At 54.9% G+C, this 57,671-nt stretch carries 50 protein-coding genes and 5 tRNA genes (1 of these 55 running past the window's edge); 47 read left to right on the forward strand and 8 right to left on the reverse strand.

Going from position 1 to position 57,671, the window contains the following annotated elements; all coding sequences use genetic code 11:
- Positions 1-187 precede the first annotated feature (187 nt).
- Positions 188-1,747, reverse strand: a complete 1,560-nt coding sequence (gene garD / locus DEU53_RS21510; protein WP_110868300.1) for a galactarate dehydratase — start codon at positions 1,745-1,747, stop codon at positions 188-190.
- A 509-nt stretch (positions 1,748-2,256) separates the two neighbouring features.
- On the opposite strand from garD, the gene DEU53_RS21515 reads away from it, so the two are divergent.
- The 6 genes from DEU53_RS21515 to DEU53_RS21540 all read left to right on the forward strand — a co-directional run bounded on the left by DEU53_RS21515 (position 2,257) and on the right by DEU53_RS21540 (position 9,249).
- Positions 2,257-3,603, forward strand: a complete 1,347-nt coding sequence (locus tag DEU53_RS21515) for an MFS transporter (RefSeq protein WP_110868301.1) — start codon at positions 2,257-2,259, stop codon at positions 3,601-3,603.
- Between the two features lie 9 nt (positions 3,604-3,612).
- Positions 3,613-4,953, forward strand: a complete 1,341-nt coding sequence (locus tag DEU53_RS21520; protein WP_110868302.1) for an enolase C-terminal domain-like protein — start codon at positions 3,613-3,615, stop codon at positions 4,951-4,953.
- A gap of 16 nt (positions 4,954-4,969) precedes the next feature.
- On the forward strand, positions 4,970-6,301 hold the full coding sequence (gene gudD / locus DEU53_RS21525; protein WP_110868303.1) for a glucarate dehydratase: 1,332 nt from the start codon (positions 4,970-4,972) through the stop codon (positions 6,299-6,301).
- A gap of 52 nt (positions 6,302-6,353) precedes the next feature.
- Complete coding sequence (gene garL / locus DEU53_RS21530) at positions 6,354-7,121, forward strand: 2-dehydro-3-deoxyglucarate aldolase (RefSeq protein ID WP_101762587.1); 768 nt, start codon at positions 6,354-6,356, stop codon at positions 7,119-7,121.
- Positions 7,122-7,140: 19 nt separating this feature from the next.
- Entirely contained in the window at positions 7,141-8,025 is an 885-nt protein-coding gene (gene garR / locus DEU53_RS21535; RefSeq protein ID WP_064738030.1) for a 2-hydroxy-3-oxopropionate reductase, read from the forward strand.
- 84 nt (positions 8,026-8,109) lie between these two features.
- Positions 8,110-9,249, forward strand: coding sequence for a glycerate kinase (locus tag DEU53_RS21540; RefSeq protein WP_110868304.1), 1,140 nt, complete (start codon positions 8,110-8,112; stop codon positions 9,247-9,249).
- 145 nt (positions 9,250-9,394) lie between these two features.
- Here DEU53_RS21540 and barA read toward each other — a convergent pair whose 3' ends face one another.
- The gene (gene barA / locus DEU53_RS21545; RefSeq protein WP_110868305.1) at positions 9,395-12,124 is read right to left on the reverse strand and encodes a two-component sensor histidine kinase BarA; all 2,730 of its coding nucleotides are present in this window, start codon (positions 12,122-12,124) and stop codon (positions 9,395-9,397) included.
- Between the two features lie 90 nt (positions 12,125-12,214).
- Between barA and rlmD the strand changes: the two genes are divergently transcribed.
- From rlmD to queE, 6 genes are all read left to right on the forward strand, one after another.
- A complete protein-coding gene (gene rlmD / locus DEU53_RS21550) occupies positions 12,215-13,531 on the forward strand; it encodes a 23S rRNA (uracil(1939)-C(5))-methyltransferase RlmD (RefSeq protein WP_101762591.1) in 1,317 nt (438 codons plus the stop codon).
- A 32-nt stretch (positions 13,532-13,563) separates the two neighbouring features.
- Positions 13,564-15,795 carry a GTP diphosphokinase gene (relA, locus tag DEU53_RS21555; RefSeq protein WP_101762592.1) on the forward strand — a complete coding sequence of 744 codons (2,232 nt, stop codon included), beginning with the start codon at positions 13,564-13,566 and terminating at the stop codon, positions 15,793-15,795.
- A 112-nt stretch (positions 15,796-15,907) separates the two neighbouring features.
- Complete coding sequence (gene mazG, locus DEU53_RS21560) at positions 15,908-16,699, forward strand: nucleoside triphosphate pyrophosphohydrolase (RefSeq protein WP_110868306.1); 792 nt, start codon at positions 15,908-15,910, stop codon at positions 16,697-16,699.
- 241 nt (positions 16,700-16,940) lie between these two features.
- Positions 16,941-18,578 (forward strand): glutamine hydrolyzing CTP synthase, encoded by a 1,638-nt coding sequence (pyrG, locus tag DEU53_RS21565; protein ID WP_007891723.1) that lies wholly within the window; start codon positions 16,941-16,943, stop codon positions 18,576-18,578.
- A 75-nt stretch (positions 18,579-18,653) separates the two neighbouring features.
- Positions 18,654-19,952, forward strand: coding sequence for a phosphopyruvate hydratase (gene eno / locus DEU53_RS21570; protein WP_101762594.1), 1,299 nt, complete (start codon positions 18,654-18,656; stop codon positions 19,950-19,952).
- Positions 19,953-20,101: 149 nt separating this feature from the next.
- Positions 20,102-20,773, forward strand: a complete 672-nt coding sequence (gene queE, locus DEU53_RS21575) for a 7-carboxy-7-deazaguanine synthase QueE (RefSeq protein ID WP_110868307.1) — start codon at positions 20,102-20,104, stop codon at positions 20,771-20,773.
- A gap of 54 nt (positions 20,774-20,827) precedes the next feature.
- Here queE and queD read toward each other — a convergent pair whose 3' ends face one another.
- A complete protein-coding gene (queD, locus tag DEU53_RS21580; RefSeq protein WP_167391191.1) occupies positions 20,828-21,187 on the reverse strand; it encodes a 6-carboxytetrahydropterin synthase QueD in 360 nt (119 codons plus the stop codon).
- A 297-nt stretch (positions 21,188-21,484) separates the two neighbouring features.
- Between queD and cysJ the strand changes: the two genes are divergently transcribed.
- Genes cysJ through DEU53_RS21595 form a run of 3 tightly spaced genes read left to right on the forward strand, consistent with a single transcriptional unit; the run spans position 21,485 to position 25,742 of the window.
- Complete coding sequence (gene cysJ / locus DEU53_RS21585) at positions 21,485-23,287, forward strand: NADPH-dependent assimilatory sulfite reductase flavoprotein subunit (protein WP_110868308.1); 1,803 nt, start codon at positions 21,485-21,487, stop codon at positions 23,285-23,287.
- Positions 23,287-25,011 (forward strand): assimilatory sulfite reductase (NADPH) hemoprotein subunit, encoded by a 1,725-nt coding sequence (gene cysI / locus DEU53_RS21590; protein ID WP_110868309.1) that lies wholly within the window; start codon positions 23,287-23,289, stop codon positions 25,009-25,011. Before cysJ ends, cysI begins: the two co-directional genes overlap by 1 nt.
- Positions 25,008-25,742 carry a phosphoadenylyl-sulfate reductase gene (locus tag DEU53_RS21595; protein ID WP_101762598.1) on the forward strand — a complete coding sequence of 245 codons (735 nt, stop codon included), beginning with the start codon at positions 25,008-25,010 and terminating at the stop codon, positions 25,740-25,742. Before cysI ends, DEU53_RS21595 begins: the two co-directional genes overlap by 4 nt.
- A 261-nt stretch (positions 25,743-26,003) precedes the next feature.
- Here the strand turns inward: DEU53_RS21595 and DEU53_RS21605 are convergent, their stop codons facing one another.
- Positions 26,004-26,288, reverse strand: coding sequence for a YciI family protein (locus tag DEU53_RS21605; RefSeq protein ID WP_110868310.1), 285 nt, complete (start codon positions 26,286-26,288; stop codon positions 26,004-26,006).
- A 9-nt stretch (positions 26,289-26,297) separates the two neighbouring features.
- Positions 26,298-27,320 carry an aminopeptidase gene (locus DEU53_RS21610; protein ID WP_110868311.1) on the reverse strand — a complete coding sequence of 341 codons (1,023 nt, stop codon included), beginning with the start codon at positions 27,318-27,320 and terminating at the stop codon, positions 26,298-26,300.
- A gap of 248 nt (positions 27,321-27,568) precedes the next feature.
- Here DEU53_RS21610 and cysG point away from each other — a divergent pair, with 248 nt between their 5' ends.
- The 15 genes from cysG to DEU53_RS21685 all read left to right on the forward strand — a co-directional run bounded on the left by cysG (position 27,569) and on the right by DEU53_RS21685 (position 41,200).
- The gene (gene cysG, locus DEU53_RS21615; RefSeq protein ID WP_110868312.1) at positions 27,569-28,984 is read left to right on the forward strand and encodes a siroheme synthase CysG; all 1,416 of its coding nucleotides are present in this window, start codon (positions 27,569-27,571) and stop codon (positions 28,982-28,984) included.
- Between the two features lie 9 nt (positions 28,985-28,993).
- On the forward strand, positions 28,994-29,902 hold the full coding sequence (gene cysD, locus DEU53_RS21620; protein WP_110868313.1) for a sulfate adenylyltransferase subunit CysD: 909 nt from the start codon (positions 28,994-28,996) through the stop codon (positions 29,900-29,902).
- A 10-nt stretch (positions 29,903-29,912) separates the two neighbouring features.
- Positions 29,913-31,340, forward strand: a complete 1,428-nt coding sequence (gene cysN / locus DEU53_RS21625; protein WP_110868314.1) for a sulfate adenylyltransferase subunit CysN — start codon at positions 29,913-29,915, stop codon at positions 31,338-31,340.
- Positions 31,340-31,945, forward strand: coding sequence for an adenylyl-sulfate kinase (gene cysC, locus DEU53_RS21630; protein ID WP_008104549.1), 606 nt, complete (start codon positions 31,340-31,342; stop codon positions 31,943-31,945). Before cysN ends, cysC begins: the two co-directional genes overlap by 1 nt.
- Positions 31,946-32,000: 55 nt before the next feature.
- The gene (locus DEU53_RS21635; protein WP_101762603.1) at positions 32,001-32,321 is read left to right on the forward strand and encodes a DUF3561 family protein; all 321 of its coding nucleotides are present in this window, start codon (positions 32,001-32,003) and stop codon (positions 32,319-32,321) included.
- 171 nt (positions 32,322-32,492) lie between these two features.
- A complete protein-coding gene (gene ftsB / locus DEU53_RS21640; protein ID WP_101762604.1) occupies positions 32,493-32,810 on the forward strand; it encodes a cell division protein FtsB in 318 nt (105 codons plus the stop codon).
- Positions 32,811-32,813: 3 nt separating this feature from the next.
- Positions 32,814-33,530: a 2-C-methyl-D-erythritol 4-phosphate cytidylyltransferase gene (ispD, locus tag DEU53_RS21645; protein WP_110868315.1), complete on the forward strand. Its 717-nt coding sequence runs from the start codon at positions 32,814-32,816 to the stop codon at positions 33,528-33,530.
- A complete protein-coding gene (ispF, locus tag DEU53_RS21650; RefSeq protein ID WP_061719965.1) occupies positions 33,530-34,012 on the forward strand; it encodes a 2-C-methyl-D-erythritol 2,4-cyclodiphosphate synthase in 483 nt (160 codons plus the stop codon). Before ispD ends, ispF begins: the two co-directional genes overlap by 1 nt.
- Positions 34,009-35,052 (forward strand): tRNA pseudouridine(13) synthase TruD, encoded by a 1,044-nt coding sequence (truD, locus tag DEU53_RS21655; protein ID WP_110868316.1) that lies wholly within the window; start codon positions 34,009-34,011, stop codon positions 35,050-35,052. Before ispF ends, truD begins: the two co-directional genes overlap by 4 nt.
- Positions 35,033-35,794 carry a 5'/3'-nucleotidase SurE gene (gene surE / locus DEU53_RS21660; protein ID WP_110868317.1) on the forward strand — a complete coding sequence of 254 codons (762 nt, stop codon included), beginning with the start codon at positions 35,033-35,035 and terminating at the stop codon, positions 35,792-35,794. Before truD ends, surE begins: the two co-directional genes overlap by 20 nt.
- Positions 35,788-36,414: a protein-L-isoaspartate(D-aspartate) O-methyltransferase gene (locus DEU53_RS21665; RefSeq protein ID WP_008104533.1), complete on the forward strand. Its 627-nt coding sequence runs from the start codon at positions 35,788-35,790 to the stop codon at positions 36,412-36,414. The genes surE and DEU53_RS21665 overlap by 7 nt, the downstream gene beginning before the upstream one ends.
- Positions 36,415-36,580: 166 nt before the next feature.
- Positions 36,581-37,702, forward strand: a complete 1,122-nt coding sequence (nlpD, locus tag DEU53_RS21670; protein ID WP_199559732.1) for a murein hydrolase activator NlpD — start codon at positions 36,581-36,583, stop codon at positions 37,700-37,702.
- A gap of 48 nt (positions 37,703-37,750) precedes the next feature.
- Complete coding sequence (gene rpoS, locus DEU53_RS21675) at positions 37,751-38,749, forward strand: RNA polymerase sigma factor RpoS (protein ID WP_007893257.1); 999 nt, start codon at positions 37,751-37,753, stop codon at positions 38,747-38,749.
- Positions 38,750-39,173: 424 nt separating this feature from the next.
- Positions 39,174-40,427: an MFS transporter gene (locus tag DEU53_RS21680; RefSeq protein ID WP_255421824.1), complete on the forward strand. Its 1,254-nt coding sequence runs from the start codon at positions 39,174-39,176 to the stop codon at positions 40,425-40,427.
- Between the two features lie 26 nt (positions 40,428-40,453).
- Positions 40,454-41,200, forward strand: coding sequence for a GolD/DthD family dehydrogenase (locus DEU53_RS21685; protein WP_101762610.1), 747 nt, complete (start codon positions 40,454-40,456; stop codon positions 41,198-41,200).
- Between the two features lie 108 nt (positions 41,201-41,308).
- On the opposite strand, the gene mutS is transcribed toward DEU53_RS21685, so the two are convergent.
- The gene (gene mutS, locus DEU53_RS21690) at positions 41,309-43,852 is read right to left on the reverse strand and encodes a DNA mismatch repair protein MutS (RefSeq protein WP_110868320.1); all 2,544 of its coding nucleotides are present in this window, start codon (positions 43,850-43,852) and stop codon (positions 41,309-41,311) included.
- A 366-nt stretch (positions 43,853-44,218) separates the two neighbouring features.
- On the opposite strand from mutS, the gene mltB reads away from it, so the two are divergent.
- Positions 44,219-45,301: a lytic murein transglycosylase B gene (mltB, locus tag DEU53_RS21695; protein WP_101762612.1), complete on the forward strand. Its 1,083-nt coding sequence runs from the start codon at positions 44,219-44,221 to the stop codon at positions 45,299-45,301.
- Between the two features lie 85 nt (positions 45,302-45,386).
- Complete coding sequence (locus DEU53_RS21700; RefSeq protein ID WP_110868321.1) at positions 45,387-45,722, forward strand: zinc ribbon domain-containing protein YjdM; 336 nt, start codon at positions 45,387-45,389, stop codon at positions 45,720-45,722.
- A 32-nt stretch (positions 45,723-45,754) separates the two neighbouring features.
- Here DEU53_RS21700 and DEU53_RS21705 read toward each other — a convergent pair whose 3' ends face one another.
- Positions 45,755-46,642 carry a dihydrodipicolinate synthase family protein gene (locus tag DEU53_RS21705; protein WP_110868322.1) on the reverse strand — a complete coding sequence of 296 codons (888 nt, stop codon included), beginning with the start codon at positions 46,640-46,642 and terminating at the stop codon, positions 45,755-45,757.
- Positions 46,643-46,808: 166 nt separating this feature from the next.
- On the opposite strand from DEU53_RS21705, the gene tam reads away from it, so the two are divergent.
- The 15 genes from tam (at position 46,809) to luxS (ending at position 57,608) form a co-directional block, all read left to right on the forward strand.
- Positions 46,809-47,585, forward strand: coding sequence for a trans-aconitate 2-methyltransferase (gene tam, locus DEU53_RS21710; RefSeq protein WP_110868323.1), 777 nt, complete (start codon positions 46,809-46,811; stop codon positions 47,583-47,585).
- Between the two features lie 102 nt (positions 47,586-47,687).
- Entirely contained in the window at positions 47,688-48,182 is a 495-nt protein-coding gene (gene pncC, locus DEU53_RS21715; RefSeq protein ID WP_110868324.1) for a nicotinamide-nucleotide amidase, read from the forward strand.
- A gap of 93 nt (positions 48,183-48,275) precedes the next feature.
- On the forward strand, positions 48,276-49,346 hold the full coding sequence (gene recA, locus DEU53_RS21720) for a recombinase RecA (RefSeq protein WP_101762617.1): 1,071 nt from the start codon (positions 48,276-48,278) through the stop codon (positions 49,344-49,346).
- A gap of 115 nt (positions 49,347-49,461) precedes the next feature.
- Entirely contained in the window at positions 49,462-49,977 is a 516-nt protein-coding gene (locus DEU53_RS21725) for a regulatory protein RecX (protein ID WP_199559733.1), read from the forward strand.
- Between the two features lie 135 nt (positions 49,978-50,112).
- Positions 50,113-52,740 carry an alanine--tRNA ligase gene (gene alaS / locus DEU53_RS21730; RefSeq protein ID WP_110868326.1) on the forward strand — a complete coding sequence of 876 codons (2,628 nt, stop codon included), beginning with the start codon at positions 50,113-50,115 and terminating at the stop codon, positions 52,738-52,740.
- 249 nt (positions 52,741-52,989) lie between these two features.
- The gene (csrA, locus tag DEU53_RS21735) at positions 52,990-53,175 is read left to right on the forward strand and encodes a carbon storage regulator CsrA (protein WP_008104508.1); all 186 of its coding nucleotides are present in this window, start codon (positions 52,990-52,992) and stop codon (positions 53,173-53,175) included.
- A gap of 305 nt (positions 53,176-53,480) precedes the next feature.
- Positions 53,481-53,573: transfer RNA gene (locus DEU53_RS21740), tRNA-Ser, on the forward strand.
- Between the two features lie 8 nt (positions 53,574-53,581).
- Positions 53,582-53,658: transfer RNA gene (locus DEU53_RS21745), tRNA-Arg, on the forward strand.
- Positions 53,659-53,743: 85 nt separating this feature from the next.
- Positions 53,744-53,820: transfer RNA gene (locus tag DEU53_RS21750), tRNA-Arg, on the forward strand.
- A 55-nt stretch (positions 53,821-53,875) separates the two neighbouring features.
- Positions 53,876-53,952 (forward strand) — tRNA-Arg (locus DEU53_RS21755).
- 44 nt (positions 53,953-53,996) lie between these two features.
- A tRNA-Arg gene (locus DEU53_RS21760) sits at positions 53,997-54,073 on the forward strand.
- A 241-nt stretch (positions 54,074-54,314) separates the two neighbouring features.
- On the forward strand, positions 54,315-54,881 hold the full coding sequence (gene yqaB, locus DEU53_RS21765) for a fructose-1-phosphate/6-phosphogluconate phosphatase (protein WP_008108985.1): 567 nt from the start codon (positions 54,315-54,317) through the stop codon (positions 54,879-54,881).
- The gene (locus DEU53_RS21770; protein WP_110868327.1) at positions 54,878-55,306 is read left to right on the forward strand and encodes a YqaA family protein; all 429 of its coding nucleotides are present in this window, start codon (positions 54,878-54,880) and stop codon (positions 55,304-55,306) included. The genes yqaB and DEU53_RS21770 overlap by 4 nt, the downstream gene beginning before the upstream one ends.
- Positions 55,307-55,337: 31 nt before the next feature.
- Positions 55,338-56,942, forward strand: a complete 1,605-nt coding sequence (gene gshA / locus DEU53_RS21775) for a glutamate--cysteine ligase (protein ID WP_110868328.1) — start codon at positions 55,338-55,340, stop codon at positions 56,940-56,942.
- 150 nt (positions 56,943-57,092) lie between these two features.
- Complete coding sequence (gene luxS / locus DEU53_RS21780; RefSeq protein ID WP_110868329.1) at positions 57,093-57,608, forward strand: S-ribosylhomocysteine lyase; 516 nt, start codon at positions 57,093-57,095, stop codon at positions 57,606-57,608.
- Between the two features lie 53 nt (positions 57,609-57,661).
- On the opposite strand, the gene DEU53_RS21785 is transcribed toward luxS, so the two are convergent.
- A protein-coding gene (locus DEU53_RS21785) for an HlyC/CorC family transporter (protein WP_110868330.1) crosses the window boundary here: on the reverse strand, positions 57,662-57,671 show its 3' portion. 1,277 nt of this gene lie beyond the right edge of the window; the window shows 10 of its 1,287 coding nt (coding positions 1,278-1,287); its start codon lies beyond the right edge, outside the window — the gene reads right to left on this strand; its stop codon occupies positions 57,662-57,664.

Raw genomic sequence — 57,671 nt, forward strand, 5'->3', positions numbered from 1 at the left:
GAAGAAAAAGTCGATCACCATGGGTAAAGGATGTTAAAAAGTGTTCACCATGTCCCCGAACACCTGTCTACCATGTCCCCGGACTGTACACCCGCCAGCGGGAGAGGGAATATTTAGAGGGTGCAGCCCGCACGGTTTGTTCCCTCTCCCGCGAAGTGGGAGAGGGCCAGGGTGAGGGCAATAACCATCACGTCACCGGCGCCGGATTAAACACCGCCAGCTGATTACGAATCCCCCAACGATCCGACCATGTCTGCTTGCGCCCGCTGGCAATCTCCAGAATCAACTCAAACAGTCGCCAACCGACCTGTTCAATACTCTCTTCGCCCGTTGCAATAGTTCCGGCATTAATATCCATCAAATCATGCCAGCGTTCGGCCAGCGCATTACGCGTTGCCATCTTGATTACCGGAATGGCGGCCAAACCGTAAGGTGTGCCGCGTCCGGTGGTGAAAACCTGCAAGGTAATGCCCGATGCCATCTGCTGCGTGCCACACACGAAATCGCTGGCTGGCGTGGCCGCGTAAATCAACCCGCGTTTGGTGGGGCGCTGTCCTGGCGACAACACTTCAACAATTGGACTGCGACCTGACTTAGCAATCGAACCCAGCGCTTTCTCCACCACATTCGCCAGCCCGCCTTTTTTGTTGCCCGGCGAGGGATTGGCGCTGCGATCGGTTTGGCCCTGGCTGAGGTAATCGTCATACCACGCCATCTCTTCCAGCAGCCGTTTGCCAACCGCTTCATCCACCACGCGCGGCGTCAGCAGATGGATAGCATCCCGCACTTCGGTCACTTCCGAGAACATTACCGTTGCGCCGCAGCGCACCAGTAAATCAGAAGCAAATCCCACGGCGGGGTTCGCCGTTACGCCCGAGAAAGCGTCGCTGCCGCCGCACTGCGTGCCGATCACCAATTCCGATGCTGGACAGGTTATGCGCTGACGTTGATTAAGCTTTTTCAGATGGCGTTCGGCGACCTGCAGGATTTCATCCACCATCGCGCCGAAGCCCACCAGCCGCTCATCCTGCAATCGCACAATGTCGTTGTCATCCAGCGAAATGGCCTGCACATCCGGTGTGCCGGTCAGCAGACGTTCGGGCTGTAACTTCTCGCAGCCGAGGCTGACGATCATCACTTCGCCACCAAAATTGGGATTCAGCGCCAGGTTATGAATGGTGCGAATCGGCACCACCGCGGCGGGCGCATTGATTGCCACGCCGCAACCGTACAGATGATTCAGCGCCACCACGCCATCGACATTGGGATAACGCGGCAGCAAATCACGCTCAATGATCTGCACTACATAATCCACCACGCCCGCCACGCAGTGAACGCTGGTGGTGATGCCGAGCAGGTTGCGCGTGCCCACGCTGCCATCTGCGTTGCGATAGCCTTCGAAGGTATAACCTTCCAGCGGCGGCAGCGCGGGCGGCACATTGTTTGCCAACGGCAAACTGTGGAGTGGCGGCGCTTCGGGCAGCGCTACCAGTGATTCTTCAATCCAGCTACCTTGTGGGATGGGGCGCAGCGCGTAGCCAATCACTTCACCGTAGCGCAGGATCGCGCTTGCTTGCGGGATATCGCTGAGCGCGACTTTATGTCCCTGCGGCACATGCTCAGTCAGTTGCAGTCCGTCGTCGAAACGGGTGCCGGACGGTAATCCCTGATTGTTGACCACGATCGCCACGTTATCGGCATCGTGCACTTTGATATAGAGCGGTTTTTCTGTCAGAGGACGGTTCATTGCTCACCTTCCAGTTCGTCGCACCGTACGTAGCAGCGCGGTTTAAAATACGTCCATCACGTCATCGTTTTTTGCCAGCCTCAGTATATGCAGGGGTATTTGCCGTATGCATTGTGCAACTGACTGGCTTTAAGGAGATTTATCAGGGGAATTTGGTTCGTTTATCCAAACACAAGTGAAGGGACTCACAAACTGCCGTTATCCTGTACGTTAACCAGGCAAAATCAGGGAGCAAAAAAGCGTTCCGTGAGCCACGCCGCAGCGTTATGTGCAGATGCCATAAAATCATTCTCTTTCACCCTTAATCCTCATGCGTTCTTCCAGTGTTTCGCCGCCAGGCTGTTCCTATACTGATTCTCGTTCTTCAACGTTAGGTTATTCGTCACGACGCATCATCGTATTGCCAAATATAAAAATCGCCGTGTTTAACCCGACTTCATTCTGATACCCAACGCGATGTGTATGCAGTCAGAGTGGATGTAGCGTTCGCTATATTTCAGGAGTCCATCATGAATAGTTTCAGCCAGACAGCGGAAGCAGTGCAAAAGCGCACTAATGCCCGTTACTGGATTGTGGTGATGTTATTTATCGTCACCTCGTTCAACTACGGTGACCGCGCAACCATTTCGATTGCCGGTTCGGCGATGTCCAAAGAGATCGGCCTCGATTCGGTCGGCCTGGGCTATATCTTCTCCGCCTTTTCCTGGGCGTACGTGATTGGGCAGATTCCGGGCGGCTGGCTGCTCGACCGCTTCGGCTCGAAACGTGTCTACTTCTGGAGCATCTTCCTCTGGTCGCTGTTTACTTTGCTGCAAGGCTTCGTCGATCTGTTCAGCGGTTTTGGCATTATCATTTCGCTGTTCCTGTTGCGCTTCCTGGTCGGTCTGGCTGAAGCGCCATCCTTCCCCGGCAACAGCCGCATTGTTGCGGCCTGGTTCCCGGCGCAGGAGCGCGGCACCGCCGTCGCAATCTTTAACTCGGCGCAATACTTCGCCACGGTAATCTTCGCGCCGATCATGGGTTGGCTGGTCTCCGAAGTGGGCTGGGCGCACGTGTTCTGGTTCATGGGCGGATTGGGCATCATCCTCAGCTTTATCTGGCTGAAAGTGATCCACGATCCCACCGATCATCCGGGCGTTAACAAAGCCGAGCTGGAGTACATGGAGCAGGGCGGCGCGCTGATCAACATGGACGTCAAAAAGGATGCCCGCAAAGTGAGCTGGAGCGAGAAGTGGTTCCAGATCAAACAGCTACTGACCTCACGCATGATGCTGGGCATCTATCTCGGCCAATACTGCGTCAACGCCTTAACCTACTTCTTTATTACCTGGTTCCCGGTGTATCTGGTGCAGGCGCGCGGCATGTCGATTCTGAAGGCCGGCTTTATTGCTTCGATTCCTGCGGTGTGTGGCTTCCTCGGCGGCGTATTGGGCGGCGTGATTTCTGATTACCTGATGCGTAAAACCGGTTCGCTGAACATCGCGCGTAAAACGCCCATTGTGCTCGGTATGCTGCTCTCCATCTCGATGGTGATGTGTAACTACACCGACACGGAATGGGTGGTGGTGTTCTTTATGGCGCTGGCATTCTTCGGCAAAGGCATTGGTGCGCTGGGTTGGGCGGTGATGGCAGATACCGCACCGAAAGAGATCAGCGGTTTGAGCGGTGGCTTGTTCAACATGTTCGGTAACTTCTCAGGCATCGTCACGCCAATTGCCATCGGTTACATCATCGCCACCAGCGGATCCTTCGAGGGCGCGCTGATTTATGTCGGTATCCATGCCTTTGTCGCCGCATTTAGTTTCCTGGTGATTGCCGGCGATATCAAACGCGTTGAACTGAAAACCAGGCCATAAGGACGGAATATGACTACGCAAAGCACGCCGGTCATCACCGATATGCAGGTGATTCCGGTTGCCGGTTACGACAGCATGTTGCTCAACATCGGTGGCGCGCACAGCGCCTGCTTCACCCGCAATATCGTGGTGCTCACGGATAGCGCGGGACACACCGGCGTCGGTGAAGCGCCGGGCGGGGAAACCATCTACCAAACGCTGGTTGAGGCGATTCCGCAGGTAAAAGGTCAGCAGGTTGCCCGCATGAATCGTCTGGTGCAGCAGGTGCACAAAGGCAATCAGTCGGCGGATTTCGATACCTTCGGCAAAGGCGCGTGGACCTTCGAGCTGCGCGTCAATGCGGTGGCCGCGCTGGAAGCGGCGCTACTGGATTTACTCGGCCAATGTCTCGGCGTGCCGGTGGCGGAACTGCTCGGTCCGGGCCAGCAGCGCGATGAGGTCACGGTGCTCGGCTATCTGTTCTATCTCGGCGATCGTCGCAAAACCGATTTGCCGTATCTGACCGGCGAAAATGCTAGCCACGACTGGTATCACTTGCGTCATCAGGAGGCGCTGACGCCGGAATCTGTGGTGCGTCTGGCGGAAGCGGCGCAGGACAAATATGGCTTCAAAGATTTCAAACTCAAAGGCGGCGTGCTGCCGGGCGAGCAGGAGATTGAGTCGGCGGCGGCGCTAAAAAAACGCTTCCCCGATGCGCGCATCACCGTCGATCCCAACGGTGCCTGGACGCTGGATGAAGCCATTCGCTTGTGTAAAGGCATGGGCGATGTGCTGACCTACGCCGAAGATCCGTGCGGTGCCGAGCAGGGCTATTCCGGCCGCGAAGTCATGGCCGAATTCCGCCGTGCGACGGGGTTGCCGGTCGCCACCAACATGATCGCCACCAACTGGCGCGAGATGAACCACGCGGTGATGCTCAATGCCGTCGACATCCCGCTGGCCGATCCGCACTTCTGGACGCTGAGCGGTGCAGTGCGCGTGGCGCAGCTGTGTGATGACTGGGGGCTGACGTGGGGCTGTCACTCCAATAACCACTTCGATATTTCACTGGCGATGTTCACCCACGTTGGCGCCGCTGCGCCGGGTAAACCCACCGCGATTGATACGCACTGGATTTGGCAGGAGGGCGATCAGCGCCTGACCAAAGAGCCGCTGCAGATCCGCAACGGCAAAATCGCCGTGCCGGATAAGCCGGGCCTCGGCGTCGAGCTGGATTGGGATCGCCTGCATCAGGCCAACGCGTTGTACAAATCACTGCCAGCGGGCGCACGTAACGACGCCACCGCGATGCAGTATCTGGTTCCCAATTGGTCATTCGATCGCAAGCGTCCAGCCTTTGGTCGCGGCTAAGTTTAAGGAGCAGGAAATGAGTCAGACACCGAAAATAACATCGCTGCAGGTCATTCCGGTGGCCGGTCACGATAGCATGTTGCTTAACCTGAGTGGCGCGCATTCGCCGTTCTTTACCCGCAACATCGTCATCATTAAAGACAATGCCGGACACACCGGCGTCGGTGAGATTCCGGGCGGCGAAAAGATTCGTCAGACGCTGGAGGATGCGGCGGCGCTGGTGGTGCAAAAAACCGTTGGCGAATACAAGAACATCCTCAACCTGGTGCGCAGCACCTTTGCCGACCGCGATTCCAGCGGACGCGGCAACCAAACCTTTGATTTGCGTACCACCATTCACGTGGTTACTGGCATCGAAGCGGCGCTGCTCGATCTGCTGGGACAGCATTTGGGCGTGAACGTCGCCTCGTTGCTTGGCGATGGTCAGCAGCGCGACCGGGTAGAAATGCTCGGCTATCTGTTCTACGTCGGCGACCGCAAGAAAACCTCGCTACCGTATCAGAGCCAGGAAAATGACAAATGCGATTGGTATCGCCTGCGCCACGAAGAAGCACTGACGCCGGATACGGTGGTGCGCCTGGCGGAAGCGGCCTATGAAAAATATGGCTTTAACGATTTCAAACTGAAAGGCGGCGTGCTGCGCGGTGGCGAAGAGGCCGAAGCGGTGACGGCGCTGGCGAAGCGTTTCCCGCAGGCGCGTGTGACGCTCGATCCTAACGGCGCCTGGTCGCTTAACGAAGCGATTCTGCTCGGTAAGCAGCTGAAAGGTGTGCTGGCCTATGCGGAAGATCCGTGCGGTGCTGAGCAGGGCTATTCCGGTCGCGAAGTGATGGCGGAATTCCGCCGCGCCACCGGCATGCCGACCGCCACCAACATGATCGCCACCGACTGGCGTCAAATGGGCCACACGCTGTCGCTGCAGTCGGTCGATATCCCGTTGGCCGATCCGCACTTCTGGACGATGCAGGGTTCGGTGCGCGTGGCGCAGATGTGTCACGACTTCGGCCTGACGTGGGGCTCGCACTCTAACAACCACTTCGACATCTCACTGGCGATGTTTACCCACGTTGCCGCCGCCGCACCGGGTGCGATTACCGCCATCGATACCCACTGGATTTGGCAGGAAGGCAATCAGCGCCTGACCAAAGAGCCGTTCCAGATTAAAGGCGGCATGGTGCAGGTGCCGCAAAAACCGGGTCTCGGCGTCGAGCTGGATATGGATCAGGTGATGCAGGCCAACGCGCTGTATCAGAAACACGGTTTAGGCGCGCGTGATGATGCGCAAGCCATGCAGTTCCTCGTACCGAACTGGACCTTTGATAACAAGCGTCCGTGCCTGGTGCGCTAACTTTTCCGGCTCCCCGCGCGGGAGCCTGCTGTAACCGACAGGAGTGAAGACAATGAGCAATGCCTGGCCGAACCCTTTTCGTCGCCGTCTGCTGGCAGGAGAAACCCTGATTGGCAGCTGGTGCGCGCTGGCTAATCCCCTTACCACTGAAGTGCTGGGCCTGGCGGGCTTTGACTGGCTGGTGCTGGATGGCGAACACGCGCCGAATGACATCACCACCTTCGTGCCGCAGCTAATGGCACTGAAGGGCAGCCACAGCGCGCCGGTGGTGCGTCCGCCGTGCAACGAACCGATCATCATCAAGCGCTTGCTGGATATCGGCTTCTACAACTTCCTGGTGCCATTTGTGGAAACCGAGGAAGAAGCGATTCGCGCGGTGGCATCTACTCGCTATCCACCGGCGGGCATTCGCGGTGTGTCGGTTTCACACCGCAGCAACATGTACGGCACGCTGCCGGATTACAACAGCACCATTAACGACAACATCACGGTGCTGGTGCAGATCGAAACGCAACAGGCGGTGGACAACATCGATGCTATCGCCGCGGTGGAGGGGGTCGATGGCATCTTCGTTGGGCCGGGCGATCTCTCGGCCGCGCTCGGCTATCTGGGCCAGCCTGCGCATCCCGAAGTATTGAAAGTGATTAAACACGTCTTCGAACGCGCCAAAGCAGCGGGGAAACCGAGTGGCATTCTGGCGCCGGTGGAAGCCGATGCGCGCCGCTATCTGGAGTGGGGTGCCAGCTTTGTGGCGGTAGGCAGCGATCTGGGTGTGTTCCGTAACGCCACGCAGGCGCTGTGTGACAAATTTAAAAAATAACTGACTGAGAGGAAAGGCAATGAAAATTGGATTTATCGGCCTCGGCATCATGGGCAAACCGATGAGTAAAAACCTGGTGAAAGCCGGTTATTCGCTGGTGGTGCGCGACCATAATGTTAGTAACGAAGCAGAGTTGGTGGAGCTGGGCGCCACCGTGGCCAAGACGCCAAAAGAGGTGGCTGAACAGGTGGATGTGTTGATCACCATGGTACCGAACTCGCCACAGGTTAAAGAGGTGTGCCTCGGTGCTAACGGCATCATCGAAGGCGCGAAGCCGGGCCTGATCGTTATCGACATGAGTTCCATTGCGCCATTGGCCAGCCGCGAAGTGCATGATGCGCTGGCGGCGAAAGGCATCAAAATGCTCGATGCGCCAGTCAGCGGCGGCGAGCCGAAAGCGATTGAAGGCACGCTGTCGGTGATGGTGGGCGGTGATAAAGCGGTGTTTGATCAGTGCTACGACATCATGAAAGCGATGGCGGGTTCGGTGGTCCACACCGGTGACATTGGTGCGGGGAATGTGACTAAGCTGGCAAATCAGGTGATCGTGGCGCTTAACATCGCGGCGATGTCAGAAGCGCTGTCACTGGCGACCAAAGCGGGCGTTAATCCTGAGCTGGTTTATCAGGCGATTCGTGGTGGTCTGGCAGGCAGCACCGTGCTGGATGCCAAAGCGCCGATGGTGCTGGATCGTAACTTCAAACCGGGCTTCCGCATCGATCTGCATATCAAAGATCTGGCCAATGCGCTGGATACCTCGCACGAGATCGGTGCGCATCTGCCGCTGACTGCCGCAGTGATGGAGATGATGCAGGCGCTGAAAGTGGATGGACAGGGCACTTCCGACCATAGCGCGCTGGCCTGCTATTATGAAAAATTAGCGAAAGTTGAGATCACCCGGTAGTGCAATCGTCCGGCGTCTACGGATGTCGGGCGGCTCGCTGCCTTCGCAGGACGGATGTCCGTCATCAACCGCGCTGGATTGCCTATGAAAATTGTCATCGCACCGGATTCATATAAAGAGAGTTTATCCGCCCTGGAAGTGGCTTCGGCGATTGAAGCGGGATTCCGCGAGATCTTTCCCGAAGCTGAGTACGTGAAAATACCGGTTGCCGACGGTGGTGAAGGCACGGTTGAAGCGATGGTGGCGGCAACGCAGGGAAACATTGTCCGGCTGACGGTTACTGGACCGCTCGGCAAGCCAGTGGAGGCGTTCTACGGTTTGTCAGGTGATGAGCGTACCGCATTTATCGAAATGGCGGCAGCCAGCGGGCTGGAGTTAGTGCCCGCGGCACAGCGCGATCCGCTGATTACCACCTCGTTCGGCACCGGCGAGCTGATCAAAGATGCGCTCGATCGCGGTGTCGATCACTTCATTATCGGCATTGGCGGCAGCGCCACCAATGATGGCGGTTCCGGCATGATGCAGGCGCTGGGCGCACAACTGCTGGATGAGCACGGCAAGCAAATCGCCTACGGCGGCGGCGCATTACCGCAGCTGGCGCGCATCGATATCGAACAGCTGGATACGCGTATTAAGCAGTGTCGCTTTGAAGTCGCCTGCGATGTCAGCAATCCGCTCACCGGTGATGAGGGCGCTTCGGCGATCTTCGGTCCGCAGAAAGGCGCGACGCCGGAACTGGTGCAGCAGCTGGACAAAGCACTGGAACATTACGCCACCCTGATTCATCGCGATCTGGATATTGATGTTTTACACATTGATGGTGGCGGCGCGGCGGGCGGCATGGGCGCGGCGCTGCATGCGTTTTGTCAGGCCGAGTTACGCAGCGGCATTGAGATTGTCACTGAAGCCTTGGGCCTGGCCGAGCAGGTGAAAGATGCCGATCTGGTGATTACCGGCGAAGGGCGCATTGATAGTCAAAGCATTAACGGCAAGGTGCCGATTGGTGTGGCAAAGGTCGCGAAGCAGTTTAATAAACCGGTGATTGGCATTGCCGGAAGTTTAACCGCGGATGTCGGCGTGGTGCACCAACATGGGCTGGATGCGGTGTTCAGCGTGCTGTTTAGCATCTGCTCATTGGATGACGCGCTGGCCAACGCGGCGCAGAACGTGCGCCTGACGGCGCGCAATGTGGCGGCGGTGATAAAGCTGGGGAAAGGGAGATAGTTTTCCCTCACCCTAATCCTCTCCCAGAGGGAGAGGGAACCGATCCGAGCGATGGAATAAGTTTGCACGTAACTTCAGCATGCTCAGGGCAACTCCCTCGCCCGCTTGCGGGAGAGGGCTGGGGTGAGGGGAAAACCGCACCGCACTAACCCAACGCCAATAACTTCCTCGCTTCACGCGCCACGTTCGCCATCTCATCGCTCAACTCCAGCAGCTCCGGCTCCAGCGCGTCGATATCGCTCTCCTGATGCAAACTCTTCTCCAGCTGCTGACACAGCTGCTTCAGGCGCGGCACGCCGCTGTAGCTGGCGCTGCCGTGCAGCTTGTGGATAATCTCGCGCAATCCCACCACATCATTGCTCGCCATGGCACTCTCTACGCGCTCTTCCACTTCCGGCAGGAAATCGAGCAGCATTTGCAGCAAATCGCGGGCTAAATCGGGTTTATTGGCGGCCTGACGTAGCGCCAGCGTCCAGTCCAGTGACGGCGCCACGTGCAGCTGTTGCGGCTGTGGCATGACCCGGTTCGGCGCGTAACGCTGCAGCAGTTGGCTCAGTTTGTCCTCATCAATCGGCTTCGCCAGATAGTCATTCATGCCTGCGTTGATGAGCTGCGCACGTTCGCCATCCAGCGCATGCGCAGTAACGGCGACAATCGGTGTGGTGGCGTGCAGCGGCAGGCTGCGGATGATTTCGCTGGCGCGGATGCCATCGATATCCGGCATCTGAATGTCCATCAGAATCACGTCCAGCTTGTGCAGGCGCGCCTGGCGAATCGCCTGCTCGGCGTTATCACACAGAATGATGTGCTGCACCTGCTCCTCCAGCAGTGCGCCAATCAGTTTCAGGTTGGCGGGATTGTCATCCACCGCCATTACCGTCAGCGGCTGACGTGCGCCGCGCGGCAGCGCATCGCTTTGCCAGTCATGTAAGTCCAGCAGCATCGGCAGCAAGCGCGTCAACGAAACCGGTTTGGCGATACACCCGGCAATGCCGCGCGCCCGTAAGTCATCGGCAAACAGCATCATTTCACTCGGCAGCGCCAGCAACACCGAATCGGCGCGCGCATGCAGACGTTTAATCAATGCATCCGGCAACGTCGCAGGATGCGGCTCGGTGACCGGCAAACCCATCAGCAGCAGCGGGAAGTGCGTCTCGGGCATCTCTTCCAGGCTGGAGAAGTGCTGCACCTGCAGCGGCGTGATGCTTAGCATCTCCTGCACCGCTTTCGCCACCGCTGGATATGGCTCGATATACGCCAGCGGCGTGGCGCGCAAATCGTCCAACATGCGCGGAATGGCTGGTGCATTGGGATTGAGATCGAGATGAACGTGCACCCAGAAGGTCGAACCCTGATTCGGGCGGCTGTGGAAGGCAATTTCGCCGCCCATTTCGCTCACCAGTTTCTGCGTGATTACCAACCCTAAACCGGTGCCGCCATGACGGCGCGTAATGCTGGCATCGGCCTGACGAAACGCCTGGAATAGCTGGGACTGCTGCTGTTCAGAGATACCGATGCCGGTGTCATGCACCTGAATCTCCAGCTCGACGCGCGTAGTGTTGATGCTGCGCAGCTCAACGCGCAAATCGATATGACCGTGCTCGGTGAATTTAATCGCGTTACCAATCAGGTTAATCATGATCTGCTGCAGGCGCAGCGGATCGCCAATCACATTATCCGGCACCTGTTTTTCCAGACACACGGTAATTTCCAGCCCTTTGTCATGGGCAGATGGCGCCAGCAGCACCAGCGTTTCATCCAGCGTGGCGCGCAGCGGGAACGGGATCGACTCTAGCACCAGCTTGCCGGCTTCCAGTTTCGAGAAATCGAGCACGTCATTAATGATGCTCAGCAGGTTATTCGCCGAACGCTCGATGGTGCTCATGTAGTCGCGCTGGTTGGTGCTCAGCCCGGTTTTTAACATCTGACGGGTAAAGCCAATTACGCCGTTCAGCGGCGTACGCAGCTCATGCGACATGTTGGCGAGGAACTCCGATTTGATGCGCGCCGCTTCCTGCGCGCGCTTCTTCGCCAGATCCAGCTCGACGTTCTGAATCTCCAGCTGCTCCAGCGTTTCACGCAGATCGTAAGTCGCCTGATCGATGTTCTGCTGCATCTCTTCGTGATAGGCGGTGAGCGACATTGCCATGGCGTTGATGCCGTTTTTCAGAATGCTCAGCTCGCCCAGCATGTAGCCATCGACGCGGCTGTCCAGCTGGCCACGACGAATGCGGTCCACGGTGGTAACCATATTGCGAATGGGACCGGTGACGTCGCGCATCAGGCGATAGGCAAACAGCATGGCGATGCACAGGCAAAACAGCAGCAGCAGCGTGGCGACAAATACTTCTTTGTACTGCTCCAGCCGCACTGATTGCAGATCCAGTTCGATCGCCACATAACCCAGCGGATTCCCGGCTGGTTTGGCATCTTCGCCCGGCAGCTCATCCACCGAATAGCGTTCAGAGATAATCGGCGTGCGCAGAATCATAATCGTGCCTTGCCGCTCCACCGAGACGCCATCTTCCAGCGTGGAGATGTCCTCTTTTTGCAGTAGCGCCAGATTCTGATTGTTATTCGAGGTGACGTAGACGTGATTGTTGTTGTCGAAAATGGTGATGGCACGGACAATATCGGAGTGGCGGCGATGCAGCAGACTAACTAACTCGCGAATCGCATCGCGGTTGTGCCACGTCATGCCGTATTCACTGGAGACCGCCAGCGGTTCGATGATGTTCGCTCCCGCATCGTGCACCTGATGCTGTAATTCATTGTAGCGGTGCACCACAAAGAAGGTACTGAGCAGCAGACCAATCATCAGCGTTGGCGCCAGTATCAGAATCATCATTCGCGCCCGCAGGCTGTATTTGGTCATAATTGTGGCCTGGCGACTCCTGGCATTTTTTCCCTGTGCGAGCACGGTTAATGGCTGCACACCCAATTAACGTAGAGATTTCACAATACTATGGCGCAATTTTACTCCGCAAAACAGCGTGTGACGACGAAGGCTCGTATATCCGTCACCATTGAAGACCTCGATCCTTTCGGACAAGGCGTTGCGCGCCATAAAGGCAAGGCGATGTTTGTTAGCGGCGCGCTGCCCGGTGAACAGGCGGAAGTGACGGTGTTCGAGGATAAAAGCAAATACGCACGCGCCAAAGCCAACAAGATCATTAATCCCAGCCCACAGCGGGAAACACCGCGCTGCGTCCATTTTGGCGTGTGCGGCGGCTGCCAGCAGCAACATGCCTCGGTGGCTTTGCAGCAGGAGAGTAAAGCGCGCGCATTAAGCCGCATGTTAAGCCGCGAAGCGCCGCTGCCGGTGAAGGTGGATGAGATCATCAGCGGCAGCGCGTGGGGTTATCGTCGCCGGGCGCGTTTAGGATTGCAGTGGCAGCCAAAACAGCAGCGTTTGCAAATGGGGTTCCGTCAGGCCGCCAGCAACGATCTGGTTGAACTGAAGCAATGCCCGGTTTTGGTGCCCGAACTTGAAGCGTTGCTGCAGCCGCTGCACCAGTGCCTCAGCGATTTACAGGCAGTTAAACGGTTAGGCCACGTAGAATTGGTGCTGGCGGATAATGGCCCGCTGATGGTACTGCGTCATCTTGATGCATTATCTGCAGGCGATCGCGCAAAACTGGAACGCTTTTCGCATGAGCAGCAACTGTCGCTCTATCTGGCTGATGGCAGTGAAAGTTTGCAGGCGCTGAATGCGCGCGAACCTTTTTATCACTCGTTGAATTTGCCGCTATCCTTTAGCCCGCAGAATTTTATTCAGGTCAACGATGGTGTGAATCAGCAGATGGTCGCCAAAGCCATTGAATGGCTGGATTTGCAGCCAGAGGATCGTGTGCTGGATTTGTTCTGCGGCATGGGAAACTTTACCTTGCCATTAGGAAAGTTCGTACAAAATGTTGTAGGTGTGGAGGGCGTTGCAGCATTAGTGCAGCAGGCAGCGTATAATGCTGAGCAGACTAATCTCAAGAATGTTCGCTTTTTCCAGCATAACCTGGAGGAAGATGTATCGCGTCAGCCGTGGGCGACGCAGGGATTTAACAAGGTGTTACTGGATCCAGCGCGTGCTGGGGCTGCGGGCGTAATGGCGCATGTGGTTAAACTTGCGCCGCAACGTGTGGTCTATGTTTCCTGTAACCCTACAACGCTGGCGCGTGACAGTCAGACATTGCTGTCAGCGGGCTACCATTTGGAAAGGGTCGCGATGCTGGATATGTTCCCCCATACCAGTCATCTCGAATCCATGGTGCTGTTTAGCAAAGCATAAGCGATGTCCACATCGCTGTGGCAGGAGAGGATATGGTTGCGGTTAGAAGTGCGCATTTAAATACGGCGGGCGAATTTGCCCTCGACCAGTGGATCGCCAGTTTGAGTATCAACAATCCGCAATCCTGTCAGCGACTGGCGGATGCGTGGCGCTACTGTGAAGCCGAAACGCACAACCATCCTGATCAAGCTCTGCTGCTGTGGCGCGGTATTGAGATGGTGGAAATTCTCACCATGCTCAGCATGGACATTGATAGCCTGCGCGCGGCGCTGCTGTTCCCGCTCGCCAACGCCGATGTGGTGAGCGAAGAGGATCTCGAAAAAGCCTTTGGCAAAGAGATTGTGATGTTGGTGCACGGCGTGCGCGACATGGATGCCATTCGCCAGCTGAAAGCGATTCACAACGATTCGATGGCCTCCGAGCAGGTGGATAATGTGCGCCGCATGCTGCTGGCGATGGTGGAAGATTTCCGCTGCGTGGTTATCAAGCTGGCAGAGCGTATCGCCCATCTGCGTGAAATGAAAGACGCGCCAGAAGATGAGCGCGTGCTCGCGGCGAAAGAGAGCACCAATATCTACGCGCCGCTGGCCAACCGCTTGGGTATCGGCCAGCTCAAATGGGAGCTGGAAGATTACTGCTTCCGCTATCTGCATCCCGATGAATACAAACGCATTGCTAAGCTGCTGCATGAACGCCGTATTGACCGCGAAGGTTATATTGAAAGCTTCGTTGCCAATCTGCGCGCCGAGATGCAGAAAGAGGGCGTGCGTGCTGAAGTGTATGGCCGTCCGAAACACATTTACAGCATCTGGCGCAAGATGCAGAAGAAGTCGTTAGCGTTCGATGAGCTGTTTGACGTGCGCGCGGTGCGTATCGTGGCGGAACGGCTGCAGGATTGCTACGGCGCGCTTGGTACGGTGCATACGCTGTTTCGCCATCTGCCGAGTGAGTTTGACGACTACGTTGCCAATCCCAAGCCTAACGGCTATCAATCGATTCATACCGTGGTGCTGGGTCCGCAGGGCAAAACGGTGGAAATCCAGATTCGTACGCGCCAGATGCATGAAGATGCCGAGCTGGGCGTCGCCGCACACTGGAAGTACAAAGAAGGTCCAACCTCCAGCAACGCGCGCGGCGCGGCAGGACATGAAGGGCGCATCGCCTGGCTGCGTAAGCTGATTAGCTGGCAGGAAGAGATGGCTGATTCCGGCGAGATGCTGGAAGAGGTGCGCAGCCAGGTATTCGACGACCGCGTGTATGTGTTTACCCCGAAAGGTGACGTGGTCGATCTGCCGGCGGGATCAACGCCGCTCGACTTCGCCTACCATATTCACAGCGATATCGGCCACCGCTGCATTGGCGCCAAAATCAGCGGGCGCATCGTGCCGTTTACCTATCAGTTGCAGATGGGCGATCAGATTGAAGTGATCACCCAGAAACAGCCAAACCCAAGCCGCGACTGGCTGAACCCGAACCTCGGCTATATCACCACCAGCCGCGGACGCTCGAAAATTCACGCCTGGTTCCGCAAACAGGATCGTGACAAAAATATCATTGCTGGCCGTCAGATCCTCGAAAGCGAGCTAAATCAGATGGATATCAGCATGCGCGAAGCGGAAAAACTGCTGCTGCCGCGCTATAACGTCAGTTCGCAGGATGAGCTGCTGGCGATGATTGGCGGCGGCGATATTCGCCTCAATCAGATGGTGAATTTCCTGCAGGGCAAGCTCAACAAGCCGAGCGCCGAAGAGGAAGATCGCGAGGCGCTGCGCCTGCTGACGCAGAAGTCACATGCGCCGTCCGCGCGCAAAGAGAGCGGTCGCGTGGTGGTGGAAGGCGTGGGCAATCTGCTGCACCACATCGCCCGCTGCTGCCAGCCGATTCCTGGCGACGATATCGTGGGCTTTATCACCCAGGGGCGCGGCATCTCGATTCACCGCGCCGACTGCGACCAGTTAACCGAGCTGATTTCGCACGCACCGGAACGTATCGTTGATGCGGTGTGGGGCGAGGATTACTCCAGCGGTTATTCGCTGGTGGTACGCGTTACCGCCAACGATCGTAGCGGCCTGCTACGCGATATCACCACCATTCTGGCTAACGAGAAGGTCAATGTGCTCGGCGTCTCCAGCCGCAGTGACACCAAAAAGCAGCTGGCGACCATTGATATGGATATTGAGATCTATAACCAGCAAGTGCTTGGCCGCGTGCTGGCACGTCTCAATCAGGTGCCGGATATTATCGACGCGCGCCGTTTGCATTGATTCAGAGCCGTTTGTCCCCCATCCCGATCTTCCCCCGTTCGCGGGGGAAGAAGACGCTGCCGTATTTGTAACCGGCGCAGTCTCTCCCAAAATTTTCCCAAAGGATCCTTTCATGACGCCCTTAAATCGCCTGCTCACCATCATGCAAACCTTGCGCGACCCGGAGCGCGGCTGCCCGTGGGATCGTCAGCAAACCTTCGCCTCGATCGCGCCTTACACGCTGGAAGAAACCTACGAAGTGATCGATGCCATCCAACGTGAAGATTTTGCCGATTTGCGCGGTGAACTTGGCGATCTGCTGTTTCAGGTGGTGTTCTACGCGCAGATGGCCGATGAGCAGCAGCGCTTTAATTTCGATGACATCTGTATCGCCATCAGCGACAAACTTGAGCGCCGTCATCCGCACATTTTTGGCGATGTTCAGGCTGCAACCAGCGAAGAAGTGCTGAAAAACTGGGAAGCCATCAAGCACAGCGAACGCGCAGAAAAATCGCAGCACTCGGCGCTGGACGACATTCCTAAAGCGCTGCCGGCATTGATGCGCGCGCACAAAATTCAGAAGCGTTGCAGCTCGGTGGGCTTCGACTGGAACAATCTCGGCCCGGTGCTGGATAAAGTGCATGAAGAGATCGATGAGGTGATGCACGAAGCGCAGCAAGCGGTGGTGGATAACGCGAAGCTGGAAGAGGAAATCGGTGATTTGCTGTTCGCGACCGTCAATTTGTCGCGCCATCTAGGCAGCAAAGCGGAAATCGCATTGCAGAAAGCCAATGATAAATTTGAGCGCCGCTTCCGTGAAGTTGAAGCCATCATCGCCTCACAAGGGTTAGCCATGAGCGATGCGACCCTGGACCAAATGGAAGCCGCCTGGCAGCAGGTGAAAGTGAGCGAGAACAAACAGTAAGCGAATCTGGCGATTATTCCAGCGCTGCGCATAAATTCGCCGCTTGAGCTTACTCGATTCAGCCTTGCGGCGACTTTGTGACGTACATCAACATTTCGCACCATGCTATCCGCTATGTTACCGGCTTACCTGTGGAGGACGATGGTGTGATTCATCAATTGTGGCTTAAGACGACTTCAAGTATACTATTTTCCCGTCTTGGTTATTCCACCGTCTTTAAACCTAAACTCTCAGGTTCAGCATGACAACGAATTATATTTTTGTGACCGGCGGGGTCGTTTCCTCTCTGGGCAAAGGCATTGCCGCAGCCTCCCTCGCAGCCATCCTTGAAGCACGTGGTCTGAATGTGACCATCATGAAACTCGATCCGTACATCAACGTCGATCCGGGTACCATGAGCCCAACGCAGCACGGTGAAGTATTTGTTACCGATGATGGGGCCGAAACCGATCTGGATTTAGGTCACTACGAGCGCTTCATCCGCACCAAAATGTCGCGCCGTAACAACTTTACTACCGGTCGTATTTACTCAGAAGTGCTGCGCAAAGAGCGTCGCGGTGACTATCTGGGCGCCACGATTCAGGTTATTCCACACATCACCAACGCCATTAAAGAACGCATTATTGAAGGCGGCGAAGGTCATGACGTGGTTCTGGTCGAGATCGGCGGTACCGTGGGTGATATCGAATCCCTGCCGTTCCTCGAAGCGATTCGCCAGATGGCAGTCGATGTCGGTCGTGAACACACCATGTATATGCACCTGACGCTGGTGCCATATATGGCGGCCGCAGGCGAAGTGAAAACCAAGCCAACCCAGCATTCAGTGAAAGAGCTGCTGTCGATCGGGATTCAGCCAGACGTGCTGATCTGCCGTTCTGACCGCGCGGTGCCGGCGAACGAACGCGCTAAAATCGCGCTGTTCTGTAACGTGCCAGAAAAAGCGGTTATTTCCCTGAAAGATGTGGATTCCATCTACAAGATTCCAGGCATGCTGAAATCGCAAGGTCTGGATGATTACATCTGCAAGCGTTTCAATCTGAACGCGCCGGAAGCGAACCTGGCCGAATGGGAACAGGTTATTTACGAAGAAGCCAATCCGGGCGGCGAAGTGACCATCGGTATGGTCGGCAAATATGTCGAACTGCCGGATGCGTACAAGTCAGTGATTGAGGCCTTGAAACACGGTGGCCTGAAAAATCGCGTTACCGTGAATATCAAATTGATCGACTCGCAGGATGTTGAAACGCGCGGTGTCGAATTACTGAAAGATCTGGATGCTATTCTGATCCCTGGCGGCTTCGGCTACCGCGGTGTGGAAGGCAAAATGATGACGGCGCAATACGCCCGTGAGAACAACGTGCCTTACCTGGGAATTTGCCTGGGCATGCAGGTTGCGCTGATGGAATTTGCCCGCAACGTTGCCGGTATGGAAGGCGCGAACTCTACGGAATTTGTGCCAGACTGTAAGTATCCGGTGGTTGCGCTTATCACCGAATGGCGTGACGAAGAGGGCAACGTTGAACAGCGTACTGAGCAGAGCGATCTGGGCGGCACCATGCGTCTGGGCAGCCAGCAGTGCCAGTTGACGCCGGAAAGCAAAGTGCGTCAGTTGTACGGTTCTGAAATCATTACCGAACGCCACCGTCATCGTTACGAAGTAAACAATATGTTGCTGAAGCCGATTGAAGCGGCGGGTCTGCATATTGCCGGTCGTTCTGGCGACGATCAGCTGGTTGAGATCATTGAGATCCCGAACCACCCGTGGTTTGTTGCCTGTCAGTTCCACCCGGAATTCACGTCGACCCCACGCGATGGTCATCCGCTGTTCGCTGGCTTTGTGAAAGCCGCGCAGGAACACCAGAAGCGTTTAGCGAAGTAAGTTTCACGAACAACGCGCGAACTTTTCGCGCGTTGTTTGTCTTAGGATTGACTAACTTGTACTGAGGAAAATCGAATGTCCAAAATCGTAAAAGTCATCGGTCGCGAAATCATCGACTCCCGTGGCAACCCAACTGTAGAAGCAGAAGTGCATCTGGAAGGCGGTTTCGTTGGTCTGGCTGCTGCGCCATCAGGTGCATCAACCGGTTCTCGCGAAGCTCTGGAGCTGCGTGACGGTGACAAATCTCGTTTCCTGGGCAAAGGCGTAACCAAAGCGGTTGCGGCTGTTAACGGTCCAATCGCTAACGCGGTAACCGGTAAAGATGCCAAAGACCAGGCGAACATCGATAAGATCATGATCGAGCTGGACGGTACTGAGAACAAATCTAACTTCGGTGCTAACGCCATTCTGGCGGTTTCACTGGCTGCTGCTAAAGCTGCTGCTGCCTCTAAAGGCCTGCCGCTGTACGCACACATCGCTGAACTGAACGGCACCCCAGGCAAATACTCTATGCCGCTGCCAATGATGAACATCATCAACGGTGGTGAGCACGCCGACAACAACGTCGACATCCAGGAATTCATGATTCAGCCGGTTGGCGCGCCAACCCTGAAAGAAGCGATCCGCATGGGTTCTGAAGTCTTCCATCACCTGGCGAAAGTGCTGAAGTCTAAAGGCATGAGCACTGCAGTTGGTGACGAAGGTGGCTACGCGCCAAACCTGGGTTCTAACGCCGAAGCGTTGGCTGTTATCGCTGAAGCGGTAAAAGCAGCAGGCTACGAACTGGGCAAAGACATCACCCTGGCGATGGACTGCGCAGCATCTGAATTCTACAAAGACGGCAAATATGTGCTGGCTGGCGAAGGCAACAAAGCCTTCTCTTCAGAAGAGTTCACCCACTTCCTGGAAGACCTGACCAAACAGTACCCAATCGTTTCTATCGAAGACGGTCTGGATGAATCTGACTGGACTGGTTTCGCCTACCAGACCAAAGTGCTGGGCGACAAAATCCAGCTGGTGGGTGACGATCTGTTCGTAACCAACACCAAGATCCTGAAAGAAGGTATCGATAAAGGCATCGCTAACTCCATCCTGATCAAATTCAACCAGATCGGTTCACTGACCGAAACTCTGGCTGCAATCAAGATGGCAAAAGATGCGGGTTACACCGCGGTGATTTCACACCGTTCAGGTGAAACCGAAGATGCAACCATCGCTGACCTGGCGGTAGGTACGGCGGCTGGCCAGATCAAAACCGGTTCTATGAGCCGTTCTGACCGTGTTGCTAAGTACAACCAGCTGATTCGTATCGAAGAAGCGCTGGGCAGCAAAGCACCTTTCAACGGTCTGAAAGAAGTTAAAGGCCAGGCGTAATCGCCTGAGTATGCTGCCTGCGCGCAGCATCGTCTGAATGAAGCCCCGCCTTGTGCGGGGCTTTTGCTTTTATTTGGCACGAAGCAGCTGTGACCTGGCGCATAAGATCTGCCATAATCTGCGCCTCAAATTTTAGACGTGAGTAAATAATGTTCTACCCGATTAACGAAATGTTCCAGACGCTGCAGGGCGAAGGTTTTTACACCGGTGTTCCGGCGCTGTTCATCCGCTTACAAGGATGTCCGGTGGGCTGTAGCTGGTGTGATACCAAACATACCTGGGAAAAGCGGGCGGATCGGGAGACCTCGCTGGGTGATATTCTGGTCAAAACCGTGGAAAGCGATGCGTGGGGCAGCGCCGATGCGGCCATGTTGATCGACACCATCCAACGTCAGGGCTGGACCGCACGTCATGTGGTGATCACCGGCGGCGAACCGGCGATTTTTGATCTGCGCCCTTTGACGGAACAATTAGAAGCGGCGGGTTTTGCCTGCCAGATCGAAACCAGCGGCACGCACGACGTGCAGTGTTCCGACGCAACATGGGTGACGGTTTCACCCAAGGTGAACATGCGCGGTGGCTATGATGTTTTGCCGCAGGCACTGCAGCGTGCCGATGAGATTAAACATCCGGTGGCGCGTGAGCGTGATGTGGAAGCGTTAGATGCGTTGCTGGCAGGCTTACACGACGATAAAAAGCGCATTGTGGCACTGCAACCGATCAGCCGTGGTGATGCGGCAACGAAGCTCTGTATTGAAACCTGTATCGCCCGCAACTGGCGGCTTTCGATGCAGACGCACAAATACCTGAATATTGCCTGAGTTCTAAGGTCGCCATGCATGGCGACCTCACTCACGGTTACGGCTTCACTGACCTCAACCGCGATAAACGCAGCCGGCGGTGCAGGTCTCTTTAATCATTACCGCACTCAATTCCGGCAGAATCGGCTTCATCTGATCCCAAATCCATTTCGCCAGCACTTCACTGGTAGGATTCTCCAGACCCGGAATGTCATTCAGATAGTGATGATCGAGGCGTTCATACAGCGGCTTAAACTTCGCCTTCAGTTCGGCAAAATCCATCACCCAACCGGTATGCGCATCCACTTCGCCGGTAATTTCTAATCGCACCAGGAATGAATGGCCGTGCAAACGCCCACATTTATGGCCTTCCGGCACGTGAGGTAAGCGGTGGGCAGATTCAAACTGGAACTCTTTAAATAACGTGGTAGACATAATGGCTCTCAGACTTAAAAACCGCTGAAGTCTACCTGAATTGCAGATTTTTCGCACCCGCTGGCAACGAAAAGGGCATTTTGCGCCATCCCGCCAGCAAAACGCCTAATTAACTCATTGAATCATATCGCCTTCATTTACCACTTTTGCTGGTTAACTTTACCCGAAAAACCACTTAGTCATTTTGGTTATTTAATATGTCGAAGGCGTATTTAATCGTTAATATACAGCCCGGTAACCTACGCACTCTTTCGCAACATATTGATCCGGACTTCTGACACTGGAATTTTTAACGCAATGACGACTCAGGCACCAGGTTCACTGCTTCCGTTATCACCGGAGCAACTCGCGCGCTTACAGGCGGCGACCACGGATTTCAACACCACTCAGATGGCCTGGCTCTCCGGCTATTTCTGGGGCATGGTCAATCAGACGCCGGGTGCGGCTGCCGCGCCAGCGCCTGTGCAGGCAGAAACCCCGACCATCACGCTGATCTCCGCCTCGCAGACCGGTAACGCGCGTCGCCTGGCTGAGCAACTGCGTGATGACCTGCTGGCTGCTAAGCTGAGCGTCAATCTGATTAACGCCGGCGATTATAAATTCAAGCAGATCGGTCAGGAAAAGCTGCTAGTGGTGGTAACTTCCACGCAAGGCGAGGGCGAGCCGCCGGAAGAGGCGGTGGCGCTGCATAAATTCCTGCTGTCGAAGAAAGCGCCGAAGTTTGCAGGCACAGCGTTTGCGGTATTCGGTCTCGGCGATACCTCTTATGAGTTTTTCAGCAAAGCCGGTAAAGACTTTGATGAACGTCTGGCTGAGCTGGGTGCAGAACGTCTGCTGGATCGTGTGGATGCCGATGTTGAATACAAAGAGCAGGCGAACGTCTGGCGTCAGCAGATCACCGAGATTCTGAAAGCGCGTGTGCCGAGCGAATCGCCAGCACAGGCCGCCATCACGGCGGCGGGCAGCGTTAATCTGGTCGACAGCAGCCCGTACACCAAAGAAGAGCCGCTGGTGGCCAGCCTGGCGGCCAACCAGAAGATTACCGGACGCGATTCGGATAAAGATGTGCGTCACATTGAGATCGACCTTGGCGATTCTGGCCTGCGCTACCAGCCGGGCGACGCACTCGGCGTGTGGTTTGAAAACGATGACGAGCTGGTGCAGGAACTGCTGCAGCTGGTGTGGCTGAAAGGTGACGAGCAGGTAGACGTGCAGGGCAAAACCCTGCCGCTGGCCGAGGCGCTGAAAACCCATTTCGAACTGACGGTTAACACGCCACAAATCGTCGAACAGTATGCGGCGCTGTCCCGCAATGACGCGCTGTTGGCGCTGGCCGGTGATAAGCCGAAGCTGCAGAGTTATGCGCAGAGCTTCCCGATTGTCGATATGGTGCGTCAGGCACCGACCGAACTGAATGCCGAACAATTAACCGGCCTGCTGCGTCCGCTGACGCCGCGCCTCTACTCCATCGCCTCATCGCAGGCGGAGAACGAAACCGAAGTGCACATCACCGTGGGTGCGGTGCGCTTTGAAATCGACGGTCGTCAGCGCGGCGGCGGCGCCTCAACATGGTTGGCGGATCGTATTGAGGAAGAAGGCGAAATTCGCGTCTTCATCGAGCACAACGATAACTTCCGTTTACCGGCTAACCCGGAAACGCCAGTGATCATGATTGGTCCGGGCACCGGCATCGCGCCGTTCCGCGCCTTTATGCAGCAGCGCGATAACGATGGCGCAGGCGGTAAAAACTGGCTGTTCTTCGGTAACCCGCATTTCACCGATGATTTCCTCTATCAGGTGGAGTGGCAGAAGTATGTCAAAGATGGCCTGCTGACCCATATTGATCTGGCATGGTCGCGCGATCAGGCCGAGAAGGTTTACGTACAAGATAAAATCCGCGCCAAAGGTGCGGAGGTGTGGAGCTGGTTACAGGAAGGCGCACACCTTTACGTCTGCGGCGACGCCAATCGTATGGCGAAAGACGTTGAGCAGGCATTACTGGATGTGGTGGTCGAACACGGCGGCATGGATCGTGAAACGGCTGACGAATTTTTAAGTGAGCTGCGCATTGAGCGCCGTTATCAGCGAGACGTTTACTAATGAGCGAAAAACATCCTGGACCGCTGGTCGTTGAAGGCAAGCTGGTCGACGCTGAGCGTCTGAAAAAACAGAGCAACTACCTGCGCGGCACCATCCTCGACGATCTCGACGATGGCCTGACCGGCGGCTTCACCGGCGACAACTTCCTGCTGATCCGTTTCCACGGTATGTACCAGCAGGATGACCGCGACATTCGTGCCGAGCGTGTAGCGCAGAAACTCGAACCGCGTCACGCCATGATGCTGCGTTGCCGTCTGCCGGGCGGCATCATCACGCCAACGCAGTGGCTGGCAATTGATAAATTCGCCACCGATAAAACCATTTATGGCAGCATCCGGTTGACCAACCGCCAGACCTTCCAGTTTCACGGCATTATGAAGAAGAACGTCAAGCCGACGCACCAGATGCTGCACGAAGTCGGGCTGGATGCGCTGGCGACCGCCAACGACGTGAACCGTAACGTGCTGTGCACCTCGAATCCGGTGGAATCAGAGCTGCATCAGGAAGCGTACGAGTGGGCGAAAAAGCTGTCAGAGCATCTACTGCCGCAAACCCGCGCTTACGCGGAAATCTGGTGGGACAAAGAGAAGGTCGCCACCACCGATAAAGAGCCGATTCTTGGCGAAACCTATCTGCCGCGTAAATTCAAAACCACGGTGGTGGTGCCGCCGCATAACGATGTCGATCTGCATGCCAATGACCTGAACTTCATCGCCATCGCCGAGCAGGGCAAGCTGATTGGTTTTAACCTGCTGGTGGGCGGGGGCTTGTCGATCGATCACGGCAACAAAGCGACTTATGCGCGCACCGCAAGCGAATTCGGCTTTCTGCCGGTCGAGAAGATCCTCGACGTGGCGGCTGCGGTGGTCACCACGCAGCGCGATTGGGGGAATCGTACCGATCGTAAAAATGCCAAGACCAAATACACGCTGGAACGCGTCGGTGTTGAAACCTTCAAAGCGGAAGTGGAAAAGCGTGCCGGTCTGACCTTCGAACCGATTCGTCCGTATGCGTTCACCTCGCGCGGCGATCGCGTTGGCTGGGTGAAAGGCATCGATGAGAAATGGCACCTGACGCTGTTCATTGAGAACGGCCGTCTGCTGGATTATCCTGGCCGTCCGCTGAAGCGCGGCATCGCCGAAATTGCCAAAATCCATCAGGGCGATTTCCGTCTGACGGCTAACCAGAACCTGATTGTGGCTGGCGTGCCGGAGAAGCAAAAAGCGCAGATCGAAGCCATCGCCCGTGAACACGGTTTGATGGAAGCGGTCACGCCGCAGCGTGAGAACTCGATGGCGTGTGTGGCGTTCCCGACCTGTCCGCTGGCGATGGCCGAAGCCGAGCGCTTCCTGCCGTCGTTCGTGACCAAAGTGGAAGAGATCATGCATAAGCATGGTGTCGGCGAAGAGCACATAGTGTTACGCGTTACCGGTTGCCCAAATGGTTGTGGCCGTGCTTTGCTGGCGGAGTTGGGTCTGGTGGGCAAAGCGCCGGGCCGTTACAACTTACACATTGGCGGCAACCGCGAAGGTACGCGCATTCCACGCATGTACCGCGAGAACATCAACGAAGGCGAAATCCTCGCCAGCATTGATGAGCTGGTGGCGCGCTGGGCAACCGAGCGTCAGGCCAACGAAGGCTTCGGCGACTTCGTGATTCGCACCGGCATTATTAAAGCCGTGGTTGATCCCGCCCGTGATTTCTGGGACTCGGAGGCAGTATGACGGTACTCGATCTCGCAGCACTGAATGGTTCATCAAAAGTTGACCGCATCATGGCGCTGGCGGAAAGCAACGTGCAGCTGGAGAAACTCTCCGCTGAACAACGCGTGGGCTGGGCATTAGAACAGCTGCCGGGCGCATTTGTGCTGTCATCCAGCTTTGGTATTCAGGCGGCGGTTTTGCTGCATATGGTGACGCAGCAGAAGCCGGACATTCCGGTGATCCTGACCGATACCGGTTATCTGTTCCCGGAAACTTACCGCTTTATTGATGAGCTGACCGACAAGCTCAATCTCAACCTGCAAATCTTCCGTGCGGAAACTTCAGCGGCATGGCAGGAAGCGCGTTACGGCAAACTGTGGGAGCAGGGCGTCGAAGGGATTGAGCAGTATAACCAGATCAACAAAGTGGAACCGATGAACCGCGCGCTGGAAACGCTGGGCGCGCAAACCTGGTTTGCTGGCCTGCGCCGCGATCAGTCTGGCAGTCGCGCCAGTTTGCCGGTGCTGGCGGTGCAGCGCGGCGTGTTCAAGATTCTGCCGATCATTGATTGGGATAACCGTCAGGTGCATCAGTATCTGACCCAACACGGATTGAAATACCATCCGCTGTGGGATGAAGGTTATCTGTCAGTGGGCGATACGCATACCACCAAAAAGTGGGAACCGGGCATGGCAGAGGAAGAGACACGCTTCTTCGGCCTGAAGCGCGAGTGCGGGTTGCATGAAGGTTAATTGGTAGGTGCTGGCTGTCCCCCATCCTTGGTTTGTGCTCGCTTTCCCCCTCCTCGGTCCTCCCCCATGAATGGGGGAGGAAGATGCTGCCAGTTGGTGCTCGCTTTCCCCCTCCTCGGTCCTCCCCCATGAATGGGGGAGGAAGATGCTGCCATATGTGAGTTCTGAAGCTGCATGTGGCAGCATCTCCTTCCCCCGCTTGCGGGGGAAGGCCGGGATGGGGGACAGCCAGCACAATCGAGTAGGGAACAGCCAGCACAATCAGACCCCCTGCAACCCCGCAAACTCTTCCGCCGCACGCGTCACATTCACTTTCGTCACTTCATAATGCGCCACCGCCACAAACGGATCTTCCGCCAGGATGGTATCTAATCGCGCACGATCAATATCCTTCACCAACAGCACGCCGCCCGTACGTGGATCTTTGCGTCCCGCCGCAATAAACACGCCGTTAGCGAAATAGCGATCCAGCCAGCTAATGTGCGGTTCCAGTAACGCTTCCACTTCTTCTACCGGACGAAAATAGTTTAGATATACCACGTACATAGGGAATCCTCAGGTTGTCGGATTAGCAAGCTCGGTCAGCAGCGGCAGCAGAATCTTCACGCTGTCACGCGTGCGCTGGGTGATGCGGCCAGGCAGCCAGTGATCGAGGTAGTTGAGATTATCGCGCTCGGTTTGATGGCGCACATTGCCTTCCGGGAAGTGGCTGGAACGCGCGCGCTGCTGCTGCCCATTTTTGTTGCCCAGCGTCCAGTTGGCGGCGGTGACATCCATCAGTGGCATGCCGGCTTTGTCGAACGGATTGACGCCGGGATAATCGCGTGCGGTCATCGCGTGGCTGGCGGCGGAGATACCGTAACGGTGCGCCAACTGCACGGCACGCGTGCTGGTCTGTTTGCGCACCGCCGCTGGCGTATTGATGCCGCTGTTAAAGTAGAGATGATCGCCGACAATCAGGCTATTCAGATCGATCACCAGCAGCGTGTTCTTCTTCTCCTGCGCGCTCATGCGCGCCAGATAATCATCCATGCCGTGCAAACCCGCTTCACCGGCGCTCAGCGCCACAAAGCGCACGCCGTAGTGCAGCGGCGTTTTGCTTAGCGCCTGCGCCAGCTCCAGCATCACGCCAAGCCCGGAGGCATTGTCATCCACGCCCTGCAAACGTAGGCCGCCGAGATTGTTATCGGCTTCGTGGCGGCTGAGCGGCGTCCAGGTATCCAGATGCGTAACGATCAGGATCTCCTGCGGCACTTCACCGGCCCGCGCGGCAATCACCGACGTGGCCGTAACTTTGTGGGTGCGGCTCTCGCCCTTTTGCTCCAGCCAGCTATAGCTGGTTTTAAACTGGCGGGTATTACTCTGATATCCCAGCTGGCTGAACTGCTGTTGCAGATAATCGGCAGTCAGCAACTCGGCGGGACTGCCGCTCATGCGGCCGGGGAAATAGGTGGCGATATGGCGAAGCTGCTGTTCGGCAAAATGCCCTGGCGTGCTGTTGCTCGCAGCCTGAACAAAGAAAGGCAAACCGCCCGCAAGCAGTGCAGCCAGCACAGTGCGGCGGAGAGTGGCAAACATAGTTAGCGTCCTTTTCTGACATCCGGTCATGCTAAAAAAATTCCGACTTAGTATGAAACTGTGACGACGCTTGCACAATTTGATTTGCTCCGAAACACCAGCAATATCATTTGTTAAGCACAAAATGTTATCAGCAATCCTGGGTCGTTATTCCATTCGGTAACTACTCATTCCAATTCGTAATTTCATCTGCTGGAAGGGCGGGACGTATAGTCGCGTTAACTTATTGTAAAACTAGCAAGGTTAACGTGGATTATCTGCCTCTCTTTGCCGATCTCAAAAGCCGTCCGGTGCTGGTTGTCGGCGGTGGCGACATCGCGGCGCGCAAAATAGAACTGCTGCGGCGTGCCGGTGCGCGCGTGCTGGTCGCCGCGCGCGAACTCGGTCATGAGCTGCAGGCGCTGCTGGAAATTGAGGCGATTGAATGGATCGCTGAACGCTTTGATCCGGCACAGCTGGATGGCGTGTTCCTCGTGATTGCCGCTACCGATGACAACGCGCTTAACGCGCAGGTGTTCGATGCCGCCAATGCGCGCCACAAGCTGGTGAACGTGGTGGACGATCAGCCGAAGTGCAGCTTTATCTTCCCGTCGATTGTCGATCGTTCACCGCTGGTGGTGGCGATCTCCTCCAGTGGCACCGCGCCGGTGTTGGCGCGTCTGCTGCGTGAAAAAATTGAAGCGTTACTGCCCGCCAATCTCGGACAGATGGCGGAAGTGGCTGGGCAGTGGCGCGACAAGGTGAAGCAGCGCTATCACCGCATGTCTGACCGCCGTCGCTTCTGGGAGCGCGCCTTTAACGGTCTGTTCGCCAGCCAGATGGCGGCGGGTAACGTCCATGAAGCGCGGCGCACGCTGGATCACGAACTGGAAAACGATAGCGACAATCAGGGCGAAATTACGCTGGTAGGCGCCGGTCCAGGCGACAGCGGTTTGCTGACGCTGCGTGGCTTGCAGGTGATGCAGCTGGCCGATGTGGTGCTGTATGACCATCTGGTCAGCGACGAAGTGCTTGAACTGGTGCGGCGCGATGCCGACCGCATCTGCGTCGGCAAACGCGCCGGTGCGCATTCGGTGCCGCAGGAAGAGACCAATCAGATGCTGGTGACGCTGGCGCAACAGGGTAAACGCGTGGTGCGCCTGAAAGGCGGCGATCCGTTTATTTTTGGCCGCGGTGGCGAAGAGCTGCAGGCGGCGCAGGCCGCGGGCATTCCGTTCCAGGTGGTGCCGGGCATCACCGCTGCAGCAGGCGCAACCGCCTATGCCGGTATTCCACTGACCCATCGCGACCACGCGCAGAGCGTGCTGTTTATTACCGGTCACTGTCGCGCGGATGGCGACGGCATTGATTGGCCGTCGCTGGCGCGCGCACGTCAAACCTTAGCGATTTATATGGGCACGGTGAAAGCGGCGGAAATCGCTGCCGGGCTTATCGAACATGGCCGCGCCGCCTCCACGCCGGTGGCGGTGATTGGGCGCGGCACGCGTCAGGATCAGCAGGTGCTGACCGGCACATTGGATCAACTGGAGACGCTGGCTGCGGCCGCGCCCACGCCAGCACTGTTAGTGATTGGCGAAGTCGTAAATTTGCACGGGCAATTGGCCTGGTTCCAACATTCGGCACAGCAGGGGGCTCGCGAGTCCGCCGTTGTCAATTTGGCTTGAGGAAAAATTATGGACCAAAATCGACTTACTCATCTGCGCCAGCTGGAGGCAGAGAGTATCCATATCATCCGCGAGGTGGCGGCCGAGTTCAGCAATCCGGTGATGATGTACTCCATCGGTAAAGACTCCTCGGTAATGCTGCATCTGGCGCGTAAAGCCTTCTATCCGGGCACGCTGCCGTTTCCGCTGCTGCATGTTGATACCGGCTGGAAATTCCGTGAAATGTACGAGTTCCGCGATCGCACCGTGAAAGCGATAGGCGCTGAGCTGCTGGTGCATCGCAACCCGGAAGGCGTGGCGATGGGCATCAACCCATTCGTGCACGGCAGCGCCAAGCACACCGACATCATGAAAACCGAAGGCCTGAAGCAGGCGCTGAACAAATACGGTTTTGATGCGGCATTTGGCGGCGCACGTCGTGATGAAGAGAAGTCGCGCGCGAAAGAGCGTATCTACTCGTTCCGCGATCGCTTCCACCGCTGGAACCCGAAAAACCAGCGTCCTGAGCTGTGGCACAACTACAACGGCCAGATCAACAAAGGCGAAAGCATCCGCGTGTTCCCGCTATCCAACTGGACCGAGCTGGATATCTGGCAGTACATCTTCCTCGAGAATATCGAGATCGTGCCGCTCTACCTCGCCGCGCCGCGTCCGGTGCTGGAGCGTGATGGCATGCTGATGATGATCGATGACGACCGTATCGATCTGCAGCCAGGTGAAGTGATCAAGCAGCGCATGGTGCGTTTCCGCACGCTCGGCTGCTGGCCGCTGACCGGTGCGGTGGAATCAGAGGCGCAGACGCTGCCGGAAATTATTGAAGAGATGCTGGTCTCCACCACCAGTGAACGCCAGGGACGCGTGATTGACCGCGACCAGGCCGGTTCGATGGAAATGAAGAAACGTCAGGGTTATTTCTAAGGAGACGCAGATGAATACCGTTATTGCACAACAGATTGCCGATCAGGGCGGCGTAGAAGCCTGGCTGACCGCGCAACAACATAAAAGCCTGCTGCGTTTCCTGACCTGCGGTAGCGTCGACGACGGCAAAAGTACGCTGATTGGTCGCCTGCTGCACGACACGCGTCAAATTTATGAAGACCAGCTCTCCTCGCTGCACAACGACAGCAAACGTCACGGGACGCAGGGTGAGAAGCTGGATCTCGCGTTACTGGTTGATGGCTTGCAGGCCGAGCGCGAGCAGGGCATCACCATTGATGTGGCGTATCGCTATTTCTCCACTGAGAAGCGCAAATTTATTATTGCCGACACGCCAGGACACGAGCAGTACACCCGCAACATGGCGACCGGTGCATCGACCTGCGATTTGGCGATCCTGCTGATCGATGCGCGTAAAGGCGTGCTGGATCAGACGCGTCGTCACAGCTTTATCTCCACGCTGCTGGGCATTAAGCATCTGGTGGTCGCCATCAACAAGATGGATCTGGTGGAGTACAAGCAAGAGACCTTTGAGCAGATCAAACAGGATTACCTCGATTTCGCCGCGCAGCTGCCGGAAGACCTTGATATTCGCTTTGTGCCGATGTCGGCGCTGGAAGGCGATAACGTGGCAACGCCCAGCGTCACTATGCCTTGGTACAGCGGCCCAACGCTGCTCGACGTATTAGAAACGGTTGAATTGAACCGCGTGGTGGATCATCAGCCAATGCGTTTCCCGGTGCAGTATGTGAACCGTCCTAACCTCGATTTCCGCGGTTATGCCGGTACGCTGGCTTCGGGCGTGGTCAACGTCGGTCAGCGCGTGAAAGTCCTGCCATCGGGCGTGGAATCGACCATCTCGCGCATCGTCACCTTCGATGGCGACCTGCCTGAAGCGGGTGCCGGTGAAGCGATTACGCTGGTGCTGAAAGATGAGATCGACATCAGTCGTGGCGATCTGCTGGTGGATGCGGAAGCCGAGCTGCAAGCGGTGCAATCCGCCACCGTTGACGTGGTGTGGATGGCGGAACAGCCGCTGCAGCCCGGGCAAAGTTACGAAGTGAAGATCGCCGGTAAGAAAACTCGCGCGCGCGTTGAGAAAGTGATCCATCAGGTGGAGATCAACTCGCTGGAGAAGCGCACCGTGGACAGTCTGCCGCTTAACGGCATTGGCCTGATCGAACTGACCTTTGACGAACCGATGGTGCTGGACGCGTATCGCCAGAATCCGGTGACTGGCGGCATGATCTTTATTGATCGTCTGAGCAACGTGACGGTGGGCGCGGGCATGATTAATCAGCCGCTGACCGATGTGCGTACGCAAGCGGGTCAGTTCAGCGATTTCGAGCTGGAGCTGAACGCGCTGGTGCGTCGTCACTTCCCACACTGGAACGCGCGCGATCTGCTGGGTGGCAAGTAATGGCGCAACACGATGAAAACGTGGTGTGGCACGATCATCCGGTAACGCGCGAGGAGCGCGAACAGCAGCACGGCCATCAAGGCGTGGTGCTGTGGTTCACCGGGCTTTCGGGCTCGGGGAAATCCACCGTGGCCGGCGCGCTGGAGCAGGCGCTGCATCGGGCCGGTGTGAACACCTATCTGCTGGATGGCGACAACGTGCGTCACGGTTTGTGCCGTGACCTCGGCTTCAGCGATGACGATCGTAAAGAGAACATTCGTCGTGTCGGCGAAGTGGCGAAACTGATGGTCGATGCCGGTTTAGTAGTGCTGACCGCATTTATCTCGCCGCATCGCGCAGAACGCAATATGGTGCGCGATCTGCTGGCTGAAGGGCAGTTCATCGAAGTGTTTGTCGATACGCCGTTGGCCGTGTGCGAAGCGCGCGATCCCAAAGGTTTATACAAAAAAGCCCGTGCCGGTGAGCTGCGTAATTTCACCGGTATCGATAGCGTTTACGAGGCGCCAGACGCCCCGGAAATCCACCTTGATGGCGAACAATTGGTTACAAAACTCGCCGGCCAATTGTTAGACCTGCTGCGTCACCGCGATATCATCAGATCCTGAACCGACAGCGGCAAATCCCTTTGGGTTTGCCGCGCTTAGCGTCAACAGGATCTCTATGCAGAACGTAACGCCCATGCTAGCCCGTAAAGATGAACGCACCCCGGATGAGTCTCGCTCATCACTGCCGGGCGGCGTGTTTGGCTTTCTCTCGTACTGGTGCGCACTGGCGATTCCGTTCATGCTCTACGGCTCCAACACGCTGTTCTTCTTCCTCTACACCTGGCCATTCTTCCTCGCGCTGCTGCCGGTTTCGGTACTGATTGGTATCGTGCTCAGCCTGATGATCCGCACTCACTTATTCTGGAGCGGGATCGCCACGGCGATTGTGGTGGTGTGCTTGTTCTGGCTGCTGTTCTCATTTCTCTCCGGTTGGTAACGCCCAGCTGATGTGCAAACGCATCGGCAGGTTACAAAACTTTACCTGCCGTCTCGCCTCCCACTCTGGCATTATTTGCACGGCTAAACGCCCGTGCGCGGCATTTTCGCCGTCGCAGTGGAGTCCAGCGTCAAGTTATGGGATGATTGGGCCGTTTTTCAGGGGGCGGGGATGGGAAAACTGACGTTACTGCTACTCGTGCTGCTGGGATGGCTTCAATATTCCCTGTGGCTGGGTAAGAACGGTATTCATGACTATACGCGCGTCAACGAAGACGTCGCGACACAACAGGCGAATAACGCCAAGCTTAAAGCGCGTAACGATCAGCTATTCGCCGAAATTGACGATCTCAATGGCGGCTCTGAAGCGATCGAAGAACGCGCACGTAATGAACTGGGCATGATTAAGCCCGGTGAGACTTTCTATCGTCTGGTGCCAGACCAGAACAAACGTAACGCGCAACAAGCTGCGCAAAATCAACAACGATAAGCCATGAACAAGCGCCCGATCCTTGCGGATGTGATTGCCGTGGTGCCCGCCGCAGGTGTGGGCAGCCGAATGCAGGCTGCCTGCCCAAAACAGTATCTGACCATTGGTCAATTCACCCTTCTTGAACACAGCGTCGCACGTCTGCTGGCACATCCTGCGGTAAAACAGGTGATTGTGCCGGTCAGCAATGATGATGGCTGGTTCGATTCACTACCGCTGGCGCAGGATTCCCGTATTCTCCGCGTGACCGGTGGCGACACGCGCGCCGAATCAGTGCTGGCGGGCTTAAACGCCATTCAACACAGCGAATGGGTGCTAGTGCATGACGCTGCGCGTCCTTGCCTGCATCCGGAAGATTTAGCACGTCTGCTGGCGGTACGTGAGTACAGCAAGGTTGGCGGAATTCTGGCGGCGCCGGTGCGCGACACCATGAAACGCGCCGAACCGGGCAAAACCGCCATCGCTCACACCGTTGAACGCGAGGATTTATGGCACGCGTTAACGCCGCAATTTTTCCCGCATCAACTGCTCACCGCTTGCCTGACGCGCGCACTCCATGAAGGCGCTACCATTACCGATGAAGCGTCGGCGCTGGAGTATTGCGGTTATCACCCGAAATTGGTGAGTGGACGCAGCGACAATATTAAGGTGACGCGGCCAGAAGATCTGGCGCTGGCGGCCTTCTATCTTACCCAGATTCAGTTACAGGAGAGCGCATGATGCGTATCGGTCACGGTTTTGACGTTCACGCTTTTGGCGGCGAAGGTCCGTTAGTGATTGGCGGGGTGCGTATTCCCTTCGAACACGGTTTTATTGCCCATTCTGATGGTGATGTGGCGCTGCATGCGTTGACGGATGCCTTGCTCGGCGCGGTGGCGATGGGCGATATCGGCAAGTTATTCCCGGATACCGATCCGGCGTTTAAAGGCGCTGACAGCCGCGGTTTGCTGCGCGAAGCCTGGCGTCGGATTCAGCTGAAAGGCTATCGCATCGGTAACGTTGATGTGACCATCATTGCGCAGGCACCGAAAATGTTGCCGCATGTGCCGCAGATGCGCGTCAATATCGCCGAAGATCTCGGTTGCCATATGGATGACGTCAACGTCAAAGCCACCACCACCGAAAAGCTGGGCTTTACCGGGCGTGGCGAAGGCATTGCCTGTGAAGCGGTTGCGCTGCTGATAAAGGCCGATCAGGCATGAGTGAACTGCATTACCTGCACGGCGTGCCGACTGCCACCGGCGTCATCAAAGCCAATCCCGAAGATTTCGTGGTGATTGAAGATCTTGGCTATCCCTATGATGGCGAAGGTGAACAGCTGTTGGTGCGCATCCGTAAAATTGGCTGCAATACGCGCTTTGTCGCTGAAGCCATCGCCAAATTTCTCGGCGTGCCGGTGCGTGACCTTAGCTATGCCGGCATGAAAGATCGTCATGCCGTCACCGAGCAAACACTCTGTTTCCGCGTACCGGGCAATGGCATGCCGAATCTGGCCGGATTCCAGCTGGAAGGCGTTGAAATCCTGCAGGTGATTCGCCACAAACGCAAACTGCGTACCGGCGCGCTGGCGGGCAATGCGTTCCGCTTAGTGGTGCGTCAGATCTCCGATCGCCGTGAAGTCGACGCACGTTTACAGCAGATTCAACAGCGCGGCGTGCCGAACTACTTTGGTGAGCAGCGCTTTGGTCGTGGCGGCAACAACCTGACGCAGGCGAAACAGTGGGCGAAAGAGACATTCCGTCCGCGCGATCGCAATATGAAAGGTTTGCTGTTGTCAGCGACCCGCAGCCATCTGTTTAATCAGGTGACCAGCGCGCGTTTGCAGCGTGATGGCGCACTGGATGTGGTGCAGGTGGGCGATGCGGTACAGCTGGCCGGTCGCGGCAGCTGGTTCGTGGCGCAGGCGGAAGAGTTGCCTGACGTGCAGCAGCGCATCGATAATCATCAACTGCGCATCACTGCGCCGCTGCCGGGTCGCGGTGATGCGGGTCCGCAAGGCGACGCGCTGCTTTTTGAGCAGCAGAGCCTGGCAGGCGCAGAAGAATTGATTACACTGCTTGAGCGCGAGCGGGTTGATGCCGCGCGTCGTGCAATGCTGGTGGTGCCAAAGGATCTGCGCTGGGAATGGTGGGACGATGTGACGCTGGAGATGCAGTTCTGGCTGCCCGCGGGCAGTTTTGCCACCAGCGTGGTGCGTGAGCTTCTCCAACAAGAAGGTAACGATGCGGATATTGCTGAGTAACGATGATGGAATTCATGCGCCGGGTATTCAGACGCTGGCGCGTGCTTTACGTGAGTTTGCCGAGGTGCAGGTTGTCGCGCCCGATCGCAATCGTAGCGGCGCATCAAACTCGCTCACGCTGGAGACGCCGCTGCGCACCTTTACGCACGAAAACGGCGATATCGCGGTGCAGATGGGCACGCCGACCGACTGCGTGTTCCTCGGCGTGAACAAGCTGATGCAGCCGCGTCCCGATATCGTCGTGTCCGGCATCAACGCCGGTCCAAACCTTGGCGACGATGTGATTTACTCCGGTACTGTCGCTGCGGCAATGGAAGGGCGCCATCTTGGCTTGCCTGCGCTCGCTGTTTCACTCAATGGACATCAGCATTACGAAACCGCCGCATCCATCACCTGTACGCTGTTACGTGCGCTGTCGCGCGCTCCGCTGCGTACCGGCCGTATTCTTAATATCAACGTGCCTGATTTGCCGTTAGCGGAGATCAAAGGTTTCCGCGTGACCCGCTGCGGCAGCCGCCATCCCGCCGATCAGGTTATCTGCACCGAAGACCCGCGCGGCCAGCCGCTTTACTGGATTGGCCCGCCGGGGCAAAAGCTGGATGCAGGCCCGGATACCGATTTCGCTGCGGTGGATGCGGGCTACGTTTCGTTGACCGCGCTGCATGTGGATTTGACCGCGCATGCGGCACAAGAAGTATTAAGTGACTGGCTGACCCAGGCAGAGGTAAAACTCGCATGGTGAATCGCCGCATCGAAACGCTTTTGGAGCAGCTGCGCGCGCAGGGCATTCATGATGAACACCTGCTGAAAGCCATTGCCGATGTGCCTCGTGAGCGTTTTATCGATGAGGCGTTTGAGCATAAAGCGTGGGAAAACGTTGCGCTGCCGATTGGCAACGGCCAAACCATCTCTCAGCCTTACATGGTGGCGCGCATGACCGCCTTGTTAGAGCTCACGCCGGAATCGCGCGTGCTGGAAATCGGCACCGGTTCTGGCTATCAGACCGCGATTCTGGCGCATCTGGTTAATCATGTTTATTCCGTCGAACGCATCAAGGGCTTGCAGTGGCAGGCTAAGCGTCGCCTCAAGCAACTCGATCTGCATAATATCTCTACCCGGCATGGCGATGGCTGGCAGGGCTGGGCGACGCGTGGTCCGTTTGATGCCATTATCGTGACCGCCGCACCGCCTGAAATTCCGACTTTGCTGATAGCGCAATTAGGTGACGGCGGCAAAATGGTGCTGCCGGTTGGCGAGGATCAGCAGGTATTGAAGCGTTTGCGTCGTCAGGGCGATGAATTGATTGAAGAAATCATCGAACCCGTGCGCTTTGTGCCGTTGGTTCAGGGCGATCTGGCCTAGGACATCATTACGCAATTCTTCACAACTGTTACATGGCACGGCACAGTTGATATTGTTACTATCCTTGTTTATCAATGCTAAAAACCGTTTTTAACGTTACGCGCAGTGGATAATGCGGTTAACGCCGTTACACATTTATATTCAGGGTTGCCATCACGGGGGATCAGTGAGCATGGGAAGCACAGCATTTCAATTACGCCGTTTGGCGGCACTTTCTTTGGTAGGTTTTTGGCTGGCGGGCTGTAGTTCTGGCGATAATACACAGGCACCCATTAGCCAGATTGGTGGTAATAGCGGCGATAGCGGTATGGCTTCAGCCCCAGTCGGCGGTATGGTCTCTTCGCAAAACAGCGCTGTGCCCGCGATGCCACGTGGCGGAATGTTAAGCGGCGGCACACCATCGGCACAACCGTCAGATGGAATGGTAAGTGACAATAACAATGTGGCCACTGAAAATGGTCGCATTGTGTACAATCGCAATTATGGGAATATTCCTAAAGGTAGCTACGGTGGTGAAACCTATACCGTAAAACGTGGCGATACCCTGTTCTACATTGCCTGGATTACCGGCAACGATTTCCGCGATCTGGCACAGCGTAACAATATTGCAGCCCCGTATGGCTTGAACGCTGGGCAAACGCTGCAGGTTGGTAATGGTAACGGCCAGACCATTACCGGTGGAAACGCGATTACTGCCGCCGATGCAACCCAGGGCGGCGTGCCAGTTACACCGAGCCAGACGCAAATTAAATCCACCCCTGTTGCACAGCAACCTGTTATTACGTATTCTGATGATTCGGGTAATTCGTCGGGTAGCAAATTGCTGCCGTCGAAAGGAGCAAATAATGTGGCAACGACCACAGCTCCGGTTGTCGCACCACCTACAGTCAGCAGCACGACTAATAGCACAACTCCAGTGGGAAGCTGGCGTTGGCCGACTGATGGGAAGATCATCGATAACTTCTCCGCTGCGGAAGGCGGAAACAAAGGTATCGATATCGCCGGTTCGCGTGGACAACCTGTTGTCGCCACAGCTTCGGGAAGAGTGGTGTACGCAGGCAACGCGCTCCGTGGGTACGGTAATTTAATCATCATCAAACACAATGATGACTACCTGAGCGCCTACGCCCATAACGACTCTATGCTGGTCCGGGAACAACAGGAAGTTAAGGCGGGGCAAAAAATCGCTACCATGGGTAGCACCGGTACCAGTTCAGTACGATTGCACTTTGAAATTCGTTACAAGGGGAAATCCGTAAACCCGTTGCGTTATTTACCGCAGCGATAATCCGGCAGAACCTTGGTTCTGCCCTTGGATCACGGGTAGGAGCCGCTAATGAACCAGAATACGCTGAAAGTTAACGATTTACATGAAGATGCGGAATTCGAGGAAAACAACGGAGCTGAGGTTTTTGATGAGAAGGCTCTCGTTGAGAACGAACCTGGTGATAACAACGACGTAGCGGAAGAAGAGCTGTTGTCACAGGGTGCGACGCAACGCGTTTTGGATGCGACGCAGCTTTACCTCGGAGAGATTGGTTATTCACCGCTGCTGACGGCAGAAGAAGAAGTCTTCTTTGCGCGCCGTGCACTGCGGGGTGACATTCCATCTCGCCGCCGCATGATTGAAAGTAACTTACGCTTGGTAGTAAAGATTGCCCGTCGTTATAGCAATCGTGGTCTGGCGCTGCTGGATCTGATTGAAGAGGGTAATCTCGGCTTGATTCGCGCCGTAGAGAAGTTTGACCCAGAACGTGGGTTCCGTTTCTCAACTTACGCCACGTGGTGGATTCGTCAGACAATTGAACGGGCGATTATGAATCAAACCCGTACCATCCGTCTGCCAATCCACATCGTTAAAGAGTTAAATGTTTACCTGCGTACCGCGCGTGAACTTTCGCACAAGCTTGATCATGAGCCAAGTGCTGAAGAGATTGCCGAGCAGCTAGACAAGCCTGTTGATGACGTGAGCCGTATGCTGCGTCTCAATGAGCGCATTACCTCGGTCGATACACCTTTGGGTGGCGATTCCGAAAAAGCGCTGCTGGATATCCTGGCCGATGAGAAAGACAACGGTCCGGAAGACACCACGCAAGACGATGATATGAAACAGAGCATCGTTAAGTGGTTGTTTGAACTGAATGCCAAGCAGCGTGAAGTGCTGGCGCGTCGTTTCGGCCTGTTAGGCTACGAAGCGGCAACGCTTGAAGATGTCGGTCGTGAAATCGGGTTGACCCGTGAACGCGTACGTCAGATTCAGGTGGAAGGACTGCGTCGTCTGCGTGAGATTCTGCAGACGCAAGGTTTGAACATCGAAGCACTGTTTCGTGAATAACAGAATACGTGGTTAATACAAGAAGCGGTGGTGAAAACCACCGCTTTTTTATTGGTTAAAATATACAGACAGCACTTGTTAATTCATCAAAGTAAAATCTTTTAAAGATATCACTTAAATTCTCACCTAAATAGATAAACGTAAATTAAATCCATTAGATGTTAATTAAACATCTAATAAATGCTCAGTTTATCTTGCTCTCATTTAGCAATTTGTAATGTTGCGCACGACTTTCTTTGCAATTTTGCCTTATTTCTTTTCTCCGTGTCACTCTGATAAAAGTTTTAAACACGGTGCTATGCCATTTTCTTGCTCGCTGTATCACCAGGATATTCAAGCAATGAATAACTAAAAGGGAGTGAGAAGAACAATGTGTGTGCAAAGCAGCAGTACAAAGTCACAATACTCCAGAGTGGTTTTTGGGATGCCAATATCTCTGCTATGGGGATATATTGCGATGGCCATCTTCATGACCGGCGATGGCATCGAACTGGCTCATCTCTCCCGATATCTCTACGATCTCGGCTATGGAGAAAAACAAGTTTCATTAGTTTTCACCGTTTATGCGTTAACGGCAGCAGTTTCAAGTTGGCTTTCCGGTGCCGTCAGTGAAATTTATGGCCCGAAGAAAATTATGCTCACCGGCGCTATTTGGTGGATGGTGTTACATGCCGTATTTGTTTATTTTGGCGTAAGTGAAAATAACTTTACCTGGATGTTGGTGAGTTATACGTTGCGCGGCTTCGCTTATCCGCTGTTCTTTTATGGATTCTATGTATTAGTAGTGCAGCGCACGCCTGAGCATCGACTTGCCTCCGCAACCGGCTGGATATGGTCGATGTTTACCATTGGTTATGGCATTACCGCTTCCTTCCTCTCCGGCCTTCTGGTGCCTGAAATTGGGTTCATTAATACGCTTTGGCTTTCACTGCTGTTTGCTGCGGTGGGCGGTGTGATTATATTGTTTACGGTTAAAACTCAGAGTGAACACAATCTAAATAGTAACGGCGTCAGTCGCAAAGAAAAATTGCGGGAAATATCGCGCGGAATAACCTTGATCTTCGAAGACCGCAGTATGTTCTTTGCCCTGATAACACGCATCTTATGTAATGTGGCATTATTTGGCCTGCCGGTATTTATGCCGATCTATTTCACCCGTGAATTAGGATTTTCTACTAAAGAGTGGGCGACTATCTGGGGCGTATTTTTCCTGGTTCAACCACTAACCAATGTGCTTTGGGGCATTATTGGCGATCGTATTGGCTGGATTTTTCAAATGCGCTGGTTTGGTTTCTTCGGATGCACGATTACCACTGCCGCTTTCTATTTTTTACCCTCATTTTTCCCAGGTAATCTGGCGTTAGCCATTGTCTGCGCGCTGTTATTAGCCTTAACGCTCACCTCCTTTGTGCCAATGGGGGCGATTTTCCCGATGCTGGCGCCGCAGCATAAAGGCGCTGCGGTTTCGGTGCAAAATCTGGGTGGTGGTTTCGGTAATCTAATTGGTCCGGCGGTTGCCGCACTAATGTTCGGCCTGTCATTTGAAATCAAGCACGTGATTATTACTTTCTCCGTTCTCTATTTTGCTGGCGGCGTCATGACATTCTTTATTCGTGATCCCCAACCAAAAATAGAGCGTAACGCTCCTTCCAAGACCACGGCCAGCAAATCCGAATAAATACCCTCAATGAAAAGGACCACAACATGACAACACCATTTTCACTGCAAAATAAGGTCGCCATCGTCACCGGCGCCGCATCGGGAATTGGTTACGCCATTGCCCGCTGTTTAAGTGCTGCGGGTGCCCAAGTGGCGATGATCGATCGCGCAGAAGAGGTAAAAACGGTTGCCAGCAAGATGGACAACCCTGCGCGAGGTTACGTTTTCGATCTGGCTAATGTCGAAGCGCTTGGCGAACTGGTTGAGCAGATTCACCATGATTTTGGCCGCATTGACATCCTGGTCAATAACGCCGGTATTGGCATGCTGGAATCCGTGGGCGAAGTGCAACTCGCCAGCTGGAATACCACGATGTTGATTAACATGACCGCGCCATTCTTCCTCGCTCAGCATTGTGCTCGATATATGAAAGAACACGGTTTTGGCCGCCTGATTAACATCGCCTCACAGGCCAGCGTCATTGCACTCAATGAGCACGCGGCATATTGCACCAGCAAATCAGGTATGGTGTCTTTCACGCGGGTGTTGGCAGCGGAGTTGGGGCCGTTTGGTATTACCGCTAATGCCATTTCACCAACGGTGGTTGAGACGGAATTAGGTAAGCGTTACTGGCATGGGGAGCGAGCGGAGCAGATGAAATCAAAAATCCCATCACGACGTTTTGCCACACCTGACGAAGTCGCGAGTACGGTGCTGTATCTCAGCAGCAATGAAGCGGCAATGGTCAATGGCGAGAATTTAGTGATCGATGGGGGATATAGTGTGATTTAAAGCCGGGCGAGTTGATTAGTATGAGCCCGCTGAAATTGCTTAACACCAGGGAATTGTAAGAAAGAAAAAATGGCCCGCACAGAACGTTGCTTCTGGGCGGGCGAATAACTACACCAGCGTTTTCAAGCGATAGATCCATTCCAGCGCTTGCTTCGGCGTTAAGCTGTCTGGGTCCAGTGCCTCAAGCGCATCAACCGCCGGTGAGGTTTCTGCCACCAGCAACTGCATTTGCGAACCTTCCACTGTGGATGCGGCGGAGCTGCCAGATAACGCTTCCAGCTCCTTCAGCTTGTTACGCGCGCGCTTAATCACTTCCTTCGGCACGCCCGCCAGCGCCGCCACCGCGAGACCATAACTTTTGCTTGCAGCACCATCCTGCACGCTGTGCATAAAGGCGATGGTGTCTCCGTGTTCGACCGCATCCAGATGCACATTCACGACACCTTCCATTTTTTCCGGCAGCGTGGTCAGCTCGAAATAGTGGGTGGCAAACAGCGTCATGGCCTTAATGCGATTCGCCAAACTTTCAGCGCAGGCCCATGCCAGCGACAAACCATCATAAGTTGAGGTGCCGCGCCCGATTTCATCCATCAGTACCAGACTGTTTTCGGTAGCGTTATGCAGAATGTTGGCGGTTTCCGTCATCTCCACCATAAAGGTCGAGCGTCCGGAAGCCAGATCATCAGCAGCCCCGACGCGCGTGAAAATGCGATCGATAGGGCCGATGACGGTCTCCTCTGCTGGCACATAGCTGCCTATCCACGCCATCAGCGCGATCAACGCTGTCTGGCGCATGTAGGTACTTTTACCACCCATATTGGGGCCGGTAATGATCAGCATGCGACGCTGCGGTGAGAGTGACAGCGGATTCGCGATAAACGGCTCTTTCAATACCTGCTCGACCACCGGATGGCGGCCTGCAGTAATACGGATGCCGGCTTTTTCTTGCAGCACCGGGCGGCAATAATTCAGCGTCCATGCACGTTCGGCCAGGTTTGCTAGCACGTCCAGCTCAGAGAGTGCAGCCGCACTGATTTGCAGGGCTTCAAGATGCGGTAGCAAGCGGTCAAACAGCTCATCATAGAGACCTTTCTCCAGCGCCAGCGCTTTGCCCTTCGACGTCAGGACCTTATCTTCATACTCTTTTAGTTCAGGAATGATATAGCGTTCAGCATTCTTCAGCGTCTGGCGGCGAACGTAATGAATCGGCACCAGATGGCTTTGACCACGGCTGACCTGAATGTAGTAGCCGTGAATCGCGTTAAAGCCGACTTTCAGCGTATCCAGCCCGAGTTTCTCGCGCTCTCGGATTTCCAGACGATCAAGATAATCGGTGGCACCATCGGCTAGCGCACGCCACTCGTCGAGTTCAGCGTTGTATCCCGGAGCGATCACACCACCGTCGCGCACCAGCACTGGCGGCGATTCAATGATCGCCTGTTCCAGCAACTCACGCAGTTCGGTAAATTCGCCCATCTGAGAGCGCAGATTAATTAACTGCGTGGCCTCAACGCCCTCGAGTTGTTGGTTTAACTCGGGCAACTGCTGGAAGGCATGGCGCATACGTGCCAAATCGCGTGGGCGCGCGGTGCGCAGTGCCAGTCGCGCCAGAATACGCTCCAGATCGCCCACCTGGCGCAGCACCGGCTGCAGCTCCTGACTAAGTGATTGCAGTTCTGCGATAGACTCCTGACGCCGGGCAATGGTAGTGACATCGCGCAGCGGCATATGCAGCCAGCGTTTCAGCATACGGCTGCCCATCGGAGTGACGGTTTTATCCAGTATCGCCGCCAGTGTGTTCTCGATGCCGCCAGCCAGGTTTTGCGTTATTTCCAGGTTGCGGCGCGTAGCAGCATCCATGATCACGCTATCCTGCTGACGCTCCATGCTCAGCGAGCGAATATGCGGTAACGACGTGCGTTGCGTGTCTTTAACATATTGCAGCAGACATCCTGCAGCGCGTAGCGCCAGATGCGCCTGCTCAACGCCAAAACCACTTAAATCGCGGGTGCCAAATTGCAGATTGAGCTGCTGGCGCGCCGTATCGATTTCATATTCCCACAGCGGGCGGCGACGCAGGCCACGGCGTTGATCGATCAACGTTATTGCCTGGAAATCTTCGGGATAGAGCAGTTCAGCCGGATTGGTGCGCTGCAGTTCTGCTGCCATCGTCTCCAGATCGCCGGGTTCACTCAGGCGGAAGCGACCAGAACTGATGTCCAGTGTTGCATAACCAAAACCGCGCTGGCTCTGGAAGATGGCGGCGAGCAGGTTATCCTGGCGCTCTTGCAGCAACGCTTCATCGCTGATGGTGCCGGGTGTAACGATGCGCACCACTTTTCGCTCAACCGGGCCTTTGCTCAAGGCTGGGTCGCCAATCTGCTCACAGATCGCCACCGATTCGCCGAGCTGGACCAGTTTCGCCAGATAGCCTTCAACCGCATGGTAAGGCACGCCCGCCATCGGAATCGGTTCCCCAGCAGAGGCGCCGCGTTTAGTCAGAGAGATTTCCAGCAGTTGCGAGGCGCGTTTCGCGTCATCGTAAAACAGCTCGTAAAAATCGCCCATGCGATAAAACAGCAGGATGTCAGGATGATCGGCCTTCAGGCGCAGGTATTGCTGCATCATCGGCGTATGGCCACTAAAGTCCATTTGCTCTGCTCCTTTCATCTCATTCTCACTCAACATTCATTCTTTTAATTACCTGAGGCTGGGTCAATGCAGCCCGGAAGTGTCGTTATCACTTGGGCGGATAACGAAAGCGGGATATTACCATTTTTGCCGCGTAACCTTCATCCGCTAGCAGGGCTTTATGGCTGCCGACCATAACAAATTGCCGCAAACGGTAAAAAGCAAAATTTAATGAAAAAGGTAAAGTGTGGAGCGGTTTCGCAAATTCGCGTTGCAACCGGCTGAAACGGGCGGGAAACGGCTAAATTTTAAGATATTGCTCTGTATGTCACCCCGATGAACGATTACCATGAGTGCTTCCGGTTTCACCTGGCTTATGGATATCCAATGCGTTTTAAGGTTGCTCTTCTTCCGCTTATTACTCTGCTTGCTGCCTGCAGCAGTAAGCCTGCATCCCATCAGCAGCCCGCCGTTGTGCCTGCACCGAAAGGCGGCTTTTTGCTGGAACCTTCGCACGCGGTTCAACCGATGTTTGGCGATTTTGCGGGTAACCCCGCCGCTGAACAGTTCATTGATCAAATGGTGGCAAAACACGGTTTTAACCGTGAGCAATTGCATGCGGTTATCGGCCAGGCGAAGCGTCTGGATTACGTGCTGCGTTTGATGGATCAGCAAGCCCCGAGCTATACGCCGCCAACCGGACCGAATGGCGCGTGGATTCGCTATCGCAACAAGTTTATTACGCCGGATAACGTGCAGAACGGCGTGGCATTCTGGAATCAGTATCAGGATGCGCTACAGCGTGCGCAGCAGGTTTACGGCGTGCCGCCGGAAATCATTGTTGGCATTATCGGCGTTGAGACGCGCTGGGGCAGGGTAATGGGCAAAACGCGCTTGCTGGATGCGCTGGCAACCTTGTCATTTAGCTATCCGCGTCGTGCAGCTTACTTCAGCGGTGAGTTGGAGACCTTCCTGCTGATGGCGCGAACAGAGCAAGACGATCCGCTGGATCTGCGCGGCTCCTTTGCCGGTGCGATGGGTTATGGACAGTTCATGCCATCCTCTTATAAGCAATACGCAGTCGATTTTAATGGCGATGGTCATATCAACCTTTGGGATCCGGTTGATGCGATTGGCAGCGTAGCCAACTACTTTAAAGAACATGGCTGGCGTGCGGGCGAGAACGTTGCGGTGCCAGCCAGCGGGCAGGCTCCGGCATTGGAGAATGGCTTTAAAACCAAGTACCCGGTCAGCACCTTAGCCGCGAGTGGGTTAACGCCGCAGGGATCGCTGGACGGCAATACTCAGGTCAGTTTGCTGCGTTTGGATCTCGGCACCAGCTATCAATATTGGTATGGTCTGCCCAACTTCTATGCCATTACGCGCTATAACCACAGCACCCACTATGCAATGGCGGTGTGGCAGTTGGGTGAAGCCGTGGCTAAAGCACGTCAGGGCAGCCTGTTTTAATGCTGTCCATATAAAGTGTGAGGGTATAAGATGGCGCCCCATTTGCGGTGCCATCTTCACCGCATCCGACTTCTGAGGAGCGCTTATGAGTACCTTACCTGCCTGTCCTGTCTGCCACGCCGATTACACCTGGCAAGATGGCGAGAACCTGAATTGCCCATCTTGCGGCCATATCTGGACGGCAAACGCCGATGATGCATCGGACGGTATGGTGGTACGCGATGCCAACGGCAACCTGTTAGCCGATGGCGACAGCGTCACTGTCGTTAAAGATCTTAAGGTTAAAGGCAGCTCTTCGACGCTGAAAATTGGTACCAAAGTCAAAAGCATTCGCCTGGTCGAAGGCGATCACAACATTGATTGCAAAATTGATGGTTTTGGCCAGATGAAACTCAAATCTGAGTTCGTCAAAAAGAACTAATTATGGGACGGCTTTGCGCCGTCCTGTTTGTTTCAACTCAGTAAACGATCCACTTCCTCGCACTGTTCCGCTGTTAGCTCGCCACCATAATTGCGCGAGTCGCTGCGCATTGAATCAAATCGACGTGCAACAGCCGTTTTTATGGTGGTAACAAAATCATCGCCGATAGTGTAAATCGCCATCAGTTTACCAATACGTTGTTGAATCTCACTGAGCTGCGCTACATCGCCCGCCCGCCAGGCCTGCATCGCACGGGCAAATAGCTCCGGTACAATATTGTTCAAGCCGGAAATCACACCTGAACCGCCAGCCAGTAGATTGGGCAACAGATATTCGTCATAGCCGGAAAGCACGGTGAAATCGCTGCGCACCTGCTTCGTTTCTTCAATCATTGCGCGGTTGTGCGACAAGCAATCCATGGTGTCTTTGATGCCAATAAAGTTGGGCAGCTCTGCCGCCAGTTCTGCGACCAACGCAGGCGTTAAATCACAGCCGGTGCGTGCGGGGAAATTGTAGGCGAACCACTTGCCGCCCAGCTGTGTATCCAGCGCTTTGAAATAGCGCAGCAGCTGTTTATGTGTCTGCCCGTAATAGTAAGGAGGCAGCACCATTACAGCATCAAATCCGTTCTGCCAGGCCGCATCTGCCAGTTGCAGCATGTCCGCAATACAGGTGCTGGAGACATTTGCCACCATGGTCAGGGGCGAGAGTTGACGCGCCTCGCGGATCAGTAACAGGCGCTCCTGCTGCGAGAGCGAGGCAAATTCGCCAATACTGCCCATCAGCAGCAAGGTATCAATGCCTGATTGGCTCAGGCGAGAAAAATGGCGGCCAAGCGCATCAATATCGAGATTATTGTTGCTATCAAAGGGCGTTACTGACGGACACCATACGCCGGGCAATGCGGGTTGTGCAGACATATCAAGCTCCTTGCTTGGAAAATGAAACGTCGTTTTAACTTAATGCTATCTGCGCAGGCTAACCAGCTAACGAGGGCAAAAAGGTGAGATATCGCACTTTTCTCTTTCTATGAAAGCATGAAAAGCAGGTAGTGTTTAACCCCTCAGCCAAGACAGGAGCACTGCCATGCAAGACTGGAATCCACAACTGTATCGCCAATTCGAATCAGAGCGAACCCGCCCGGCGCGCGAGCTATTGGATCGCATTCCGCTCGATGATGTGCGCTTTGCCACTGATCTTGGTTGCGGACCCGGCAACAGCACCGAGCTACTGGCACAAGCCTGGCCGGAGGCGCAGATAACCGGCATTGACAGTTCTGCGGCAATGTTAGAGCAGGCGCGCGAACGTCTCCCCAGCTGCCATTTCCTGCAGGCCGATATTCGTCGCTGGCAGGCTGAACAGCCGCAGCAGGTTATCTATGCCAACGCCTCGCTGCAGTGGTTGACCGAGCATCACACCTTGCTGCCGCATCTGGTTGATCAATTGGCCATCGGTGGCGCGCTAGCAATTCAGATGCCGGATAATCTTGAAGAACCATCGCACCGTTTGATGCGTGAAGTGGCGGCGAATGAAAAATGGCAGGCGCTGATTTCGCCACAAGCGGCGGATCGCAAACGCCTGCTAACCACCGATCGCTATTACGATCTGCTGACCGATGCGGGTTGCCAGGTTGATGTCTGGCGCACTACTTATTATCACCCGATGGCAGATGCGCAGGGCATCATTACCTGGTTGCGTGCCACCGGGCTGCGTCCTTTCCTCGCGGGGCTGGATGAAACGCAGCAGGCAGCATTTCTTCATAATTATCATCAGGCCCTCATTCCGGCTTACCCCGCACGCAGTAACGGCCAGGTTTTGTTAGCCTTCCCGCGTCTGTTTATGGTTGCAGTGAAAACTGGCTAAGGTATCTGGAAGCCACTGCGCAGAAATGATGGCTGAAGGTTGAAAAGGGCTTTTCAGCGCACCATTTACTGCTAACGTGAAGCGCCACAACGGGAGAAGGCGATGAACGATGAACAGTTACAGCAGCTAAGCCACCGCATTGGCGAACAGCTAAAAAGACGTCAGGCCACGGTGACTGCTGCAGAATCCTGCACCGGCGGCTGGATTGCGAAAGTATTTACTGATATCAGCGGCAGCTCTACCTGGTTTGAGCGCGGTTTCGTCACTTACAGCAATGAAGCTAAGCAGCAGATGGTCGGCGTACAGGAGACAACGCTGCAGCAGCATGGCGCCGTAAGTGAACCGACGGTGCGTGAGATGGCTAACGGTGCGGCTAAAGCGGCAGCGGCAGAATACGCCATCGCCGTAAGCGGTATTGCCGGTCCTGAAGGTGGCACGCCCGATAAACCGGTGGGCACCGTGTGGTTTGCGATTGTGGGTCCAGAGGGGCGCGTACTAGCGCAGCGCCAGATCTTTGCTGGCGACCGTGATGCGGTACGCCGTCAGTCAGTGGCTTGGGCGCTGCAAACGCTGCTTGATGAATTTCTGATAAATTAAAACTTGATACTGTATGACTATACAGTATAATTAGCGGCAACAGAACGAGCGACATACTTGATGTCGACTCACCCAGCATGATTAGGAGTGGAAATGGCGATCGACGAGAACAAACAGAAGGCTTTAGCTGCCGCACTGGGCCAGATTGAGAAGCAATTTGGTAAAGGCTCCATCATGCGCTTGGGTGAAGACCGCTCAATGGATGTCGAAACCATCTCTACCGGCTCACTGTCACTGGATATCGCGCTGGGCGCGGGTGGCTTGCCGATGGGCCGTATCGTTGAGATTTACGGACCAGAATCTTCGGGTAAAACCACGCTGACGCTGCAGGTTATTGCTTCTGCACAGCGTAAAGGTAAAACCTGTGCCTTTATCGATGCTGAGCACGCACTGGATCCGGTGTACGCGAAAAAACTGGGCGTTGATATCGATAACCTGCTGTGTTCACAGCCGGATACCGGTGAGCAAGCGCTGGAGATTTGTGATGCGCTGGCGCGTTCAGGCGCAGTTGACGTCATCATCGTCGACTCCGTGGCGGCGCTGACGCCGAAAGCGGAAATCGAAGGCGAGATTGGCGATTCGCACATGGGTCTGGCCGCTCGCATGATGAGCCAGGCAATGCGTAAGCTGGCGGGTAACCTGAAGCAGTCCAACACGCTGCTGATCTTCATCAACCAGATTCGTATGAAGATTGGTGTGATGTTCGGTAACCCGGAAACCACAACAGGCGGTAACGCACTGAAATTCTACGCTTCTGTTCGTCTGGATATCCGCCGTATCGGTGCGATTAAAGAGGGCGACGAAGTGGTAGGTAGCGAAACCCGGGTGAAAGTCGTGAAGAACAAAGTTGCGGCACCGTTTAAGCAGGCTGAATTCCAAATCATGTACGGAGAAGGTATCAACACCTTTGGCGAGCTGGTGGATCTTGGCGTGAAGCACAAACTGGTTGAGAAAGCCGGCGCGTGGTACAGCTACAACGGTGAGAAGATTGGTCAGGGTAAAGCTAACTCCACCAACTTCCTTAAAGAGAACCCGGCGATTGCGAATGAAATCGACAAGAAGCTGCGTGACTTACTGCTAAGCGGTGATGTCGCTGCCGCAGACACCGCGAAAATCTCCGCGGATGATCGCGAAGAAGCCAGCGAAACAAACGAAGATTTCTAAAATATTAACGGGAGCAGAAATGCTCCCGTTTTGCTTTTCCCCGCCAGCGCTTTTCCTCTCTGCCTTCTTGCTTTACTCTGCGACCCTGCACGACTGTTAGAACAAGGTTGATCCTATGTCATCATCACCATCTGCGGCACCGGTGCCAACATATTCCCGTTTACTCGACCGCGCTATGCGCATCCTTTCGCAGCGCGACCATAGCCGTGAAGAGCTGAAGCGTAAATTGCAGCTCTCTTCCCAACGTGCGGCTTATCTGCAGCAGCAGGAAAACACGCCCATTCCCGACGAGTTACTGGAAAAAGTGCTCGACTGGTGTCAGGAGAGCGGTTGGCTCAACGATGAGCGCTTTACCGAACGCTTTATTCAGAGCCGTGCGCGTAAGGGATATGGCCCACAGCGCGTGCGGATAGAGTTGCAGCAAAAAGGCATTGGCCGCGATGAGATCAATCAGGCGCTGTTCGATACCGAAGTGGACTGGAGCCAGTGCGCAGCCGAACTTGCCAAACGCAAATTTGGCGAACCCTTACCGCAAACCTGGACTGAGAAAAGCAAGGTACAGCGTTTTTTAATGTCGAAAGGCTTTATGATGGAAGATATTCAGGCTGTTTTCAGAAATAGTGACGACTGAAAGGCGATGTGATTTTACTTCCCACTGAAGAAAATTTATCTTATTCCCACTTTTTGTTCCTCAGTCAGCGGCAGGCCGGATGGATAGGGTTTGCCAGCGAAAGGGAACGTTCGTTAGCGTGATTCCAGGAATTTTATGAGCAAGAGCACTGCTGAGATCCGTCAAGCGTTTCTCGACTTTTTTCATAGCAAGGGACATCAGGTTGTAGCCAGCAGCTCCCTCGTACCGAACAACGACCCGACTTTGCTGTTTACCAATGCCGGGATGGTCCAGTTTAAAGACGTTTTCCTCGGTCAGGATAAGCGCGACTATGCGCGTGCAACGACGTCGCAGCGCTGTGTGCGTGCCGGCGGCAAGCATAACGACCTCGAAAACGTGGGCTACACGGCACGTCACCACACCTTCTTTGAAATGTTGGGCAACTTCAGCTTTGGTGATTACTTCAAGAAAGAAGCGATCGCTTATGCATGGGAACTGCTGACGGGTGAGCAGTGGTTCAAGCTGCCTAAAGAGCGCCTGTGGGTGACCGTCTATGAAACAGACGATGAAGCCTTCGAAATCTGGGCTAACGATATTGGTGTGCCGCGCGAGCGCATTATCCGTATCGGTGACAACAAAGGCAGCGCTTTCGCATCAGACAACTTCTGGCAGATGGGCGACACCGGACCTTGCGGTCCATGTACCGAAATTTTCTTCGATCACGGCGATCATATCTGGGGCGGCCCACCGGGCAGCCCGGAAGAAGATGGCGATCGTTACATCGAGATCTGGAACATCGTCTTCATGCAGTTCAACCGTCAGGCCGACGGCACCATGGAGCCGCTGCCTAAACCGTCAGTGGATACCGGCATGGGTCTGGAGCGTATTGCTGCCGTGTTGCAGCACGTTAACTCCAACTATGAAATCGATCTGTTTGCCAAACTGATCAAATCAGTTGCGCAGGTAACTGGTGCAACCGATCTGGATAACAAGTCGCTGCGCGTTATCGCTGACCATATTCGCTCTTGTGCCTTCCTGATCGCCGATGGCGTAATCCCATCGAATGAAAACCGCGGCTATGTGTTGCGTCGCATTATTCGTCGCGCGGTACGTCACGGCAATATGCTGGGTGCGAAAGAAGCCTTCTTCTACAAGCTGGTTGCGCCACTGATTGAAGTGATGGGAGCTGCAGGCGAAGACCTGAAACGTCAGCAGAAGCATGTTGAAAACGCGCTGAAGAACGAAGAAGAGCAATTTGCTAAAACGCTGGAGCGTGGACTTGCACTGCTGGATGAAGAACTGGCCAAACTGCAGGGCGATACGCTTGATGGCGAAACGGTGTTCCGTCTGTACGATACCTTCGGTTTCCCGGCGGATTTGACCGCTGACGTGTGCCGTGAGCGCAATCTGAAGATTGATGAAGCGGGTTTTGAAGCCGCGATGGAGCAGCAGCGTCAGCGTGCGCGTGAAGCCAGCGGTTTTGGTGCCGACTATAACAATGTCATTCGCATTGATGCCGCAACCGACTTTAAAGGCTATGACCATCTGGAACTGAACGCGACAGTCGAAGCACTGTTCGTCGACGGTCAGCAAGTTGAGCAGATCAGCGCGGGTCAGGACGCGGTGGTCGTACTGGACGAAACGCCGTTCTACGGCGAGTCAGGTGGACAGGTTGGCGATACCGGCGTGTTGGCTGGGCAGAATGCTGAATTTAGCGTTCAGGATACGCAGAAGTATGGTAAAGCGATTGGTCATATCGGTAAGCTGAGCAGCGGTCAGTTACGCGTTGGTGACCGTTTGCATGCGCAGGTTGATGAAACGCGTCGCGCGCGCATCCGTTTGAATCACTCCGCCACGCACTTACTGCATGCAGCACTGCGTCAGGTGTTGGGTGATCACGTAGGACAAAAAGGCTCGCTGGTTAACGATAAATATCTGCGTTTCGACTTCTCTCATTTTGAAGCCATGAAACCGCAGGAAATCCGTCAGGTTGAGGATATTGTTAACGCGCAGATTCGCCGCAACCTTGTCGTTGAGACCGAAATCATGGATCTCGATGATGCAAAACAGAAGGGCGCAATGGCGCTGTTTGGTGAGAAATACGATCAGCGCGTACGTGTGCTGACCATGGGCGATTTCTCTACCGAACTCTGTGGTGGTATTCACGCGCTGCGTACCGGTGATATCGGCCTGTTCCGCATTCAGTCTGAATCGGGTACTGCTGCAGGTGTACGCCGCATTGAAGCTGTAACCGGCGAAGGTGCGTTGGCACAAGTGAATGCGCAGAGCCAACAGTTGCTGGATGTGGCGCAATTGGTGAAAGCCAATAGCAGTAACCTGAATGAGAAAGTGCGCGGCTTAGTTGATCACGTCCGCGCGCTGGAAAAAGAGTTGCAGCAACTGCGCGATCAGCAAGCTGCGCAGGAAAGCGCGTCACTGAGCAGTAAGGCGATTGACGTTAAAGGCACGAAGTTGCTGGTCAGTGAACTGAGCAACGTTGAGCCGAAAATGTTGCGTACCATGGTTGATGATCTGAAGAACCAGTTAACGTCTGCCATTATCGTGCTGGCAACGGTTGATGATGGCAAAGTTTCACTGATTGCTGGCGTGACCAAAGATCTTACTGACCGTGTAAAAGCCGGCGAGCTGATTGGCGAACTGGCCTCTCAGGTTGGTGGTAAAGGCGGTGGTCGCCCAGATATGGCTCAGGCCGGCGGTACAAATCCGCAGGCGCTAGCGGGTGCGCTGGCAGGCGTGCAGGAATGGGTCAGTAACCGACTGTAACGTATAAAACTTCGCATTGTGATAAGCGCCAGAAGCCCGTTTTCTGGCGCTTTTTTAACGCGGTGCACACCAGGTAATGACAAAGTCCGGTTGATGTAGTGTATTTCGGCTAAACTAACTATCAGCAGAATGTATTGGCATGGCGAAGCACAATGGTGTATTTGTCATAGGCATTGTTCAGCGTTATATGATGGATACGGCCGGGAGACCGAACAAGCCCGACTCTTTTAATCTTTCAAGGAGCAAAGAATGCTTATTCTAACTCGTCGAGTTGGTGAAACCCTCATGATTGGCGATGAGGTGACTGTAACGGTGCTGGGTGTAAAAGGTAACCAGGTCCGCATTGGGGTTAACGCGCCTAAAGAAGTTTCGGTACATCGCGAAGAGATCTATCAGCGTATTCAAGCCGAAAAAACTCAAGCCTCGAGTTACTAACGGATTCAGCGCCTCGCTCATGAGCGAGGCGCTACCGGTTTTTCCTCTCCAGCCCCACACATCTTCCGCTTTTCGCTCTCTATTACCAATTCTCTTTAACGCCCATTTCTGTTCTCCAGCAGGCTTTCTTTGTTGATAAATCACTCTTTTTGTCGCTAAAGCATCCGAATTGAGTGTCATTTGTGCAATCAAACAAAAGGCTGGAAATAAATGTTTGACTTATAAGTCCGGGAAAGTAATATGTGCGCCACGCAGTGCCGATGAGCAGAAACAAGTTCAGAAGCACGGTTCGGAAGAACGCGTAAGGTGAGGTGGCCGAGAGGCTGAAGGCGCTCCCCTGCTAAGGGAGTATGCGGTCAAAAGCTGCATCCGGGGTTCGAATCCCCGCCTCACCGCCATTTCCGATGCATCCATAGCTCAGCTGGATAGAGTACTCGGCTACGAACCGAGCGGTCGGAGGTTCGAATCCTCCTGGATGCACCATTCGGAAAGGTGAAGTAAGAGTGAACGAGCAGTTCCTTTCATGGTGAGTTGTTAGCACCCTGCGTTGTACAAGAATTAACTCGATGCATCCATAGCTCAGCTGGATAGAGTACTCGGCTACGAACCGAGCGGTCGGAGGTTCGAATCCTCCTGGATGCACCATTCTTCGTATCATCCTCAGGTTGTTTCAGTTAGTCCATCGTAAGAAAACCTCAATGCATCCATAGCTCAGCTGGATAGAGTACTCGGCTACGAACCGAGCGGTCGGAGGTTCGAATCCTCCTGGATGCACCATTCCTCTTCAAACTTTTCAAAATTTATTTCAGCAGTAACTCAATGCATCCATAGCTCAGCTGGATAGAGTACTCGGCTACGAACCGAGCGGTCGGAGGTTCGAATCCTCCTGGATGCACCATCTCTTCTTCGATACCTTTCTGTTTTTGACTCTCAGTTTCCGAATCCTGCAGCAATCAAATCAACTTGTAAAAAAATCGCTGAATTTACCGGCGTTTATCCACGGCATTGCACTCTGACCTTTTTCTGAAAACGAAAAAAACTAATGCTTTCAAAGCATTTGCGGTTAAGCGTGCCTGGCGACAACCTGAGCGCATTACGCTAAAGTAATGGCTCATTTTGTGGTGCTCGATGGAGTGACAATGTACGACCAATATGACGCCCTGATTTTCGATATGGACGGCACAATTCTGGATACTGAGCCGACACATCGAAAAGCCTGGCAGCAGGTGCTTGGCCGCTATGGTTTCACCATGGATGAAGAAAAAATGGTGGGCTTCAATGGCGCTCCAACCTGGCAACTGGCGCAGTTCATTCTTGAGCAGAACAATGCAACGCACGATCCGCATCTGCTGGCGGCGGAAAAAACCGCTGCACTGAAAGCGATGTTGCTGGATGACGTGCGTCCGCTGCCGTTGATGGACGTGGTAAAGGCTTATCATGGTCGCCGTCCGATGGCGGTGGGCACCGGCAGTGAACACAGCCTGGCAAAAGCCTTACTCGAAGAGTTAGGTGTTTACCACCTGTTTGATGCGGTGGTCGGAGCGGATGACGTACAGCGTCATAAGCCGCAGCCGGATACCTTTTTACGCTGCGCTGAATTAATGGGTATCGCACCCGAGCGCTGTGTAGTGTTTGAGGATGCTGACTTCGGCGTACAAGCCGCCAAAGCAGCAGGCATGGACGTGGTTGATGTCCGTTTACTGTGAATGAATTTCTGACCTATGGATCGTTATTCGGCAGCAGCTTTCTTAGCGCGACTCTGTTACCGGGAAGCTCGGAAGCGGTGCTGGTTGCACTGCTGATCGCCCAAAAAGGTTCGGTTTATGGATTGTTATTGGCTGCATCAGTGGGAAACACGCTGGGTGGCCTGACCAACATTCTTCTTGGTCGCCTGATGCCGCCATCAGGGCAAGGGCGATGGCACGACACAGCAATGACGTGGTTACACCGATTAGGACCTGCAGCACTGATTTTTAGCTGGCTGCCGGTAGTGGGCGACTTACTCTGCGTGCTCGCAGGTTGGTTGCGCTTTGCCTGGCTACCTTCAGTGCTGTTCCTCGCCATGGGTAAAACGCTGCGTTATATCGTTATCGCGACCGCCACATTGCAAACAATGCAATGGTGGCATTGATTCGCACAGATTCGAGGCTACGGCTAACATTATGCTGAACAAAAATAAATTATTAACACAGCGGGAGGTTAACGTGATCCCGGACGTATCTAAGGCACTTTCCTGGCTGGAGGCGCATCCTGACGCGTTAAAGGGTATCGGCCGTGGTATTGAGCGCGAATCATTACGCGTAAAACCCGATGGTCACCTGGCAACCACAGGACATCCTGAGTCACTCGGTTCGGCGCTTAAGCATGATTGGATCACCACCGATTTTGCCGAAACGCTGATGGAGTTCATCACGCCAGTTGATCAGAGCATCGATCGTTCACTGGCGTTCCTGCGCGATATTCACCGTCATGTGGCGCGTGAGTTAGGCGAGGAGCGCTTGTGGCCTTTCAGCATGCCGGGCTTCATTGATGACGTTGATAGCATCGAGTTGGCGCAGTATGGCAGCTCGAACATTGGCAAAATGAAAACGCTGTATCGTCAGGGGCTGAAGAATCGCTACAGCGCGCTGATGCAGATTATCTCTGGCGTGCACTACAACTTCTCGTTGCCGCTGTCGTTTTGGCAGGAGTGGGCGGATGTAAAAGATGCCGAAAGCGGCAAAGAGACCATCTCTGCCGGCTATCTGCGTCTGATTCGTAACTACTATCGTTTTGGCTGGGTTATTCCGTATCTGTTCGGTGCATCGCCAGCGATTTGCTCCTCGTTCCTGCAAGGGCGCGAGAGCAATCTGCCGTTTGAAGGTGATGGCAAGGGTACGCTGTGGCTGCCTCACGCCACCTCACTGCGCCTGAGCGACCTTGGTTATACCAACAAATCGCAGAGCGGTTTGGGTATCACTTTTAACTCGCTGGAAGGTTACGTTGCAGCACTGAAGGCAGCGATTAAAACGCCGTCGGAAGAGTATGCCGCCATGGGCACCAAAGACGCCGATGGCAACTGGCTGCAGTTGAACACCAATGTGCTGCAAATTGAAAACGAGCTGTACGCGCCGATTCGTCCGAAACGCGTTACGCGTTCAGGCGAGGCACCATCTGATGCGCTGCTGCGCGGCGGTATTGAATACATTGAAGTGCGTTCGCTGGACATTAACCCATTCTCCGCGATTGGCGTAGATGCCGATCAGGCGCGCTTCCTCGATCTGTTCCTGATTTGGTGTACGCTAGCTGATGCGCCAGAAATGAGCGCGGATGAGCTGCTGTGTACGCGTAAAAACTGGAATCGCGTGGTGATGGAAGGGCGTAAGCCTGGCCAGGTCATTGCAGTAGGTTGCAGCGAAAAAGAACATACGCTGGTTGAAGTGGGTAAAGCGCTGTTTGCCGATCTGCGTCGCGTGGCGGAAGTGCTCGACAGCAATCACGGCAACACGCAATATCAACAGGTTTGCGATCAACTGGTGGCATCTTTCGACGATCCTGAGCTAACCTATTCGGCGCGCATCCTGCATGCGATCAAAGAAAACGGTTTGACCGGCGCGGGTGTGGCATTGGCAGAGCAATATCGTCATCTGCTGTGTGAAGAGTCGTTAGAGATTCTGACCGAAGAAGATTTTAGTCGTCAGGCGTTAGAGTCGGTGCAGGCACAAGAGAAGCTGGAACAGAGCGATACGCTGGATTTCGAAAGCTACCTTGCGGGTCGCGAAGGCTAGAAAAGAAAATGGCCACATCAATGTGGCCAAAATAAACATCTCTGTTGTCAGGGATGATGATAACAAATGCGCGTCTTTCATATATTCAGACGCTGGACGAACAGAAAAGTTTCATCGTTTTAAAAAAAATCTCAAAACAGGAGGTGACGTATGCCACTACTGGATAGTTTTACTGTTGATCACACCATCATGGGCGCACCTGCAGTACGCGTAGCAAAAACCATGAAAACTCCGCATGGCGATACCATCACCGTTTTCGACCTGCGTTTTTGCCGTCCGAATATTGATATTCTGACTGAGCGTGGCATCCATACGCTGGAGCACCTGTTTGCTGGCTTCATGCGTAATCATCTGAATGGTGATGACGTTGAAATCGTCGACATCTCGCCAATGGGTTGCCGCACCGGCTTCTACATGAGTTTGATTGGTACGCCTGACGAGCAGCGTGTAGCGAAGGCCTGGAAAGGCGCGATGGAAGATGTTCTGAAAGTCAAAGAGCAGGGCCAGATTCCAGAGCTGAACGAATACCAGTGCGGCAGCTACAAACTGCACTCACTGGATGAAGCGCAGCAGATCGCGCGCAATGTGCTGGCGCACGACATCGGCGTGAACCGCAACGAAGATTTGAAGCTGCCAGCGGAAAAGCTGAAAGAGCTGCACATCTAGTTGAGACACCATGAAAAACGCCGCGATTATCGCGGCGTTTTTGTTTACAGGCTTCAGGAGCCG

Source organism: Pantoea sp. AG1095 (assembly GCF_003208415.1).
GTDB classification, from domain to species: Bacteria; Pseudomonadota; Gammaproteobacteria; order Enterobacterales; family Enterobacteriaceae; genus Pantoea; species Pantoea leporis.

Bases quoted from the DNA above. Each gene is read 5' to 3' on its own strand.
- mltB (WP_101762612.1), top strand. From the start codon at position 44,219: ATGCGTTTTAAGGTTGCTCTTCTTCCGCTTATTACTCTGCTTGCTGCC.
- DEU53_RS21700 (WP_110868321.1), top strand. From the start codon at position 45,387: ATGAGTACCTTACCTGCCTGTCCTGTCTGCCACGCCGATTACACCTGG.
- mutS (WP_110868320.1), bottom strand. From the start codon at position 43,852: ATGGACTTTAGTGGCCATACGCCGATGATGCAGCAATACCTGCGCCTG.
- eno (WP_101762594.1), top strand. From the start codon at position 18,654: ATGTCCAAAATCGTAAAAGTCATCGGTCGCGAAATCATCGACTCCCGT.
- gshA (WP_110868328.1), top strand. From the start codon at position 55,338: ATGCTGAACAAAAATAAATTATTAACACAGCGGGAGGTTAACGTGATC.
- cysJ (WP_110868308.1), top strand. From the start codon at position 21,485: ATGACGACTCAGGCACCAGGTTCACTGCTTCCGTTATCACCGGAGCAA.
- ispF (WP_061719965.1), top strand. From the start codon at position 33,530: ATGCGTATCGGTCACGGTTTTGACGTTCACGCTTTTGGCGGCGAAGGT.
- pncC (WP_110868324.1), top strand. From the start codon at position 47,688: ATGAACGATGAACAGTTACAGCAGCTAAGCCACCGCATTGGCGAACAG.
- DEU53_RS21725 (WP_199559733.1), top strand. From the start codon at position 49,462: ATGTCATCATCACCATCTGCGGCACCGGTGCCAACATATTCCCGTTTA.
- DEU53_RS21705 (WP_110868322.1), bottom strand. From the start codon at position 46,642: ATGTCTGCACAACCCGCATTGCCCGGCGTATGGTGTCCGTCAGTAACG.
- garD (WP_110868300.1), bottom strand. From the start codon at position 1,747: ATGAACCGTCCTCTGACAGAAAAACCGCTCTATATCAAAGTGCACGAT.
- cysI (WP_110868309.1), top strand. From the start codon at position 23,287: ATGAGCGAAAAACATCCTGGACCGCTGGTCGTTGAAGGCAAGCTGGTC.
- barA (WP_110868305.1), bottom strand. From the start codon at position 12,124: ATGACCAAATACAGCCTGCGGGCGCGAATGATGATTCTGATACTGGCG.
- cysN (WP_110868314.1), top strand. From the start codon at position 29,913: ATGAATACCGTTATTGCACAACAGATTGCCGATCAGGGCGGCGTAGAA.
- rlmD (WP_101762591.1), top strand. From the start codon at position 12,215: ATGGCGCAATTTTACTCCGCAAAACAGCGTGTGACGACGAAGGCTCGT.
- pyrG (WP_007891723.1), top strand. From the start codon at position 16,941: ATGACAACGAATTATATTTTTGTGACCGGCGGGGTCGTTTCCTCTCTG.
- csrA (WP_008104508.1), top strand. From the start codon at position 52,990: ATGCTTATTCTAACTCGTCGAGTTGGTGAAACCCTCATGATTGGCGAT.
- recA (WP_101762617.1), top strand. From the start codon at position 48,276: ATGGCGATCGACGAGAACAAACAGAAGGCTTTAGCTGCCGCACTGGGC.
- DEU53_RS21635 (WP_101762603.1), top strand. From the start codon at position 32,001: ATGCAGAACGTAACGCCCATGCTAGCCCGTAAAGATGAACGCACCCCG.
- DEU53_RS21610 (WP_110868311.1), bottom strand. From the start codon at position 27,320: ATGTTTGCCACTCTCCGCCGCACTGTGCTGGCTGCACTGCTTGCGGGC.
- yqaB (WP_008108985.1), top strand. From the start codon at position 54,315: ATGTACGACCAATATGACGCCCTGATTTTCGATATGGACGGCACAATT.
- truD (WP_110868316.1), top strand. From the start codon at position 34,009: ATGAGTGAACTGCATTACCTGCACGGCGTGCCGACTGCCACCGGCGTC.
- gudD (WP_110868303.1), top strand. From the start codon at position 4,970: ATGAGTCAGACACCGAAAATAACATCGCTGCAGGTCATTCCGGTGGCC.
- DEU53_RS21665 (WP_008104533.1), top strand. From the start codon at position 35,788: ATGGTGAATCGCCGCATCGAAACGCTTTTGGAGCAGCTGCGCGCGCAG.
- tam (WP_110868323.1), top strand. From the start codon at position 46,809: ATGCAAGACTGGAATCCACAACTGTATCGCCAATTCGAATCAGAGCGA.
- DEU53_RS21680 (WP_255421824.1), top strand. From the start codon at position 39,174: ATGCCAATATCTCTGCTATGGGGATATATTGCGATGGCCATCTTCATG.
- DEU53_RS21515 (WP_110868301.1), top strand. From the start codon at position 2,257: ATGAATAGTTTCAGCCAGACAGCGGAAGCAGTGCAAAAGCGCACTAAT.
- ispD (WP_110868315.1), top strand. From the start codon at position 32,814: ATGAACAAGCGCCCGATCCTTGCGGATGTGATTGCCGTGGTGCCCGCC.
- queE (WP_110868307.1), top strand. From the start codon at position 20,102: ATGTTCTACCCGATTAACGAAATGTTCCAGACGCTGCAGGGCGAAGGT.
- DEU53_RS21595 (WP_101762598.1), top strand. From the start codon at position 25,008: ATGACGGTACTCGATCTCGCAGCACTGAATGGTTCATCAAAAGTTGAC.
- mazG (WP_110868306.1), top strand. From the start codon at position 15,908: ATGACGCCCTTAAATCGCCTGCTCACCATCATGCAAACCTTGCGCGAC.
- luxS (WP_110868329.1), top strand. From the start codon at position 57,093: ATGCCACTACTGGATAGTTTTACTGTTGATCACACCATCATGGGCGCA.
- queD (WP_167391191.1), bottom strand. From the start codon at position 21,187: ATGTCTACCACGTTATTTAAAGAGTTCCAGTTTGAATCTGCCCACCGC.
- DEU53_RS21520 (WP_110868302.1), top strand. From the start codon at position 3,613: ATGACTACGCAAAGCACGCCGGTCATCACCGATATGCAGGTGATTCCG.
- garR (WP_064738030.1), top strand. From the start codon at position 7,141: ATGAAAATTGGATTTATCGGCCTCGGCATCATGGGCAAACCGATGAGT.
- alaS (WP_110868326.1), top strand. From the start codon at position 50,113: ATGAGCAAGAGCACTGCTGAGATCCGTCAAGCGTTTCTCGACTTTTTT.
- DEU53_RS21685 (WP_101762610.1), top strand. From the start codon at position 40,454: ATGACAACACCATTTTCACTGCAAAATAAGGTCGCCATCGTCACCGGC.
- cysC (WP_008104549.1), top strand. From the start codon at position 31,340: ATGGCGCAACACGATGAAAACGTGGTGTGGCACGATCATCCGGTAACG.
- ftsB (WP_101762604.1), top strand. From the start codon at position 32,493: ATGGGAAAACTGACGTTACTGCTACTCGTGCTGCTGGGATGGCTTCAA.
- cysD (WP_110868313.1), top strand. From the start codon at position 28,994: ATGGACCAAAATCGACTTACTCATCTGCGCCAGCTGGAGGCAGAGAGT.
- rpoS (WP_007893257.1), top strand. From the start codon at position 37,751: ATGAACCAGAATACGCTGAAAGTTAACGATTTACATGAAGATGCGGAA.
- DEU53_RS21605 (WP_110868310.1), bottom strand. From the start codon at position 26,288: ATGTACGTGGTATATCTAAACTATTTTCGTCCGGTAGAAGAAGTGGAA.
- surE (WP_110868317.1), top strand. From the start codon at position 35,033: ATGCGGATATTGCTGAGTAACGATGATGGAATTCATGCGCCGGGTATT.
- DEU53_RS21540 (WP_110868304.1), top strand. From the start codon at position 8,110: ATGAAAATTGTCATCGCACCGGATTCATATAAAGAGAGTTTATCCGCC.
- relA (WP_101762592.1), top strand. From the start codon at position 13,564: ATGGTTGCGGTTAGAAGTGCGCATTTAAATACGGCGGGCGAATTTGCC.
- garL (WP_101762587.1), top strand. From the start codon at position 6,354: ATGAGCAATGCCTGGCCGAACCCTTTTCGTCGCCGTCTGCTGGCAGGA.